57 protein-coding genes and 1 pseudogene (1 of these 58 running past the window's edge) are annotated in these 57,671 nt (G+C 49.0%); 5 read left to right on the top strand and 53 right to left on the bottom strand.

Annotated elements, in window-relative coordinates; all coding sequences use genetic code 11:
- The 3 genes from BLQ99_RS09835 to BLQ99_RS09825 all read left to right on the top strand — a co-directional run.
- On the top strand, window positions 1-396 hold the 3' portion of the coding sequence (locus BLQ99_RS09835) for a class I SAM-dependent methyltransferase (protein ID WP_093690516.1). 321 nt of this gene lie to the left of the window's left edge; the window shows 396 of its 717 coding nt (coding positions 322-717); its start codon lies beyond the left edge, outside the window; it ends in the stop codon at window positions 394-396.
- Between the two features lie 99 nt (window positions 397-495).
- A complete protein-coding gene (locus tag BLQ99_RS09830) occupies window positions 496-1,413 on the top strand; it encodes a patatin-like phospholipase family protein (protein WP_093690514.1) in 918 nt (305 codons plus the stop codon).
- Window positions 1,414-1,490: 77 nt separating this feature from the next.
- The gene (locus BLQ99_RS09825; RefSeq protein ID WP_093690512.1) at window positions 1,491-2,492 is read left to right on the top strand and encodes a chymotrypsin family serine protease; all 1,002 of its coding nucleotides are present in this window, start codon (window positions 1,491-1,493) and stop codon (window positions 2,490-2,492) included.
- Window positions 2,493-2,532: 40 nt separating this feature from the next.
- Here BLQ99_RS09825 and BLQ99_RS09820 read toward each other — a convergent pair whose 3' ends face one another.
- From BLQ99_RS09820 to BLQ99_RS09810, 3 genes are all read right to left on the bottom strand, one after another.
- The gene (locus BLQ99_RS09820; protein ID WP_171904647.1) at window positions 2,533-2,952 is read right to left on the bottom strand and encodes a spore coat protein; all 420 of its coding nucleotides are present in this window, start codon (window positions 2,950-2,952) and stop codon (window positions 2,533-2,535) included.
- Window positions 2,953-3,011: 59 nt separating this feature from the next.
- Complete coding sequence (locus BLQ99_RS09815; protein WP_093690508.1) at window positions 3,012-3,224, bottom strand: hypothetical protein; 213 nt, start codon at window positions 3,222-3,224, stop codon at window positions 3,012-3,014.
- A 620-nt stretch (window positions 3,225-3,844) separates the two neighbouring features.
- A complete protein-coding gene (locus tag BLQ99_RS09810; RefSeq protein WP_093690506.1) occupies window positions 3,845-4,165 on the bottom strand; it encodes a LysM peptidoglycan-binding domain-containing protein in 321 nt (106 codons plus the stop codon).
- Between the two features lie 159 nt (window positions 4,166-4,324).
- On the opposite strand from BLQ99_RS09810, the gene lexA reads away from it, so the two are divergent.
- Window positions 4,325-4,945 (top strand): transcriptional repressor LexA, encoded by a 621-nt coding sequence (gene lexA, locus BLQ99_RS09805; protein WP_093690504.1) that lies wholly within the window; start codon window positions 4,325-4,327, stop codon window positions 4,943-4,945.
- Between the two features lie 143 nt (window positions 4,946-5,088).
- Here lexA and BLQ99_RS09800 read toward each other — a convergent pair whose 3' ends face one another.
- The 50 genes and pseudogenes from BLQ99_RS09800 to mutS all read right to left on the bottom strand — a co-directional run.
- Window positions 5,089-6,249, bottom strand: a complete 1,161-nt coding sequence (locus tag BLQ99_RS09800; RefSeq protein ID WP_171904646.1) for an AAA family ATPase — start codon at window positions 6,247-6,249, stop codon at window positions 5,089-5,091.
- A gap of 89 nt (window positions 6,250-6,338) precedes the next feature.
- Window positions 6,339-7,715: a VanW family protein gene (locus tag BLQ99_RS09795; RefSeq protein WP_093690500.1), complete on the bottom strand. Its 1,377-nt coding sequence runs from the start codon at window positions 7,713-7,715 to the stop codon at window positions 6,339-6,341.
- A 74-nt stretch (window positions 7,716-7,789) separates the two neighbouring features.
- Window positions 7,790-8,569 carry a PRC-barrel domain-containing protein gene (locus tag BLQ99_RS09790; protein ID WP_093690498.1) on the bottom strand — a complete coding sequence of 260 codons (780 nt, stop codon included), beginning with the start codon at window positions 8,567-8,569 and terminating at the stop codon, window positions 7,790-7,792.
- Between the two features lie 30 nt (window positions 8,570-8,599).
- Window positions 8,600-9,448 (bottom strand): tetratricopeptide repeat protein, encoded by an 849-nt coding sequence (locus tag BLQ99_RS09785; RefSeq protein ID WP_093690496.1) that lies wholly within the window; start codon window positions 9,446-9,448, stop codon window positions 8,600-8,602.
- Window positions 9,449-9,552: 104 nt separating this feature from the next.
- Complete coding sequence (locus BLQ99_RS09780) at window positions 9,553-10,800, bottom strand: methionine gamma-lyase family protein (RefSeq protein ID WP_093690494.1); 1,248 nt, start codon at window positions 10,798-10,800, stop codon at window positions 9,553-9,555.
- A 6-nt stretch (window positions 10,801-10,806) separates the two neighbouring features.
- The gene (gene hflX / locus BLQ99_RS09775) at window positions 10,807-12,600 is read right to left on the bottom strand and encodes a GTPase HflX (protein WP_093690492.1); all 1,794 of its coding nucleotides are present in this window, start codon (window positions 12,598-12,600) and stop codon (window positions 10,807-10,809) included.
- A gap of 234 nt (window positions 12,601-12,834) precedes the next feature.
- Window positions 12,835-13,233, bottom strand: coding sequence for a DUF1667 domain-containing protein (locus BLQ99_RS09770; RefSeq protein ID WP_093690490.1), 399 nt, complete (start codon window positions 13,231-13,233; stop codon window positions 12,835-12,837).
- A complete protein-coding gene (locus BLQ99_RS09765; protein ID WP_093690488.1) occupies window positions 13,230-14,525 on the bottom strand; it encodes an NAD(P)/FAD-dependent oxidoreductase in 1,296 nt (431 codons plus the stop codon). Before BLQ99_RS09765 ends, BLQ99_RS09770 begins: the two co-directional genes overlap by 4 nt.
- Complete coding sequence (locus BLQ99_RS09760) at window positions 14,506-15,993, bottom strand: NAD(P)/FAD-dependent oxidoreductase (protein WP_093690486.1); 1,488 nt, start codon at window positions 15,991-15,993, stop codon at window positions 14,506-14,508. Before BLQ99_RS09760 ends, BLQ99_RS09765 begins: the two co-directional genes overlap by 20 nt.
- Before the next feature lie 294 nt (window positions 15,994-16,287).
- Window positions 16,288-17,691 (bottom strand): glycerol-3-phosphate transporter, encoded by a 1,404-nt coding sequence (glpT, locus tag BLQ99_RS09755; RefSeq protein ID WP_216093658.1) that lies wholly within the window; start codon window positions 17,689-17,691, stop codon window positions 16,288-16,290.
- 131 nt (window positions 17,692-17,822) lie between these two features.
- On the bottom strand, window positions 17,823-18,488 hold the full coding sequence (locus tag BLQ99_RS09750; protein ID WP_093690485.1) for a response regulator: 666 nt from the start codon (window positions 18,486-18,488) through the stop codon (window positions 17,823-17,825).
- A gap of 14 nt (window positions 18,489-18,502) precedes the next feature.
- The gene (locus tag BLQ99_RS09745) at window positions 18,503-19,924 is read right to left on the bottom strand and encodes a HAMP domain-containing sensor histidine kinase (RefSeq protein WP_093690484.1); all 1,422 of its coding nucleotides are present in this window, start codon (window positions 19,922-19,924) and stop codon (window positions 18,503-18,505) included.
- Window positions 19,921-20,844 carry a substrate-binding domain-containing protein gene (locus BLQ99_RS09740; protein WP_093690483.1) on the bottom strand — a complete coding sequence of 308 codons (924 nt, stop codon included), beginning with the start codon at window positions 20,842-20,844 and terminating at the stop codon, window positions 19,921-19,923. The genes BLQ99_RS09745 and BLQ99_RS09740 overlap by 4 nt, the downstream gene beginning before the upstream one ends.
- 138 nt (window positions 20,845-20,982) lie before the next feature.
- The gene (locus tag BLQ99_RS09735) at window positions 20,983-22,179 is read right to left on the bottom strand and encodes an anaerobic glycerol-3-phosphate dehydrogenase subunit C (protein WP_093690482.1); all 1,197 of its coding nucleotides are present in this window, start codon (window positions 22,177-22,179) and stop codon (window positions 20,983-20,985) included.
- Window positions 22,173-23,435, bottom strand: coding sequence for an anaerobic glycerol-3-phosphate dehydrogenase subunit GlpB (gene glpB / locus BLQ99_RS09730; RefSeq protein ID WP_093690480.1), 1,263 nt, complete (start codon window positions 23,433-23,435; stop codon window positions 22,173-22,175). Before glpB ends, BLQ99_RS09735 begins: the two co-directional genes overlap by 7 nt.
- Window positions 23,422-25,032 carry an anaerobic glycerol-3-phosphate dehydrogenase subunit GlpA gene (glpA, locus tag BLQ99_RS09725; protein WP_093690478.1) on the bottom strand — a complete coding sequence of 537 codons (1,611 nt, stop codon included), beginning with the start codon at window positions 25,030-25,032 and terminating at the stop codon, window positions 23,422-23,424. Before glpA ends, glpB begins: the two co-directional genes overlap by 14 nt.
- Before the next feature lie 113 nt (window positions 25,033-25,145).
- The gene (locus BLQ99_RS09720) at window positions 25,146-25,721 is read right to left on the bottom strand and encodes a glycerol-3-phosphate responsive antiterminator (protein WP_093690476.1); all 576 of its coding nucleotides are present in this window, start codon (window positions 25,719-25,721) and stop codon (window positions 25,146-25,148) included.
- A gap of 119 nt (window positions 25,722-25,840) precedes the next feature.
- Window positions 25,841-26,941 (bottom strand): glycerol dehydrogenase, encoded by a 1,101-nt coding sequence (locus BLQ99_RS09715; RefSeq protein ID WP_093690474.1) that lies wholly within the window; start codon window positions 26,939-26,941, stop codon window positions 25,841-25,843.
- Between the two features lie 29 nt (window positions 26,942-26,970).
- Complete coding sequence (locus BLQ99_RS09710; RefSeq protein WP_093690472.1) at window positions 26,971-27,519, bottom strand: BMC domain-containing protein; 549 nt, start codon at window positions 27,517-27,519, stop codon at window positions 26,971-26,973.
- A 14-nt stretch (window positions 27,520-27,533) separates the two neighbouring features.
- Window positions 27,534-28,865, bottom strand: coding sequence for a 4Fe-4S dicluster domain-containing protein (locus tag BLQ99_RS09705; RefSeq protein WP_093690470.1), 1,332 nt, complete (start codon window positions 28,863-28,865; stop codon window positions 27,534-27,536).
- A 44-nt stretch (window positions 28,866-28,909) separates the two neighbouring features.
- Window positions 28,910-30,349, bottom strand: a complete 1,440-nt coding sequence (locus tag BLQ99_RS09700; protein ID WP_093690468.1) for an aldehyde dehydrogenase family protein — start codon at window positions 30,347-30,349, stop codon at window positions 28,910-28,912.
- 31 nt (window positions 30,350-30,380) lie between these two features.
- Complete coding sequence (locus BLQ99_RS09695) at window positions 30,381-31,352, bottom strand: cob(I)yrinic acid a,c-diamide adenosyltransferase (protein WP_093690466.1); 972 nt, start codon at window positions 31,350-31,352, stop codon at window positions 30,381-30,383.
- Entirely contained in the window at window positions 31,349-31,624 is a 276-nt protein-coding gene (locus tag BLQ99_RS09690) for a EutN/CcmL family microcompartment protein (RefSeq protein WP_093690464.1), read from the bottom strand. Before BLQ99_RS09690 ends, BLQ99_RS09695 begins: the two co-directional genes overlap by 4 nt.
- A gap of 29 nt (window positions 31,625-31,653) precedes the next feature.
- Complete coding sequence (gene pduL / locus BLQ99_RS09685) at window positions 31,654-32,517, bottom strand: phosphate propanoyltransferase (RefSeq protein ID WP_093690462.1); 864 nt, start codon at window positions 32,515-32,517, stop codon at window positions 31,654-31,656.
- Window positions 32,518-32,548: 31 nt separating this feature from the next.
- Window positions 32,549-32,830 (bottom strand): propanediol utilization microcompartment protein PduA, encoded by a 282-nt coding sequence (pduA, locus tag BLQ99_RS09680; protein ID WP_093690460.1) that lies wholly within the window; start codon window positions 32,828-32,830, stop codon window positions 32,549-32,551.
- The gene (locus BLQ99_RS15300; protein WP_093690458.1) at window positions 32,831-33,382 is read right to left on the bottom strand and encodes a BMC domain-containing protein; all 552 of its coding nucleotides are present in this window, start codon (window positions 33,380-33,382) and stop codon (window positions 32,831-32,833) included.
- Between the two features lie 12 nt (window positions 33,383-33,394).
- Complete coding sequence (locus BLQ99_RS09670) at window positions 33,395-33,865, bottom strand: glycerol dehydratase reactivase beta/small subunit family protein (RefSeq protein WP_216093657.1); 471 nt, start codon at window positions 33,863-33,865, stop codon at window positions 33,395-33,397.
- Entirely contained in the window at window positions 33,846-35,696 is a 1,851-nt protein-coding gene (locus BLQ99_RS09665; protein ID WP_093690456.1) for a diol dehydratase reactivase subunit alpha, read from the bottom strand. Before BLQ99_RS09665 ends, BLQ99_RS09670 begins: the two co-directional genes overlap by 20 nt.
- Window positions 35,697-35,709: 13 nt before the next feature.
- On the bottom strand, window positions 35,710-36,225 hold the full coding sequence (locus BLQ99_RS09660; protein WP_093690454.1) for a diol dehydratase small subunit: 516 nt from the start codon (window positions 36,223-36,225) through the stop codon (window positions 35,710-35,712).
- Between the two features lie 14 nt (window positions 36,226-36,239).
- A complete protein-coding gene (locus tag BLQ99_RS09655) occupies window positions 36,240-36,884 on the bottom strand; it encodes a propanediol/glycerol family dehydratase medium subunit (RefSeq protein ID WP_281240884.1) in 645 nt (214 codons plus the stop codon).
- 16 nt (window positions 36,885-36,900) lie between these two features.
- A complete protein-coding gene (locus BLQ99_RS09650; RefSeq protein ID WP_093690452.1) occupies window positions 36,901-38,571 on the bottom strand; it encodes a propanediol/glycerol family dehydratase large subunit in 1,671 nt (556 codons plus the stop codon).
- A 16-nt stretch (window positions 38,572-38,587) separates the two neighbouring features.
- Window positions 38,588-39,385, bottom strand: a complete 798-nt coding sequence (pduB, locus tag BLQ99_RS09645; protein WP_093690450.1) for a propanediol utilization microcompartment protein PduB — start codon at window positions 39,383-39,385, stop codon at window positions 38,588-38,590.
- A 36-nt stretch (window positions 39,386-39,421) separates the two neighbouring features.
- A complete protein-coding gene (pduA, locus tag BLQ99_RS09640) occupies window positions 39,422-39,697 on the bottom strand; it encodes a propanediol utilization microcompartment protein PduA (RefSeq protein WP_093690448.1) in 276 nt (91 codons plus the stop codon).
- Window positions 39,682-40,137 carry a EutP/PduV family microcompartment system protein gene (locus BLQ99_RS09635; protein ID WP_093690446.1) on the bottom strand — a complete coding sequence of 152 codons (456 nt, stop codon included), beginning with the start codon at window positions 40,135-40,137 and terminating at the stop codon, window positions 39,682-39,684. The genes pduA (BLQ99_RS09640) and BLQ99_RS09635 overlap by 16 nt, the downstream gene beginning before the upstream one ends.
- A gap of 1 nt (window position 40,138) precedes the next feature.
- Window positions 40,139-40,477, bottom strand: a complete 339-nt coding sequence (gene eutS, locus BLQ99_RS09630) for an ethanolamine utilization microcompartment protein EutS (protein ID WP_245690409.1) — start codon at window positions 40,475-40,477, stop codon at window positions 40,139-40,141.
- A 256-nt stretch (window positions 40,478-40,733) separates the two neighbouring features.
- Complete coding sequence (locus BLQ99_RS09625; RefSeq protein WP_093690442.1) at window positions 40,734-42,371, bottom strand: AraC family transcriptional regulator; 1,638 nt, start codon at window positions 42,369-42,371, stop codon at window positions 40,734-40,736.
- Window positions 42,346-43,605 carry a sensor histidine kinase gene (locus BLQ99_RS09620; protein ID WP_245690407.1) on the bottom strand — a complete coding sequence of 420 codons (1,260 nt, stop codon included), beginning with the start codon at window positions 43,603-43,605 and terminating at the stop codon, window positions 42,346-42,348. The genes BLQ99_RS09625 and BLQ99_RS09620 overlap by 26 nt, the downstream gene beginning before the upstream one ends.
- A 678-nt stretch (window positions 43,606-44,283) precedes the next feature.
- A complete protein-coding gene (locus BLQ99_RS09615; RefSeq protein WP_093690438.1) occupies window positions 44,284-45,462 on the bottom strand; it encodes an ABC transporter substrate-binding protein in 1,179 nt (392 codons plus the stop codon).
- 30 nt (window positions 45,463-45,492) lie between these two features.
- Window positions 45,493-46,197: an ABC transporter ATP-binding protein gene (locus tag BLQ99_RS09610; RefSeq protein WP_093690436.1), complete on the bottom strand. Its 705-nt coding sequence runs from the start codon at window positions 46,195-46,197 to the stop codon at window positions 45,493-45,495.
- Between the two features lie 6 nt (window positions 46,198-46,203).
- Window positions 46,204-46,959, bottom strand: coding sequence for an ABC transporter ATP-binding protein (locus BLQ99_RS09605; protein ID WP_093690434.1), 756 nt, complete (start codon window positions 46,957-46,959; stop codon window positions 46,204-46,206).
- Window positions 46,960-46,962: 3 nt separating this feature from the next.
- Window positions 46,963-47,949, bottom strand: a complete 987-nt coding sequence (locus BLQ99_RS09600; RefSeq protein ID WP_171904645.1) for a branched-chain amino acid ABC transporter permease — start codon at window positions 47,947-47,949, stop codon at window positions 46,963-46,965.
- 60 nt (window positions 47,950-48,009) lie between these two features.
- Window positions 48,010-48,885, bottom strand: coding sequence for a branched-chain amino acid ABC transporter permease (locus tag BLQ99_RS09595; RefSeq protein WP_093690430.1), 876 nt, complete (start codon window positions 48,883-48,885; stop codon window positions 48,010-48,012).
- Window positions 48,886-49,507: 622 nt separating this feature from the next.
- Window positions 49,508-50,101, bottom strand: coding sequence for a hypothetical protein (locus BLQ99_RS09585; RefSeq protein WP_093690426.1), 594 nt, complete (start codon window positions 50,099-50,101; stop codon window positions 49,508-49,510).
- Window positions 50,082-50,690, bottom strand: coding sequence for a GTPase (locus BLQ99_RS09580; RefSeq protein ID WP_093690424.1), 609 nt, complete (start codon window positions 50,688-50,690; stop codon window positions 50,082-50,084). The genes BLQ99_RS09585 and BLQ99_RS09580 overlap by 20 nt, the downstream gene beginning before the upstream one ends.
- 2 nt (window positions 50,691-50,692) lie before the next feature.
- Entirely contained in the window at window positions 50,693-51,640 is a 948-nt protein-coding gene (gene spoVK / locus BLQ99_RS09575; protein WP_093690422.1) for a stage V sporulation protein K, read from the bottom strand.
- Between the two features lie 101 nt (window positions 51,641-51,741).
- Window positions 51,742-51,999 carry an RNA chaperone Hfq gene (gene hfq, locus BLQ99_RS09570; protein WP_093690420.1) on the bottom strand — a complete coding sequence of 86 codons (258 nt, stop codon included), beginning with the start codon at window positions 51,997-51,999 and terminating at the stop codon, window positions 51,742-51,744.
- A gap of 44 nt (window positions 52,000-52,043) precedes the next feature.
- A complete protein-coding gene (gene miaA, locus BLQ99_RS09565; RefSeq protein ID WP_093690418.1) occupies window positions 52,044-52,979 on the bottom strand; it encodes a tRNA (adenosine(37)-N6)-dimethylallyltransferase MiaA in 936 nt (311 codons plus the stop codon).
- Window positions 52,967-53,779, bottom strand: a complete 813-nt coding sequence (locus BLQ99_RS09560) for a class I SAM-dependent methyltransferase (RefSeq protein ID WP_093690416.1) — start codon at window positions 53,777-53,779, stop codon at window positions 52,967-52,969. The genes miaA and BLQ99_RS09560 overlap by 13 nt, the downstream gene beginning before the upstream one ends.
- Before the next feature lie 12 nt (window positions 53,780-53,791).
- Window positions 53,792-55,600, bottom strand: a complete 1,809-nt coding sequence (gene mutL / locus BLQ99_RS09555; RefSeq protein WP_245690405.1) for a DNA mismatch repair endonuclease MutL — start codon at window positions 55,598-55,600, stop codon at window positions 53,792-53,794.
- A pseudogene (gene mutS / locus BLQ99_RS09550) lies at window positions 55,597-57,327 on the bottom strand (DNA mismatch repair protein MutS); the annotation flags it as partial. The pseudogene mutS and the gene mutL, both read right to left, overlap by 4 nt.
- Window positions 57,328-57,431: 104 nt before the next feature.
- Here mutS and BLQ99_RS09545 point away from each other — a divergent pair.
- A partial coding sequence (locus BLQ99_RS09545; RefSeq protein WP_143005893.1) for a helix-turn-helix domain-containing protein occupies window positions 57,432-57,671 on the top strand: 240 nt, incomplete at its 3' end.

The following is a 57,671-nucleotide window of genomic DNA, read 5'->3' as shown; positions in this document are numbered from 1 at the left end:
GGCTATTTTAGCGATGCTGAAAATATTGACGTTCTTAAACGGGTAGCGAAAGCGTTACGCCCACATGGCCTGTTCCTGATCGATTTACTGAATCGCGACTGGATGGTACGTAATAGCCTTAATCGATATTGGCGTCACCCTAGCGGCGAGTATGTTTTATCCTACAAAGTTGAGCTTAGCCAGGGTGTCGCGATTATGAAACGAGAACTAGTTAACCTGTTAACAGGCGCGAAAACACAGTACGAATTCGTATTGCGTGCCTATTCCTTAGCCGAAATAACGGCAATACTGGCTCAGGCAGGCTTTTCCATTAAACAGACTTACGGAGGGTTCGATTATCGTACTTATGGTGTAGAAGCGCCACGGATGATTATATTGGCCGAAAAACAAACCTAAAACCACCTAGCGTTGAGTTATGTCTTGCTAGGTGGTTTTTTGCACAGTCTTTTAGCTTATTCATAGGATATAGCAGAGGGACTGTGAGGTGGGAACTTCATGCTTGTTAGAGTGAATGGTCGGGAGAGTAATCGCAGGCCAAAGGTAGGGTTGGCTTTAAGTGGCGGTGGGTTGCGGGGGATAGCCCATATTGGCGTTTTGAATGTACTGCTACAAAACCAAATCCCTATTCATATGATTGCCGGAACTAGCGCAGGCGCAATTATCGCGGCAATGTATGCCTGCGGTTATTCGCCTCGGGATATGGCCACCATAGCCGAAACTATTAAGATTCGTGACCTAGTAGACTTAAAGTTTACAATTGCCGACTTAATAAAACACGGCGTAAAATGTTTTTTAGGTCCCAAATATCGGTTTTGGTCCGTCTTGCCTAAAGGGTTGGTGAAAGGTGACAAAATTGAGAAATTTTTTGTAAAATACTGGCAACAAAAAACGGTCCGGGATACAAAAATCCCCATTGCCATTACGGCTGTGGACATTAACTCCGCCGATACGGTTTTTTTTACAACCCCTTTACCAGGACAGCGCAAAATACTAAATGCCAGATATATTCACAATGCTCTTCTATCAGAGGCTGTACGCGCCAGCATCTCCATCCCCGGCGTATTTTGTCCCAAAAAGTATCATGGCATGACTTTGGTAGACGGAGGAGTCAAAAATAATTTACCGACCGATATCCTTCACCATATGGGGGCTGACGTAATTATAGCCGTTAATTTAGGTTATGACGGACAACAAATCAACGATATTGAAACAATTGGCGAAATTCTGATCCAATGTATCGAAATCATGGGTAGGGAGGTGACCTTGTTAAAAGGCGAACAATATGCTGATGTGATAATTCGCCCATCTGTATATGACCTTGATTTTAAAAGCTCCAGATATGTCGCTCACTGTATAGCAAAAGGTGAAGAAGCTGCGCGGCAAAAATTAAGTGATATCAAAGTATTGTTATAGTTCCCGTAACGCTTAAATCGTTACTTACGGCAGGCCTGCTGCATATCATACACTAGATTGGCTAGGGGGGTACGGATATGCTTAAGCAAGGCTTGTCATCACTGTTTCGTGAATTGACAACTATAGATAACGTTCTCGGTGTTGGCCGTGGGCATAAATTAGTGCGGGGAGAAAGTACGGGAGAGCAATCAGTTATTATTCTTGTACGTAAAAAACTGCCACGCTGCGAATTGAGCCGTGAAGCTTTGTTGCCTCGAAAAATTGACGGACTGCCAACAGATGTAATTGAAGTAGGCGATATTCGGCTATTATCTGATCGAACACAGACAGTACGCCCTGCACAACCAGGAGTTAGCATCGGTCATTTCAAAGTATCGGCTGGAACATTTGGGGCCGTAGTTCGCGACCGAGACACAGGTGAACGATTAATTTTGTCCAATAACCATGTGCTTGCCAATGCAACTGATGGGTCAGACGGGCGGGCTGTGGTTGGCGACCCTATTGTTCAGCCAGGAATTTACGACGGCGGTACCCTACAAGATAATGTTATTGGACACTTGGTGCGGTTTGTACCCTTATTGAGGGAAACAATGGCACCACAATGCCCAATGGCCAAAATGTTTGAAACACTGCTTAACAAAATCATTGGCTTGTTGCAACCGCATTACCGAATCCAAGTATTGCGCGAAAGTGAAAAAACTAACGTTGTGGATTGCGCCGTTGCCAAGCCTGTTAACGACGTTATAATCCGGGATGAAATTTTTGAGTTTGGACAAATTGCCGGCGTAAAGGACGCAAAAGTTGGTATGGCTGTTAAGAAGAGTGGCAGAAGTACAGGTGTGACACATAGCTTGGTTTTGGCAACTGATGTTATCGTAAAAGTTGCTTTAGGCAATAGGGAATATGGTGTTTTCGCTGACCAAGTATTGGCCGGTCCTATGAGCATGCCGGGCGATAGTGGGGCGCTTGTTTTGACAGAGGACAACTATGCCGTTGGGCTGCTTTTTGCCGGTTCCGAACAAGTTACGATGTTCAATCGGATTACTAATGTTTTGGATGCTTTAAACATTATTTTTTAGTGTCTTTTTTTAAAGAAAAAACCAGGATACTCCCTGGTTTCTACTGCCAATCCTGTTCTTCCTGCATACTAGTGCGGATTTTAGGATCGCGGGTAAATACTCCCGTTTTTCCCATCCGCCGTTTATAGCCCAAGTGACGGCCTAATTTGCGGCTACCACTAGTCGTAGCGTAAGTACTATCGTCAGAAAGGTCAAAGGTTTCCCTGATGCTTTTTCGAGTACGTATCTCTTTATCGGCATCGGCAGTTCTTTTTACATTGTACCAGCCTCGCTCCTGCATTTCCGTAAATAAGGCGCGAGAAGTGTTGTGCGCGTCCTGTAAAAGCTGTTCAAAAGTTTTCTGTACATTACTGGTGGAGGATTCTAAAACGGCATGATTATAGAGCTGGGAAAGGTAATTTTCCGTAACCAATAAATCCAAGAGCATATCACGGTCAGAAAGGCGGTTCATGGTGTTCATGCTATAACTCTTTCGCATCGACGAAACACTTCCTTTCGAGCGGTTTTAGTCTTCAAATTTTATTGATAATGAGTAGCGTGGGTTTGTCCTAATAAACGTTTCATCCGGTCAGCACGCTGACGTTTATTTTTTGTAATGTCAAACATTAATTGTTTGAGTTCGGTGTCTTCGCATTGATCAGCATAGACGCTATACTTGACAAGACAAAGATTTTCTAATTCCATGGCGTCTTCCAGATACGACTTTTCTTTTATGCTTAAGGTTGCAGACATGATGACTACCTCCGTAAAGTTTTTATTTTATATGTAATATGTATCAAAAGAGGAAAAAGTATACATTTTCAATAGCAATAATCTTCAATATCATATCAAAATATCAAGGGATCAAGCGAAAAGGAGAAAAGGGGGTGTGGCTAACACACCTCCCTTATACATATACGTGTGATAATTTATGTTATGATTTGGAAGAGCTTTTGGATTTAGAAGAAAAACAGGAGCTCGATGTTAATTCTTGGGAAAACTCGCATGATTTATTGGCCATACTATCTTGACTAGATTTAAACAGTTTTATCGTTTTTGTTCTTCCTGTGAAGTTATAAACTTACGATCGTTGCTTACTTTGCTCACAGCAAGCTCTTCTGAGAATTCATATAAATGCTGGGTTGATTTTGATTTATAAGACGATTTGAGTGACAAGGGTTCACCTCCATTTGATCTTTTGATCAAATTTTTTATTGGTTACAAGTCCTGTTTTAGTATTTGACTTAGCGGCATTTTTATTCGTTAGAAATTTTCTGGCCTACAGCATGTAATTTGAGGCCTCTTCCACCGTTTACTTAACATAATAAATATTATCGGACGTAAAAAATCACAAAAAAATAGGCCTTAAAAGCCTATTTTTGGACAACCCTGCTTATCTCAAAATTTTTTGTTTTGAGTGGAATTTTAAGTTGCTGACCGGGATGAATTACTACGCCATTATCTAAATTATTCGTCTGCTTAATGGCTATGATTAAGTCGCGAATATCATCTTGATCGGTTACATATTTTGATGCAATTGACCATAAAGTATCACCATAATTAACGGTAATAAGCTGGTATGAATCAGACACCAAAAATGCATTTGTTTGTGCAAATGCACCACTTAAACCATACCAGGAAATAATTGCAACCAACATGGTAAATAAAAATAATTTTAAATAATACTTTAGCATTCAACCACCCCTCTAAACATATGTTCGTCTACAAATATTTTAACATAGTACATATGTTTGGTCAATAAACCTGATGCTTTTTTTCGAACTCATGTTTGCAATAGCGGGAAAATATTGTTATAATGAAAGAAATAGGAGTTTACAGGGGTTGAATAAAAAGTGACTAAGGAATTTTTATTAAGTAATCGGCAAAAGCAAATTTTAGCCTACATAAAAGAAACGTTACGCATAAAAGGATACCCTCCATCAGTTCGTGAAATTGGTGAAGCAGTTGGCTTGAGTTCAAGTTCTACCGTACACAGCCACCTTTCTAAATTGGAAGAATTAGGCTTTATTCGGCGCGACCCTACGAAACCCAGAGCTATTGAGGTGCTTGATGAAGCGCCATGGCGTCAAAAAGCCTTAACCCCTGTTCCTATGGTCGGACGGGTGACAGCGGGCCAACCTATTTTAGCGGTGGAAAACATTGAGGAAGTCTTTCCCCTACCAACAGAGTTTGTCGGTAATGATGATAATGTTTTTATGTTGGTTGTTAGAGGCGACAGCATGATTAACGCCGGTATCCTTGACGGCGATCTTGTGATTGTGCGCGAACAAAATACGGCCAGAAATGGGGACATAGTCGTTGCTTTACTAGATGGCGAAGAAGCCACGGTAAAACGGTTCTATAAAGAAAAAGACTATATTCGCTTACAACCCGAAAATAATTATATGGAACCTATTTACTCCCAGAATGTGACTATATTAGGAAAAGTAGTTGGGTTGTTTCGCCGTTTTTAATTAAATTTTAAACTAAGCATAGGAAGCATAGGTAAAAAGGGATGAGTATGTTTTACTCATCCCTTTTCACTACTCGGCCAGTAGGACGAAGTATATATTAAACTTTTTATACTCACTACCCAAGTTTAGTATGCTACCCAAGTTTAGTATGGTTGTAGTATTTTTTCGCTGGAATTTCGCCGGAATAAAGATACAAGTTTTGACACAAAGCCAGTAATACCTCTATTGGCCTCAGTATTTACCGGATTTACCGGCAAATGCAGTAAATTTGCTGCGATGGCGCGGACGTCTTTAGCTACTGCCGATTGAGGGTGGGAAAGGATAAGCGGATACTGTGCCTTGAGTGACTTACGGACAACACGGTCCTCGCAAACGCTTCCAAGATACTTGATTTCTTGATGTAAAAAATGATGACTAGCGGTGATCAGTTTATCTGCTACTTCCCTTGCCTCTTCTACCGTTTCCGCTCGATTAACGATAAGCATTTTTCGGGAAGAACATTGTAGCTTATGCATGATCTTGATAATGGCATATGCGTCAGTCAGAGCATGCGGCTCAGGCGTAGTCACAACAACTACTTCATCTGCTGCAAGTAAAAAATTCGAAACATCGCGGGAAATGCCAGCACCTGTATCCAAAAGAAGGATATCAGCTAATCCATCTAACTGATTAAAACTATGAATAAGCTTTATAAACCGACTCTCGCTCATTTGCGTTAATTCCTGGAGGCCCGAACCGCCAGGGATAACGGCAATATTACCAGGAGCAGGGATGGCAATATCGAGAAGACTTTTTTCCTCGGCAAGCACGGCAGTAATGTCCCATTGCGGCCGCAATCCTAAAAGAACATCCACGTTAGCAGTGCCAAGATCTACATCCATAATAAAAACTCGTTTCCCGTAAGAAGCCAACGCTATGGCTAGATTAATTGCCAAGGTAGTCTTCCCTACCCCACCCTTTCCGCTGGTAAGCGCAATAACCCTTGTCATTGCTCCTGAAGTCAAATGCCGATTATTGTAGCGGGCAATGGTTTGCGGACGAGTAATAATGTAACTTTTAACATCACCGAGGGCACGACTGAGTATTTCGGCATTAAATACATAGTCGCCTCCAGGGTTTGAGGCAATCACTTCTAGCCATGTCCCTACCGGCCAAAGGAGCATGCGTCCCTCGTCGTAAGGAATACTGATAGTCAAGGTATGCATAGACATTGCAAGAATGCGTGTCACATAGGTCGTACTCTGTGGAGATACCATTCTGATATAAAGCGGCTGACCGATTGCAAAAGTGATATTAGTGGACATCGCCATCCCACCTTGTGACAGGTTCTTACATAAAATTTGTCTTATGGCAAGGTGTTTTCCTTTTACGTATACAGCAGATGTATGCCTTGTCACTTGCTAGATTCTTTGGGAGAGGTTTTAATACCGACGCGGATTATCCGGTCAACAGGTTTATATTCATCGCTGGCGAGAAATTCACGGGCAATTTCCTGACCGTTGCTGAGCTTTATGCGGTAGGTAGTGATTTGGTATCCCTTTTGTCCTTCCGATTCCACAACTTCTTTGCCCAGTTCTAGGGTTGGATCTTGTTTTATTACGGTTTTCGGCTCAATTATTTGCTTGTCGGCAGCAATGATGCGAATTTCCGGACTATTAGGCAGCCGTTTGCCGAAGATGTTAACGGTTAGTTGATTGCCCGTTACCTCGGTCATAAGATAAATGTTATAGTCGGTGGTATTCCTAAATTTAAAATCCAGTTGATTGTCAGCTACGGTAGCATCTTGCCCGAGCGGGACATAGCCGGGTGGGCGAAAATGGGCGGTTCGCTCTTCAATCTCCAAGTCAGCCAGTAGTACGGCATTATACAAAGTACTGCTTACTTGGCACACTCCTCCACCCCAATCAGTGCTTAACCTACCATCGACAAAAACAGGCGCTTCACGGTAACCATGTTCTGCCAGTCGCGGTCCCACATGAGTGTTAAAAGAAAATACATCCCCAGGCCGTACCAGAACGCCATTAATGCTTTTTGCCGCTAATTGGACATTCTGTGTTCGATTTTCGTCGCGTGGGTCAAATTGGGTGGTATAGGCGGCTATAATGCCATCGATAGAAGCAAGGTCTTGCGCAAGGATAGGCGGAACCACCTTTTCTACCGATATTTCTGCCCTAACTGGCAAGGTTGTGTTCATTTTTCTTACGATATCAGCGACGGTTTGCGCGACATTTACCTTTACGCCAATGATCTCAGGAACAATAAAAACTCCGCCTTTGTATTGGGTAAGGTAGGCACTCTGAGCGTCCCGATTCATTTCTTTGGCGATTTTGATAACGACCGACTGTAATTTTTCGTGATTATAACTCATTGCTAGAGGCACCGAATAACTATGATAAATGGCAAGATAGCGTTCTCGCAGCTGTTGAAGTATTCCCCCTCTGCGACCGATTTGGTAAGCTTCCCTGGCAAGCGAAGCTGCATCTATCGAAAAATCTATTTGGTTAGCCGTAATTTCCCACTTATTATTCTCATAAAGCAATTCTATCAACGGATACTTTAAACGTTCGCCAAAGTGCGTACTTAACCGTCTCTCCGCTTCCTGGACAGTCAGTCCCCCAACAGGTATACCTTCAACCGTTACACCGTGGTAGATATTCTGCGTAACCATGAAAGCGGCATTGGTAGCACCAAAGCTTACTGCTGTAAACAAAAATATAATTAGCAAGAATAACATTAAATTGTTTTTTCTCTTTGTTGCTACAGGTTCCACAGCCTAACACCTTTCGCTATTTTAGGTCTGATAGATAATATAAAGCCCCCGCAAAAAGCGGGGACTTGCGGCTCTCACTGTACGCTCATGGATAGTTCAACGAATTTGCCAGCTAGTTTGGCCTTTTGTAAAACTTCTTCGGTAATCTCTCCGCCCTGATCGACGATAATCATGCCGTTATCGGTTTCAATGCGGCGACTGGCCTTTTTCCCTAGCAGAAACTTACGGTGTTTTTCGTCAAATTTCCGCGTAGAATCGTCGTCTGTTTCTTTTCCAGAATGTACCGCTACCGATGAAGACGGTGTAGTTTGTACTGTTAACCGTTCATTCACAACAGGTATCTCGTGTTTTTCCATCGTTTTTGCCGTTACTGCAGTAATGTTCACCGGTTGATCTTCATCTGTAATGATTAAAACGCTTTTACCAAAAGTGACGATACGTTGAGCCGGTACGCTGGCAATTGCCCCGTTACTTTCCGAAATTTCGCAGGCAGCAATTTTTCCGGTACCGTCAATAATAATCTCGCTAACCGTACCTTGAATGCGGCCAGCTTTGGTCACAACCTTCGTACCGATCACTTTTACGTTTTCGATTAGTAATTGTTCTAACTCAGGCGACTTAACTACCGACAGAATATTATCACTACTGTCAACAGTTATAGCATATTCACCAAGACCCGTGATGGCCCCGAACGGTAGTAATTTTGCGCCAAGATACCATTTTTCGTCGTCGACAATTAGTGCAGTAACCGTCCCACCACTGGCGTCGATAACCAAATCTTTAACGGTGCCTAACTCTTTACCTTCCAAAATACTTATTACAGGTAACCCAAGAATTTCTGCGCTTTTTTTCATGAAAAGACCTCCTGTCCAATTCAGATTATGTTAAGTCAACTTTCGCCATTCACGAAACTCAGCGTCAATTTCATCGAATACCGCTGCAGGAATTTCTCCATACGGGATAAATCCCAAACGGCGCTGTAACAAAACATTGCGAACAATTCGCAGGTATGCAATGGTATTGATAAAATCCTGTTGCACAGTGCTGTTAGACCTTAGCGCCGGTAAATTGCGTCCCTCGACAAATACCTTAATTGCTTCGTCATACTGTCCTTTATTTTTTAAAATGCTCCCAATCTCTACGACTATCAAAGGGCTAACCTCATTATCAGGATAGAGCTTTAGAGCCTGTTGGAAATATTTTAGAGCTAAACAAAGATTACCTGCTTCTTTTTGCTGAAAAGCATAATCCAGTAAATCATCCAGTGCATCTGACAGAGGTTGGTCACTTAAATCGGACCGTACGGAAGGAGGAGACACAGTAACCTCCTGACCGTTCAAAGTTGTTTGGATAATGGTATCTTGCTCTTCCGGCGTTCGGGCATTATCCTTCGGTAGCGGGCCCTCCGCGGTTTCTACGGTAGCTACCTTTTCGTCCATCAAGCCTTTTTCTACAGGTATTTCTGCAACAGGTGGGGATTGGTCATGATTATCGTAATAAGCAATAAAATAAGCAAACAAAACGGCAAACAGTGCCAAAACTACTAGCGTACCTAGCAATCCCGTAACACCTACAACAATACGCGGCAATACCAAACTAATGAATAGAGCGCAGGCAGCACAAAGAAAGAGTGGTTTCTTTCGCAGAGGAACGTTAAATATACGATTGGCAATTTTATAAACCAGAAATGTTGTCAAAAGTATTGTAAAAACGCTAATTAATATGTATTCCACAGAATCCCACCAGAAAAAATATACCATCTTTCATGTTACAGGCACTTTTATTCGACATGCTTAGCTATTTTCCTGTCGGCTATCGTTAAATTATCAGGTTTATGCTATTTTTTCATACCTGTTATCTCGGCTGCGGCTCCCATTACACCAAGAACGGCATGCTCGAATGTAAGTCCCCCCTGCAGATAAATGGCATATGGAGGACGTATTGGGCCGTCGGCGCTTAGTTCAATAGATGCCCCTTGAACAAACGTACCGGCAGCCATGATGACGGCGTCACTATAACCGGGTATAACGCTGGGCTCAGGTTGAAAATGGGCATTGACGGGGGAATATTTCTGTAATCCCCGGCAAAATGCGATCATTTTTTCTGGAGAGCCTAATTCAATGGCCTGTATGATATCGCTGCGCCGTTCTTCTGGCAGCGGTCTGGTCTTATAATTTAATAAAGAAAAGAAAGCCGCCGCGAAAATAGCTCCTTTCACCGCTTGGGCTACGATGTGCGGTGCCATAAAAAGCCCTTGATAAAGTAACCGGTTATCAACGAGTGAAGCACCTAGCTCACTTCCTATTCCTGGCGCGGTTAACCGAAAAGCGGCTAGTTCTACTAAGTCTGCTTTACCGGCGATATATCCCCCGCTCGGAGCAAATCCTCCTCCGGGGTTCTTGATTAACGAGCCAGCCATAATATCAGCGCCTACTGCAGTGGGTTCGGCTTTTTCCACAAACTCGCCGTAACAGTTATCAACAAAACAAATACAATCCTTCTTCAAGCTTTTAACACAGTCGCAAATCTTGCTGATATCGTCAATATTGAGGGGAGTACGTAAACTATATCCCCGTGAACGCTGGATCAGAACCATTTTTGTTTTAGGACGTATAGCCGCAGCAATAGCATTTAAGTCTGGTCCGCTCTCTCCCATAGGTACTTCCCGGTAATCTATCCCGAGCTCACGTAAAGAGCCTGGTGTTACCTGTGGGTACCCAATAACAGTGCGCATTGTGTCGTAAGGCGACCCGGTAACACTTACAAGTTCGTCGCCTGGCCGCAAAAGGCCAAATAACACAGTCGCTAATGCATGAGTTCCGGAGACAAACTGAATACGGAAAAGCGCTTTTTCAGCACCACATACATCCGCCCAAATTCGGTCCAGTTTATCACGCCCCGCATCGTCGTAACCATAACCAGTAGTGGAACGAAAATGAAAATCTGTCACTTGGTGTTTGCGAAAAACCGCCAGGATCCGGGCGGTATTTTCTTCAGCAATAGCATCAGCCATGGCGAAAAAGGGCTGCGCACGGCGCATGGCCTCAGTGCGAAGATCGTAAAGTTCTTTACTAAAGTGTGGCAAACTTGTTCACTCCTGTTTCATATAGGGTTCAAAACGCTTTCGAAATTGGTGAGGTAACTGTGCGTGGACAACAATATTTTCTGTTTTATAATCAATGCTGATAACAGAGCCAAGTTCATACAACTGATTGACGAGTCCGGTCTCGGAATAAGGTATAACCAAACATACATCTGTGGTAATATTTCTTAACTTATTTTGCACTTGCTCTAGTAGGCTATCAATTCCCAAGCCGGTTAGGGCTGATATGGCAACACTGTCAGGTTCGCGCACGAGACGAGCAATAATATTGGGGTTTTCAATTTTATCAATTTTATTAAAGACGGTGATGATATCCTTGGTATCTGCCTGAAGTTCCCGCAATACCTCAAAGACCGAACCCATTTGCTCCTCATACCGCGGATAGCTCGCATCGACAATATGCAGTAAAAGATCAGCATGCACCACTTCTTCCAAAGTTGCTCGAAATGCAGCAATTAGCTGATGCGGTAGCTTTTGGATAAACCCCACGGTATCGGTAAGTAATGCCTCTTGCCCGTTTGGCAGCTTGAACCGACGAGTTGTAGGATCAAGAGTGGCAAAAAGCTTATCCTCCGCCAGAACGCCTGCGTTGGTCAACGTATTTAGCAGTGTCGATTTCCCGGCATTCGTGTAACCTACTAGCGCTAGCGTAGGAAGATTGGCATTCTGTCGACGTTCACGATGCAAATTGCGATGTTTTTTTATTTGCTCAATCTCAGCCTCGATATCGGCAATTCTCTCGCGAATACGTCGCTTATCGACTTCGAGTTTCGTTTCGCCGGGGCCCCGTGTACCAATTCCACCACCTAGCCGCGACAATACCAAACCTTGTCCGCCCAAACGCGGCAGGTTATAGCGAAGTTGGGCCAGTTCAACTTGCAACTTTCCCTCACGTGTCCGCGCCCGTTGAGCAAAAATATCTAAAATTAATGCCGTGCGGTCAAGTACTTTTATACCCAAAGCCTGTTCTAGGTTACGTTGTTGGGCTGGCGACAGTTCGTCATCAAAAATGATTAGATTTATATCCTTGGACTGACGCAGGAGATTAATTTCGTGTACTTTCCCGCGGCCGATAAAAAATGCGGCATCCGGCCGCTCACGCCGCTGCGAGATTATATCTACTACCTGTGCGCCGGCCGTTTCCGCCAGTTGAGCAAGTTCTTTTAAAGAATCTGAAATATTCCAGCCAGTGCCCTTTTCGATACCTACGAGTAGGGCGCGCTCAGGTTTAATAGCTTCGCTCGCTTGTTTTCTGTGGACCAACTGATCTTCAATCTGTTTCAGCAAAAAGGAAAAATCCAGCAGAATAAAGTCCTCTAACCGTACCGGTCCAACAGTTTGGACAAGGAGTTCGTCATTCCGACAGCCGCTGATATAACCAAAACTTACTTGTTTTACGGCGCCACCTTCAACTCCCAAAGCAGCCATCAAATCAAAGCGCATTTCCCGTAACGACGCCAGATCGACATCACTTAACTGGCTATCACCGCTGGGATGGGTATGCAAACATCGAAGGCCGCTTAACCGGTTTAAAGCACGCCGCCCATTAGCCTGAGGAAGCCCTACGGTTGTCGCATCCCCAATGGCTACCCGAATAACTTGGCCGCGGCGATTAAGATAGAGAGCTATTTCCCGCTTCAATTCGCCCGATAGTTCAGCCAAAAGTTGAATAATCTCTCCTGTAGCAACCTGACCGGAAGGTACAACGAAATCGTACAGCTTTTCCAGCCGGGAAATAGTCGATTTTCTTAATCCAGCTATGTCTCCATGAATCTCAGCCATATTGCTCTCCTTGTCCAAACTATCCACCAAAATATAACTCTAGTATTTCATTTTACACTTGCCAGGCTTATAATAGCAAGAACTACTAATAAGAGTGACAAATATGGTGTTGCTTCAAGTACTGCGACCAAATTAGTAAACTTGAACTACAACCGAACCCTTACTTAAAATAATAGCGCCTGTTACATCACAGGCGCTATTATACAGAACAACCAAAAAATTAATCTATCCGGTTCATAGCACGTTTTGGGGTGAGTTTTTATCAACGACTGGCAAATCCCGACTGGCGACGATGTCAACGCCAAGGCCGAGGATGTTTTCGCAAACAATATCGCCTTCACAGACTGGTGCAGTTACAATTACCGTTGACAAGAACCGCGCGCAAGCGACAATCTTGTCCTTTGGCAGCGGTCCTTTCGAGACCACCGGCAGGAGTGGCAGCTGGCCACCGACCACCCGGACGGTCGTTGTCAGCATCCGTTTCGGCGCCGTTACTTCCTCCCGGGCGTACTGGTGGCCGCGTGGGCAGGTGAACCCGGTTACGGCGGTAATCTGCCCTCCTTCGAGTACGATTTCTCCCTCACAGCCTAGCGGACAAACAATGCAGCTGATGCGCCGCTTTATCTCACTCATTGCTTTTCACCACCCTGACGTCTCACTGACACGACGATTTGGCCATCAACATTGTGCAGCTTATCGGCGGGGATATCCACCACAACCATTTCGCTCGGTTTGGCAACAGGCAACCGGCGCTCCTGGATTATTCGGTCGCCTGCTTCTACTTGGATGGTGACGCGCTGCTCGGGCCGGGCAACGCGCATGAATAAGCGGACAGGATCATCTGAGCCGGAGTAGAGGCTAAGGCGCTGCGGTACAACCGACCGCATCCCGTCGCCGGTCAAGACGATGACCTTCCGAACGTAATCGCCCATATGACCCTGTGCGTACAGCGCCGCATATTTTCCTGCCGTTTCCCCCTCTTCCGACACAAAATCCACAAGGTCATGAACATGCACTACATTGCCTGCGGCGAAAAAACCGGGTAGCGAGGTCTGGCGGAACTGGTCCACTACCGGGCCGCCAGTGATGCTGTCGATTTCCACCCCGGCGGACCGCGACAGCTCGTTTTCCGGTATCAGGCCGACCGACAGGAGTACACAGTCGCACGCCAGTTCAAATTCCGTTTCCGCCAGCGGCAGCCGGTTTTCGTCTACCTTGGCAACGGTGACCCCGGTAACCCGTTCGCCGCCGTGAATAGCGGTGATAGTGTGGGACAAATACAGGGGGATGTGATAGTCCTCCAGGCACTGGACAATGTTGCGCGTTAAGCCGTTAGAATACGGCATGATCTCGATGACCGCCTGAACTTTTGCCCCTTCGAGCGTCATACGCCGGGCCATGATGAGGCCAATGTCACCCGATCCTAAAATGACGACCTTTTTTCCTGGCAAATATCCTTCCATATTGACCATCCGCTGGGCGGCTCCCGCCGTGAACACCCCTGCCGGCCGGCCGCCGGGAATGCGGATAGCGCCCCGGGTCCGTTCCCGGCAGCCCATGGCGAAAACAATCGCCTTGGTCCTGATCGCCAGCAGCCCCTCGCGGGGATTGACCGCCCAGACCGTTTTGTCCCGATCGACTTCCAACACCATTGTGTCAAGCAGTACGGCAATTCCCGGGTCGTTGGCCACCAGTTTCACATAACGGCTGGCATACCCCGGGCCGGTCAGTTCCTCACGGAAACGGTGGAGGCCAAAGCCGTTGTGGATGCACTGCTGCAATATGCCGCCAAGCTCCCGGTCCCGCTCGATGATGAGTACCTGTCTGGCGCCGTTTTGTCGCGCGCTGTATGCGGCGGCTAGTCCGGCCGGCCCCCCGCCGATTACCGCTACATCGTAACAAAGTTCAGCACTCCGTTTTGTCATGACAGTCCACCTCACAGCTTCTGGGGATTTTGTCGTAAAACAGGTAGGACCGGGCAGTGTCCTTGCGTACAGCTGTCACCGGAATACCAAGTTCCCGCGCTAGGATGGCGACAACACGCGGGCCGCAAAATCCGCCCTGGCACCGTCCCATCCCCGCCCGGGTGCGCCTTTTTACGCCGTCAACCGTCCTAGCGCCGCAGGGGGCGTGAATGGCAGCGACAATCTCTCCTTCCGTCACCGTCTCGCAGCGGCAGATAACCCTCCCATATAACGGATTTCTTGCTACAAGTTCCCGTTGTTGGTCCCTTGTCAGCTCATTAAACCTGACCCGCCGCGGCCTTATGGGGTTGAAGGAGGCCTTCGGCCTTAAGTTAAGCCCTTCCTCGCGCAGGATATCCACTACTTTCTCGGCAATGGCAGGCGCCGCCGTCAGCCCCGGCGACTGTATGCCCGCGGCGTGGACAAGCCCGCGCACCGTCGCCGACGGCCGGATGATAAAATCGCCGCCGTCTGCTACCGCCCGCAGCCCGGCAAACTGGGTGATTGCGGCATGCAGCGGCAAGTCAGGCACCAACTGCCGGGCGCCGTTGATAATTTCGGCAAGTCCTTGCGGCGTGGTGGATAGGTCGGCGCGGTCATCCACCTCCCGGGCATTAGGACCGATAAACAAATTGCCGTGCACGGTAGGGGCAACCAGTATGCCTTTTGACACTTTGCTCGGCGTCGGGAAAATAATACTGTTCACCCATTTTCCTACCGTCTTGTCGAACAAAATATATTCGCCCTTGCGCGCCCTGATGGAAAAACTTTCATCCCCCGCCGACCTGCTCAGGTCATCGGCTTGCACACCGGCGGCGTTGACGACGAACTGGGCGCTGATAAACCCCCGGCCGGTATGTACTCCCCTTATTTGGCCGCCCTCGGCTTCGATTTTATAGACCGGGCACTCAGTGATGACGCGTACGCCGTTCTGAACGGCATTTTCCGCCATCGCAATCGCCGCTCCAAAGGGGCAAATCACTCCCGCCGTCGGCGCCCACAACGCGCCCACGACGTCTTTAGTCAAATTAGGTTCGCGCGCCAGTACTGCCTCCTTGTCTAAAATGGCCAGGCCGGGAACGCCATTGGCACGGCCGCGGTCCAGCAGTTCGTGAATTGTTTGCATTCCTTCGGCATCGTGGGCTATCACCAGTGAGCCGGGCCATTTGATTTCCAGGTCCAGCTCCTCCTGCAGGCGACGGTATAAATCATTACCACGCACATTTAGCTTCGCCTTAAGCGTGCCCGGTTGCGCGTCAAAACCGGCATGTAAAATGCCGCTGTTGGCTTTGGAAGTTCCCATGGCGACATCGGGATGGCGCTCTACCAATACGGTATCAAGCTCAAACCTTGCCAACTCCCGCGCAATCGCCGCGCCGACAATCCCGCCGCCGATGATTACTACATCTGCTTTCATTCGTTCAGCCATAACTTCACTTCCTTCATTACTCCACCTTTACTGTTTGTAAGACATGAAGCTTAACATTTTGCTAAGGCTTTTTGTCGTGCCTAAAAACAGCCAAATTTTATATTGGATTTCTCAACATAGAGGGCTTGACTTTTTTATAGCTGGTCTTTCCAGGCAAACATTGTACATAGACCAACGCATTAAGCCAGATCGCAAAAAGGCAAGAGATGGTGCAATGGCACCTGCCGCTACAGGCGCTACTTGATGACCATCTCTTGTTCTCTCCAGTCCCAGATATTAAGTTTAATTTGCTATTTACGCCTTGCAGGCGGCATCGTCAGCTTCGCTCGTCGGCTTGAAATTCCAGGTAAACAGCAGGAACAACATTGCCAGCAAGCACGAGCCGATCAGAATGTAGAAACCGGCGTCCCATCCGAAGGCTTTCACGGCGTAACCGATGCCCGAGCTCGCGGCGACCGTCCCGAAGAGATAACCGAATAATCCGGTAAACCCGGCAGCCGTACCGGCGGCTTTTTTCGGTACCATGTCGAGGGCGCTGACGCCGATCAGCATGACCGGTCCGTAAATGAGGAAGCCGATAGCAGCCAGGGCGATAATGTCCACCAGCGGGTTGCCAGCCGGGTTTTTCCAGTAAACAAATACGGCGGCCAGCACTGCAATCATGTAAATAAAACTAACCGGCGAACGGCGCCCCCGGAAGTATTTGTCGCTCAGCCAGCCTGCCAGCAACGTTCCCGGTATTCCGGCATACTCGTAAATAAAATAACCCCAGCCGGCGTTCTTCACCGATAGCTGTTTCATGTGCATCAGGTAGGTCGGGGCCCAGTCCACCACGCCGTAACGCACGCAATATACGAAAGCATTAGCAATAGCAATCGTCCACACATATTTATTATTCAGTACATATTTAAATAAAATCTCTTTGACCGTCAATTCTTTTTCCGCGTCAATGCCTTTAGCAGCAACAGGATAGTCATTTTTGTACTCTTCAATGGGCGGCAAGCCTACTGACTGCGGTGTGTCCCGCAAAGTAGCGATAATAAAGAAACTGATGGCAATGGCAATGATAGCGGGTACATAGAACATGCCTTGCCAGCCGAAGGAGAACAGTGCCCAGATGCAGATAGGCGCGATAATGCCGCCGCCAATATTGTGGGCACAGTTCCAGATGGCCATCTTGGTGCCGCGCTCACTTACCGAGAACCAGTGCGTCATGGTACGGCCGCTGGGAGGCCAGCCCATCCCCTGGAACCAGCCATTGAGAAACATGAGGATAAACATGATTGTAACACTGGTTGTCAGCGGGAAGAACAAATTCACAACCCCGGACAAAAACAGGCCTGCCGCCATGAAATAGCGGGGGTTACTCCGGTCGGACCAGGTAGCCATGACAAACTTGCTCAGGCCGTACGCCAGGCCGAGGGCAGCGCGCACATTGCCGATATCGGCGGTAGTAAAACCTAAATTTTTGATAAGGTGCGGAGCCGCCATGGGAAAGTTACTTCTCGTCAAATAATAAGTGGCATAACCGATAAAAATGCTCATGAATACCTGCAAACGATACTTGGGATACAGTTTGGCCACTTTTTCGTCAGGCAGGCGCGGTATGTGAGGGGCCGGTTCAAAAAAACTGAACAACCCGCCTTTTTTCGCTTGTGCCGCCGTCGATATTGATGTAGCCTTAGTGGTTTCCGACATAAAATTTTCACCCTCTCTTTCTCCATTTCTCCACTTCATCTCCAATTATTGCCGTTAACGGAAAATTCTCATATCAGCAAAATGCTGATTTTGCAGTAAGAAAAAATGAGAAAACCCCGTAGGAAAAATTCCTACCGGGTTAATTTTGTTGTCAATAGCCCATGCTTTAAGGCATATTCCACCAACTGGCTTTTTTCCGTATATCCTAGCTTATTCATAATCCTGGTCTTGTGCGTATCCACCGTCTTAACGCTGATGCATAACATTTTCGCAATCTCGCTCAATGAATAGCCTCTAACCATATATTTAAGCACTTCCCGCTCCCGAAAGCTCAACAACGTGTAAGGATCATCGGCAGGGTGTGCGGCAGCGCCTGCCAATAGACTGCCCAGCAGTTCCTGAGTCTTGGCGGGGTTTAAGTACCGCCGGCCTTTAGCGACCGTCCGGATTGCCTGAAACAGCTCCGTATCGACGGCTTTCTTTTCCACATATCCTAACGCCCCAATCCGCATTGCTTCTTTCAAATACTGCTCGTCTTCATGCATCGTCAGCACCAGGATTTTTACCGGGCAGCCACGGCTCTTGAGCTCCCTGATGACTTCCAGCCCCCCCATGACAGGCATAGCCAAGTCAAGTATCAATACGTCAGCCGTTTCTCTTTCCAGCAAACGCAGCACTTGCTGCCCGTCAGCTGCCTCGCCCGCGACAGTAAAGTCCGGCTCATTATTGAGCAGCAGTTTCAGGCCAGCCCGAAGAACCGCATGGTCATCGGCCAGGATAATTTTTATTTTCGCCATATGATCAACCCCGCTCACTTAAGGACGTTAGACAAAATTTTCGGCAATACAACAATGACAACAGTACCGCAACCGTTTTCCGAATGAATGTCGAGGCTGCCGCCCAAAAGTTCGGCCCGTTCTTTCATGCCGTAAATGCCCAACCGGTTTTTTGGGCCGGCAGACTCAAGGCTCCCGTTAATCCCCAGGCCGTCGTCACGGACAATTAGCCTTACGGTTTGGTCGGCGGCGGACAAACAAACATAGACATTTGATGCCCTTGCATGTTTGGCAATATTTGTAAGGCTCTCCTGCAGTATGCGGTAAAGCGCCAGGGAGATTTCCGGATCCAACTCCAGCTGTTCCTCCGGAGCAGAAAAATGTACCTTCAACCCCTGTTGTCTGCTAAAAGTCTGGATATATTTTTGCATAGCCGCCGTGACCCCTAAATCGTCCAGTACCGGCGGCCTTAATTCTACAGCAATTTTTCGCAAGCCTTCCAGCGCGTTTACCGCTACGTCACGAGCCTCCTGCAAAAGCTCTTTTTGCTGCTGGTCGGTCAGCTTGGAAAGCAAGAGTTTCATATAAGCAAGCAGCGACGCCAGCAACTGTCCCGTCTCGTCATGGAGTTCCCTTGATATGCGCTTACGCTCATCCTCCTGAATGGTGAAAAGTTTTTTTATCAGAAAGGTGCGCATGGCTTCCTTATGCCTGAGCTCTTCCAGTAATAGATTATTTTCCTTCTCTTTCTCCTTGAGACCGGCGACCATTTGATTAAACGCGACTGCCAAAAGCCCCACTTCATCGCCTGTTTTCGCCTCTACCCGGGCGGAAAGATTGCCGCTCTGGATTTTAGCAACAGCTTCAGCCAGGCTGCGAATAGGCCGGATAATTACGGAAGTCAGCCATGTAGCCAAAAAAGTGGCAATAACGCACATCATTATAATACCAATAAAAAAGTTGCGGTTTGTTTTATTTAATAATTGCTGAGTGCTGTTTTCCGACATGCCAACGCGGACAAAACCGATGTCCCCGTTTTCAATGGGGACCATTACTTCCCGGATAGTACCTTCATTGGTGTCAAACTTAATTACCGCTAATGAACCGCCGCTATCCCTCAGCGTTGCCAGTCCTCGCGGCAGCCCGTCAGAAAATGTATGGGCCAGAATGCGGCCAGTATAATCGGTAATCAGGACATACCTTACGTCTTCCGTATTGTGTTGTGTTTTACTTATTCGTTCATAGAGAGCGTAGTGGTTGTCCAGCAAAATATCATTGGCGCTGAGAGCAGCGATATAATTAGCCACTTCCAGGCCACGCTTCTCCATTTGTTGTCCCAACAGATCAACGGTGGCCTGACGGATCACAATCCATACCAACAGCCCTACCAACAGCAGCATACCAACGATAATGCCGTTCACCTTATAGTAGATACTCAAGCGCCCCAGCCACCTCATGGCAACCCACCCGCTCGGTCATATAGTCGGCGCAGGGGTTCATAAAGTTCAGGCTGAGGCGGCACAAACCGGTCGATCAACAGGCCTTGGAGGGCTGTCCGCATTTGGGGGTCTTTATCCATGTCAAGAAAAACCATCCTAAGTTGTGCCTTCAGTTCGGGACTTAAGTTTTTGCGTATTACCACCGGCCCGGTCGGCGCCGGGCCGATGGTGGCAATAATCCGCACATTGGCGGCAATTTCGGGTTTCGTTGCGGCCACATAGTCATAAATCATGCTGTCGACGCTGGCGCCGTCAGCGAGATTGTTCGCCACTGCCCACACCGATTTGTCATGATTATAAGTATAAATATACCGGCTGAAAAATTTTTCCGGGACTTCCCGCCGCTGCCACAAGTAATCGACGATGCACATGTGACCGGAATAGCTAAGCGGGTCGGTAAAGGCAAAAACTTTTCCCCTAAGGTCGTCCAATTTTTCCACGGGGCTGGTTTTCGGCACAATTACATACGCCAGATATAAAGTAGTACCCTGATATTCAGCCATGGCCAGAATTTCCGTCTCGGCCATACCGCGGTAAGCACTGTAAGCGCCAGTGGAGGAAAACGCTACATCCGCTTCGCCGTTAGCAAGAAGCATATTCAGTTCTTCATAGGTCGTACGCTGAACAAGGACAGCGGGGAACCCCAGCCGCCCCGAAATATATTGGGCAATTCTGCGGTAGTGACTAATAGTCTCCTTCGGCGACAGCACGGAAGCCAGGGCAATGCGCAACGGCTTCGGGGAAGCTTCAACAGGGTTATAGGCAGCGTGAGTTTCTTTTTGACGAAAATCAATATATGGCCTTGCATTTTGTTGGCAGCCGCTGATAAGCACACACAAAAAAACGATAAGCAGACAAACGGCACAGCGTATATTCACTATAATCACCCGTTAACCAGTATGTCCCACCTCAACATTATCTTTCTATGTTGCTTCCGTTCATACCTGCTGCTCGGGTTTCAGAGGGCCTACCAAACTTTTTGGAAATAACATTGTTGGGTAAAATGCCTGAGTCAGTTACCCGACCCGGTCAAGGCGCAGCGCTTGTTTAAACAGCGATACGGGGTGCACCGCCTTAACCCCGGTAGCATATTCAATCTGAATACGGCACGTCCCGCATTCCGTCACCACCATGTCTGCTTGGCTGTCCTTTATTTTTGTGAACAAGCGCTCGCCGATTTTCATGGCAATATCATATTTATCTTTTTTAAAACCGTAACTGCCGGCAATGCCGCAACAACCAGCATCGGCCACGTTAACCTCGCAGCCCGGAATGGACCGCAGCAGCTCCAGACCGGGAAGGCCGATACCCTGGGCCCGCAGGTGACAGGGGGCATGATACAGGTACTTGCCCGCAAGGGGAATAAACTCAGAATTCAAACGCCCTTGTTCAAGCATTTCCAATAAAAACTCTCCGGCATCGTAGTGCTGGCTGGCGACCTCGTCCGCCCCATCTGCCTGAAACAGTTCCCAATATTCCTGCCGCAGCGTCAAACCGCAGCTGGTGCAGCAAGTGACAATCGGCCAGCCCTCCCGGGCCCAGCGCCTTAATTCACGCAGGTTGCGCCTTGCCTTTTCTTCCGCCAGTTCAAGGTAGCCGTTAGCAACGGCAGGGGTACCGCAGCAAACAACGTCAGGAACTATAACTTCATAGCGGCTGGCCTGCAATATTGCTACCAGATCCATTCCTACCTGCGGATCATTGTAGCCAATATAGCAGCCCGGAAAAAACACGATTTTGTCTGGAAAACGCCGTTGTCTTAATTCTGCGAACTGACGGTAAAAGTTTCTGACAGCATACTTGGGTAGCGGGCGGTCGGCAATGCCGACGGCTTTCAGCATCGTTCTGACAACGGGGTTATTCATGGCCATATTGGCTACCGATGCAACCGGACTGGCTAACCGGGCAAACATTTCGCCGTTTACGAGTATCCAGTCGCGCAGGCTTTTGCCGTTTTGCCGACGGTACTGGGCTTTGGCCAACGTACTGAACAGTGAAACCGGCACACTTGACGGGCACGTTATATCGCAGTTTTTGCAGTTTGTACAATAATCAGCAGAATTTTCAATGTCCTGGTCGAACAGGCGGAATCTTTCCAAAGCCGGCCCAACCATTTTCGGACCGGCAAACTCGCGTGCCGCGGCTGTTACCGGGCATTGTACGGTACAGGCCGTGCAGGCGATACATTGGTCCAGGCATTTGTGTTTTAGCATCCCTTCACCCCCGCCAACGCCAATATTGCTGCCTGGTAACCAGAAACAACCGCCACACCGTTACCCGACTTTTCCAGGCAGTAATCATAGCCGGCCAGCATCTTGCCGGCAAGATAAACATTTTCCAGAACTACCTGCCCGTTTGGGCCAAGAGGGCGCAATTGTCCGTTTATCCGGATGCCCGCCCGCCCAAACATGTGCCCGGTGCAATCAAACAAATCACGATTGCTCCACATTTCCCAAGCAGCAGGAATTTCTACTGGCAACCCAAAAATCGGCTCGTATACGCGGTTCGGCTCTGCGATAAGCCCACCGCCCAGGAAACCGCCTGTTGCCAGGATGAATGCATCGGCAAAATACTCACGCTCACGGCCCCACCCCTGGGTTATCACTGCCCGGCAGTGGTGCTTGCTGTAATCGGCTGAGCGCACGAAAGCGTTTTCAACGATATTTACTCCCAGCCGCCTAAGGTGGCGTACAAATAATTTATGCAGCCTGCTTCCGGTAACCGCCGGTGGCGGAGCGACCAGTTCGACCAGTCGGCAGCCAAGTTCTTGTTCTAATTGTTTCCATATGTTATAGTCCGGTTCCGTCCCCAGGACAGGGGGCAGCAGCACCCAGTCGCCAGACCCGACATGGGCGCTCAAATGTTTAACCAGACTGCCACGGCCCTCAGCCGTGTCCAGTCGCCGGGCAATGTCCAGGAAAGTTACATCCCGGCCGCCGGTCAGCTGCAGGTCGATTTCCATAATATGGTAATTACCGCGGTAAGGCGCGATCTGCTTCAGGCCTTTCACCACAAGCTGCGGATAAAAGTCCTTTAGGCCCCGGAACCCTACAACAACCACTTTGGCCGCACATTCCATACCCAGGGGGTTCATTGTTTCAGGCACGAGACAGCTGGGTTTGAGCGTACCTGCGACAGTCGGCAGCCAGATATTCTGGTGTAAGCTGCCAGCAAAAGGGTAACCTTCTTCCCGGCAAATGGCCAAAAAACTCTCCAGTCCCTGCTCTACGGTTTCCCGGCCCATTATCGTATAGGGGTGATCAGCACTTAAGGCAGTAATTGACTGATAAGGACTGATTACTGCAGTGGCGTTCACATAGCCCAAAACGTCTATGACGCCACTGCCAACCGTCAGTGTCCCCGCACCTTTTGTTAACAGTGTCACCTTTTTGCCCTGCCGGGCAGCCGTAGCGGCGGCCATAAGCCCTGCCAGGCCACCGCCGATGACAATTACATCACTTTCTCTCACACTGCACCACTCCATCAATATTGAGCGTAGCACCGTAAACGGCCCGCATAAGTTCCGCCTCGCGCAGCTGGCTGCCCCACAAGACCGGACGGATTCCTGACCAGCGTGATTGTAGAAAATCTTTAAGCAGACCACAGGGCGTCCTGTCTTTTTCCAGTCCTTCGGCAACTACCGCTCCGACGCTGCGTAAGGCACAAAAAGTCCCCTGACAAGTTCCCATGCCCATGCGCGTCTTACGCCGTATATCATCAAGACAAAAACTCTTATCCCCGGCGGCAACTTCCCGTAATTCACCCAGTGTAACCAGTTCGCATTCACAGACTAACTGCCGGGCAGTATTATCATGCTTAAGCCGGTTCAGAACACCGTCAAGGTCAGATCCAAGCCGCGCCACTGCCTTTTCGGCGCCGAAAGCGGGGAAATAGCGGCGCGCTTCATTAATTTTTTCGGGCGAATGTTCAGGAACAAGGGGCTCAACGGCAGTCCGGCACGGTTCTTTTATGTTTAAATACTGGCAAATCACATCTACCGTTTTTTCCGCCATCAAACGGTAGGTCGTCAATTTGCCGCCGGCCACGCTGATAAAACCATACAGCCCATCCGTCTTGGCATGGTCGATAACCGCAAAAGTGCGGGCAGCAGCCCGCCCTTTGGCGTCGGCGCTGTATAATGGACGGGTCCCGGCAAACGCCCGCAATATCCGGTACCTCTCCAAGTCTTCGAACAGGACTTGGCCGGTACGCAGCTGGCTAAGGACGTCTTCCGTCCTGACCTGAAAGTCATCGGGTCTGTCTGTCGGCACTGAAGTCGTCCCCAGAATGGTAACCGTGCCGTGGGGCACAAAAATATCGGCGTCAGACGGCGGACGCAAGCGGTTGATTACCCGGTTGCTAAGCCGGTGGTTAAAGGCGATCAGCGTCCCACGATCAGGCTTTACATCAACTGTAACGCCTGCTAAAGCGCCAACTTGTCCTACCCACGGACCAGCGGCATTAATCACATAATCGCAGGCAATAGCGTCCGTTTCCCCCGTTAAGGTGTTCCTTACCTTCACCCTGACTACCCGGTTATTGACATGCTCAATTTTAATAACTTCAGAATAAGTACGAACACTGCCGCCGTATCTGGCAGCCGAGGCGGCATTTTGCCAGACCAGCCTAAAACCGTCGATCGCAGCATCAGGGACACGGTAGACTGTTTTAATCCGCGGTGATAAACAAGGTTCGAGGCGTCGGGCTTCTTGCGGTGAAATGGGGACAGCCGGGATGCCCAGCCGGGCGCAAGATTCAACCCACTGTTGTTCATATTTCTCATCATCTTCCGGCAGCCGGACGAAAAAGCCTTCTGTTTCCTCGACACAGTAACGGCCAATGCGGCGCAGTATGCGGTTTTCCTCAATGCATTCCCGTGCCGATTCCGGGTCCTTCACGGCGTACCGACCACCGCTGTGCAACAGGCCGTGAAACCGCGAACTGGTGCCGTATGCCAGGTCGCGCTGTTCTAACAGCACGGCTTTGATCCCCCGCATTGCTAGGTCCCTTAGAATGCCGGTCCCGGTAGCTCCGCCGCCAATTACCACAACTGTAGCGTACTGCATTTTGCCACCCCTTTGTTATATGTTTAGAAAACAAAAAGTCCAATTACACCGGCAACCCGTAATTGCCGAATGTAATTGGACTTCTCCATGTCTAGTCCGCAATATTAAGTTAATTAAAACCTAAGCTTCCATAACTCCCGCTTGTTGGTGCTCACGGCGCATATCCCCTTTTGCAGCGCCTCGGCTACATCTTCTGTGCCCTCAATAAGCCCACCGGCCAAAATCGGCAGGCCAGTTTCCCTGATTAACTTCTGTACTACGCTGCCAGGAACAGAAGCAGGAAGAATTTCCAGCGCATCGGGCTTGAAATGGGTAAGTAAATGGATCCCTGTTCTGACGGCTTCCGAATCCATGATAAACAGCCGCTGGACAACGATCATTCCCTGTTCACGGGCTATCTTGGCCAATTGCGATTTGGTCGTAATTACGGCACTTACTCCGAGGCGGGCCAAGAATTGAATGCCAGCTTTGTCTTTACCGACTCCTTCAAACAAGTCAAGGTGCAGTACAAGCCGTTTATGATACTGCTGCGCTTGCGCCAATAAGTCAGGCAACATGTTAATGTCGCCAAATAAAAGGATAATGCTGGGAGCGGTAGTTTGGGTGAGGGCAAATTTGAAATCATCAGGGGTTCGAACTGCCGGAATAACGGGGCTGTTAAACAACAAACTGACAATGCTGCCCGCCATTAAAGTCCCCCCGTATAAAGCCAAAACAAACTTTCTATCGATACTATAATATCATTAGACAGGCGCTAAAACAAGAGAAATCATGTGGCTATTTTGAGTTTATACATCAATAAATCATCCTATTTACCTGCCTTGTAAACTGAACCAAGAGCATCGGCGGCCATAATTGCCGCATAAACCATTTCGGGACTTACCGGGAACGGCTCGTTATGAATAGTTTCACCAGGGGCACACGCTGTCTGGGCTACTTTCCAGATTTTTTCTTCCGTTATTTGGGACACTCCTATTTCGGCCAAAGTCACCGGAAGGCCTACCTTACCGCAGAATTCCAACACTTCATTGATTTCACCGGTAGACCGATTTTCTAAGACCAGCTGGACTAAGGTACCAAACGCCACTTTCTCGCCATGATACATGTGATGGGTTTCTTCTAATACGGTAAACCCATTATGTACGGCATGCGCTGCCGCCAGACCTGAGCTTTCGAATCCGATACCACTTAAAAGCGTGTTGGCTTCCACCACTTTTTCCACTGCTCCGGTGACGACACCCTTTTCTACTGCTAGTTTGGCTTGATGACCATATTCGATTAGGATATCATAGCACAGCCGCGCAAGGCTTAGCGCAGCTGCCGTTGACATACCTCCAGGCAAATTGCCGGCAAAAGCTTTGGCGCAAGCATCTGCTTCGAACCAAGTGGCCAAAGCGTCCCCCATGCCGGCCACAAGCAGACGGACGGGAGCCTTGACGATAACAGCTGTATCGACTAATACCAAGTCAGGATTTTTGGGTAGTAGCAGATAGGATTCGAAAACACCGTTATCATTATAAATAACCGATAAGGCGCTGCACGGCGCATCTGTTGCGGCGATAGTCGGTACAATTGCCACCGGCAACTTGGCATAATAGGCCACTGCTTTGGCAGTGTCCAGCGCTTTGCCGCCCCCCACGCCAATAATTACGTCGGCTTGGTTTGTTTTAGCACTAACTACCAGTCGGTCTATTTCCTTTTGGCAGCATTCTCCGCCAAAATTTTCGATAACCAAGCCCAATTTATTATCAGCAAAACTTTTTTCCAAGACTGTTCGTACGTTAGCTAGGGCGGTCTTACCGCCAAGCACCAGCGCTTTGCTGCCAAGAAGCTTCACTTGGTTACCAATTTCGCTGATCACTCCCGCTCCTTGTACATAACGGTTAGGTGAAATCATTACCCGCTTCATAGCTATCCCCTCTCGTCAATTTAATTTTATTAAAGAATTGCTTCATGCAAATCTTTGTGTGGCGCAGCCAGCACGACTCTGTCAACTAGAAAGCCGCTTTCTTCAATGGCCGTGCTACCGGCTTGTACTGCTGCCGTTACAGCCCCTACGTCACCGGTTAACGTTATTACCGCTTTACCGCCCAACCCTCGGGCCAGACGAATTTCGACCAGTTCCACCGGCGCTGCTTTGGCCGCCGTATCGGCGGCTGCAACTGCCGAAGCCGCCGAAAAAGTCTCTATTATTCCCAGTGCTCCCAATGATTTGATTTCTGTGCAGCCAGCCAGCGCAGGAAAAAGCGACGGGTGTACATTGGGTAGAATAAAATCGTCAACCACAAATTCCTGACCTGCGTTCCGCCCGCTGTTTACCGCACTCTGAACCGCGCCGACATCGCCGGCAACCATGATGATATACTTCCCCGGACAGAGGGAAAGGGCAGAAATGAGTTCGACATTGCCTGCTTTTAGCATAGCATCAGCAATAAATATGCCCCTGGCGACATTTTTTATTTCTAATAATCCGATAGCACGTTTCATCCATATCCCTCCCGTTATTTCTCCGTCCGGATGGTAATAAAGTCTTCAATGGCATAAACCGTGCCGGTAATGCTGGCGTGGACATTAGCTCCTACCACACCAGCAGGGGTAATGGCGATAAGATCACCGGCTTTAACGGCATCGCCCGCTTTAACTACCGGCACGGTCGCGGCGCCGATGTGTTGAATCAGCGGCAGCCGTACTTCTGCGGGCTCCCATTTCTCCCGGCTTAACGGCGCTTCCACGTCGTAAGCAGTCAGACCCAGGCGGCTCACAAGGCGTTTGGCGGGAATACGGCGGTATTCACGGCCCGCCCTTACACCTGCCGGCACAGCTCGGTGAGGATTTTTTACGCCACTTTGAATAAGTAACCGCTTGAGTTCAGCATTTACCCTCCGGGGCGACAGGCCCATAGTGCAACCGAAGGTTTCGCAGGCGCCACATTCCGAACAGAGAAACACCCTGGTAATAGTAGTAAGATTTCCGGTGAAACCGTTGCCTACCGCCTGCATGATGCGGTGCGGTTCCAGGCTATGGCCCAGGAGATAACGCGGACAACAATCAGTGCACGCCCGACAGCTGCAACATGCCGCCTTGGCATGGTTGGTAATAACCTGCCACGATAAATTTTTTTGCGTCACCAGAGGATTATTACGTGGTAAAACGATTAGTCCGCTAGTTGTTTTGGTCACTGGCGCATTCTCACTAACAATTTTTCCCATCATCGGCCCGCCGTCAATTATGACATAGTCGTTTACTGTCGGACCGCCGGCAGCGGCTATTAATTCACTCGCTTTAGTCCCGACAGGCACTTTGATCGTCACAGGCTTGCGCACAGCCCCTGTTACTGTGACATACTTAGTTGTAACCGGTATCCCGGACACTGCCTGGGCTATGTTAAACAGTGTCTCCACATTGCAGACGACGGCGCCAACATTTAAGGGAATACCGCCCTCAGGAATAATCCTGCCGGTCACTTCGTGGACCAAGACGTGTTCGTCGCCAGCAGGATAAAAATCAGGCAGAAAAAAAAGTTGGATATTTTGCTCACCTAAGCGAGCAAGGACGGTTTCAAGATTTTTTATGGCAGTAACATATTTGGCCTTGAGGGCGATATATCCTTGACTAGCCCCGGTAGTAGTCATGACCGCTTTAAGGCCGTGAATAATTTGCTCACTTTCGCCGGCCATAAGATGTCGGTGAGCCCTTAGCAGCGGCTCACACTCTGCGCCGTTGGCAATAACTACTTCGGCAGCATTGTCGATTTTTATATGGGTAGGAAAACCAGCTCCCCCGGCGCCAACCACTCCTGCTGCTTTTACGGCAGCGACAATCTTGTTAGCCATGATAACCTCTCCTCTTGCTAATTAACCATAACGCAACAGGATTTTCATACGATGGAAAAACCGTCTACCAAGACGCAGCGGCGCTGGCGCGTAAAGGTCCGGGCCGAGGTAAGTCCCTCACCGGTCGGCCCGGCAATGGTAAAGGTAGTAAATCCTTCGCCACCTATGCCGATACCGGCGTATGAAGGTCCGTTTTTGACAAAAATGGTAGTCTGAATAGCTCGGGCGAAATTAGTCATATTATCCACATTCTTGGAATGCATCACCGCTGTGTGCCGATTGCCATGTTCAACTTTTACTGCTAATTCGATGGCTGCATCAATATTTTTAACCTGTACAACGGGTAAAATGGGCATCATCAGTTCTTCTGTCACAAACGGATGGTCTTCGTCAACTTCACAGAAGATGGTACGTACTGAGTCAGGCACGTCAATACCGATGGTTCTGAGCAATACATGGGCATCTTTGCCTACGTAAGCTTTATTGACGCTGTAGGTTTTACGGTGCTTATCCGTACAGCCGGCGGCAGCCTGATGGCTGGTTTCGGTTAAAACCACTTTCATCAAGTCATCAATTGCTTTACCTTTAATCTGATAGCCTCCGTATTTGCGCATGTACGCCATAAGTTCATCAGCCACACTACCGACAACAATTGCTTCTTTTTCAGCAATACATGGCAAGTTGTTGTCAAAGGAGCAGCCGGCAATAATGGATTGCGCTGCCTTGGCAATATCTGCCGTTTCGTCCACAACTACCGGCGGGTTACCGGCTCCTGCGCCGATGGCTTTTTTTCCTGATGACAAAACGGCTTTGACAACCGCCGGCCCGCCGGTAGCAACGAGCAAGTTAATCTGGTGGTGGCGCATCAGGCAATTAGCAACCTCGATAGACGGCTCAGCCACCGTGGTCAACAGGTCGGGCGGGCCGCCGGCTTTAATGATGGCTTCATTAAGTATTTCCACTGTTTTTAAAGATGTATTTTTTGCCGTCGGATGAGGGCTGAAGACCACGGCATTGCCGGCGGCAATCATGCCAATGCTATTGTTGATGATAGTTGCAGACGGATTAGTAGTAGGTGTAATAGCGCCGATGACGCCGTAAGGCGCCATTTCTACCACGGTAAGGCCGCAATCGCCTGTCCAGGCCTCGGTCTTGAGGTCTTCCGTGCCAGGCGTTCTGCGGGCAGCCAGCTGATTTTTGATTATTTTGTCAGCTACCCGCCCCATGCCTGTTTCGGCCACTGCCATTTCCGCCAGCAGCCGGGCGTTGGTATAAGCGACGTCGCGCATGGCCCGTACCAGTTCTTCCCTTTTTTCCTTCGACATGGTACGCAGTTTGCGAAAGGCCCGCTGGGCTGCATCGATAGCCTCCTCCATGGTGGGAAAAATGCCGCACCCCAGTTTGGTACGATTACTCTGTTCTTCTTGTAACCTGGCTAAAACTTCTGCCACAATTTGCGAAATAAACTTTTGTTCCCCAACCATAAGCAGCTCACCTCTTTATGAATACCGCCCGTCACCAAGCCGCCAGGGCAGCCTGCGCCACAGCGATGTCCTCGTCGACTGTGCCGCCGCTCACCCCGATACCCCCCACTATCTTGCCGTTGTCAATTATCGGCAGACCTCCGCCGAAAATTACCAATCGTCCGCCGTCAATGGTATTAAGACCAAACAGCGGCTGTCCTGGCTGGGCCAAAGCAGCGGCCTGGTGAGTAGGCATCTTAAGCGCCACCGCCGTATAGGCTTTATCCCGCGATATGGCAATGCTGGCCAGTAGAGCTCCGTCCATGCGGTGCTGGGCTACCAGGTTGCCCCCGTCATCCACGACGGTAATGACCATGGGTACGCCGATTTCAGCAGCTTTTCTTTCAGCCGCGTTGATTAGGTTTTTCGCCTTTTCCAGCATGGTTTTGCGTCCTCCTCTGCTCATGTCATTTATTTTGTTCAGTTCCCTGATTGTCCGGCTGGTCACCGACGTTACCAGTTCTTCCTGTTCGACATAACGGGCAAGGACAAACAGCAAATCAGAAAGGCGGTTTAAATATTTCAGGACGCATGAGGGAAGAGTGCTAATCCTGTGCAGGGCAACCGCATTGCGCTCAGCCCGGCGCACGATCGTCCTGGACAAATCAAGAGCGGCTCCGGCAGGACACGCGCCGGGAATGACAAACCCTTGACAGGGTATAATTTCCTGGGTCAGGCTGTCGATAGTTGCTTCTAGCGCGGCAACATGGACCGTAGTAATGCGCCCGCCGCCTGTACAATCCTCGGTGGCTAAGTCGGCGTTCAGAGCAACAATCTCCGTCTGTAGCCGTTCAATAATGGCAGCAGCCCGTTCGTTAATCGTGAGCGCCTTGGCCAACCCCAAGGCAGCACCTGCTTCGTCCATCGTGCCGTACGTATCCACCCTGATATGGTCCTTGGGCACCCGCTGGCCGCTCAGCAGACTGGTTTCCCCGCGATCCCCCGTTTTGGTATAGATTTTCATAACTCCTGATCCACCTCAATGCTGTCGATAATTCCAACAATCGCGGCATCGACGGCACCGTCAGGCTTACCCAGGACATGCCGGGCCGAGCTGCCTTCTACTATCAGCACATTATCGCCGTTACCCGCCCCGACTGTATCCACTGCTACGTACGGCCGGACAGCGCCTTGTCCGGTAAGGTCGATCGGACGGACAATAAGCAGCTTGCTGCCTACCAGGCTGTCGTCCTTGCGAGTGGCCACCACATTGCCGATAACTTTGCCTATCACCATGACTATTCTCTCCTAACCGGGAACACGCACTAACTGTCGGCAACGACAATTTCCACGCCGCACTCCCGGGCAATATCGCGCGCCAAAGGAGTCACGATCTCGCCTTTAGCTACCGTAAAGACCTTGGCGCCGCTCAACGCCGCCTCTTTTATTGCCTCGGCGTTGACCACTCTTCTCTTGGCAGGCGACGCCGCTGGCTGTATATCCATCGCGGATAGGACCTGAGGCGGCGACATTCCCGCCATATTAACTCTCTCTTGCCATATTCTGACTATATCGCCGTTCTTTACCCCCGCGGCGTTGGCTTCATCGATATCCAGGTGCAGTTCCAGGCGAAAATTGGGATGAACCCGTACCAATACATTTTTAAAAATTGTCCCGCGCTCGCCTTCTATTTCCACCCAAATGCGGTCACCGTCTTTTACTCCGAAGCGGAGGGCATCATTTGGGCTCATGTGCAGGTGCCGAGCAGCGCAAATAACCCCTTCCGTCAGGACAAGCGCTCCATGTGGGCCTACCACCGTGATGCCGGCCGACCCGGCAATTTGTCCCGAATCCCGCACTGGCGGATTGATGCCGAGCAGGAAGGCGTCCGTCCGGGAAATTTCCACCTGGGTAAACTTACGCACCGGCCCTAAAACGCGGACGTCCTTTATTACTCCTTTGGGCCCTACCAATATAACCGTCTCATTGGCGGCAAATTCGCCAGGTTGATTAAGTTCTTTCAGCTTGGTCAGCTCATACCCTGGACCGAACAGTACCTGGATGTCCCGGACGGAAAGGTGGATATGGCGATTAGATATTCCCACGGGAATACCACGATGGTCTAACGGCTTATCTTGTAGCCGGGCTAGAACTTCGGCGACGATTTTTTCAATAACGCTTTGTTCCACCTAGGTCACCTGCTTTTCGGCGCGGCGCCGCTCAGCCGCTGGTTTTGGGCAGGATTTTTTCCACGTCGGCGTGAGGCCGCGGAATGACGTGGACGGATACAAGTTCGCTTACTTTCTGGGCAGCGCTGGCGCCGGCATCGGTGGCTGCCTTGACTGCCCCCACATCGCCGCGCACCATGACGGTGACCAGCCCTGAGCCAATTTTTTCATAACCAACGAGGGTGACATTAGCCGCCTTAACCATGGCGTCAGCCGCTTCTACCGCGCCTACCAAACCTTTGGTTTCTACCATGCCTAATGCTTCTCCCCGCATTTATTCGTCCTCCTTATATCCCTTTTTGTAATTGATGCAGGTTGACTTGGGTTCGCCTTTTTTTCGCCCGCACGCCGGATCACCGCAGAGATTGCAGAGTTCGCCCCCTCGCTTAGTCGGTACAATCTCTTCCTGCTGGTCATTACCGTCATCCGGCTTATCCAATTCGGCAAGTTCGTATTCCTCCTGATAGTCTTCCCCGCCGGTCTTTTCCGGCATAAGACCGCTTTCCCCCAATGCGGCGGGGTGCGCGGCCGCCTGACACCCTACTGTTTCCCTGCTCTGGATGATTGGCGCCACTTCCCGGTGCGGCCGGGCGATAACATGAGTGGACCACACTTTGTTGACCTTCTGGGCTGACTGGGCGCCGGCTGCGACCGCGGCCTTAACCGCTCCTACATCTCCGATCAATTTGACCAGCACTAAGCCACCGCCCCTGGTCAGTTCGTAGCCGAGCAAAGTGACACTTGCCGCTTTGACCGCGGCATCTGCGGCCTCAATTGCAGCGGCCAGGCCTACTGTTTCAATCATACCTAAGGCATTATTAGCCATGTATCCACCTCCTCATGGACGTGGTGGGGTTATTTGCTCCTGAAGGACTTTGTAAATAGTACGGACAATCATGTCTTTAAGCTCTGCCGCGCTATCCGGCTCTGCCACACCGGACGGTGCGGTCTGGACATCTGGCTGGGGCTTAAATGGTGTGCCTTTAACCAGCCTGGCAGCATTATAGCCGAACCACCGCCATACAGCCGGGCCGTTCCCGCCAGTCGACAGAAATAACGGTTTGGTTTCCGGCAGCCGGTAATAATGGATACACATTTCCCGTTCCCTTATTCCAAGTCCTACCCCCAGGGGGGACGCACAGGCGGCGGCATAGGCAATAGCAACAGTATCAGCCTCATCGACCGGTTTAATAGTGTAGGGTATGCCCTCTTCCTCAAGGCCAGCCGCCACTTCCCGCAACTTGGCGGTATCGTCCGGGTGAGGGGCATAACCAACCATCACCGTTGGCTTAACCGGCGCCTGCGTCACGGTTGTTTTCCCTCCTTCCGCCAGGATAAGACAGTACCAGACCGGTTGCCACAGCGTTGCGCGGCCCCTCACAGCCCCTGATATTGCCTCGGCCGCAGACAATGCCGTATTCAGCCAGCGCGTCGGACACCATATCAGCAATTTCAAAATCCAGCGCCGAGCCGCCTACCATTACGACAAAATCGATGTGGCGAATATTGCTCGTAGGAGCAACCCGGGTCAACGCGCGCAAGGCATTGGTGACAAATACCCGTTTTTTGGCTTCCCGGCGGACATGGCGAATCTTTTCCATGGGGTGGTCGGCCGGAATAGGCGTCATACCGTTTTCTTTAAGAATGACTACCCGGGCGTAAACTTCGGGGGGCAGGTGTTCTTGGTAAAACCGCACCGTGCCGTCTTCCGTCCTGATATGGTACAAACTTTCCACCTTCGCCAGCGGGTATTTTTTTATGTCTTCAGCCAATTCCCAATTATTAAGGCTAAGCTCGGAATTAATAAGCATTGTTACCATATCGCCGGCCCCAGCCAGGTGAATGGACGTAGCCCGGTTGTCCCTGGTAATAATGGCGGCATCGGTCGAGCCGCCGCCCATATCCAAAATGGCCAGCGGCTTCGCTGTCCCAGGCGTGGTCAGCGCGCCCAATATAGCCATATTGGCCTCCACCCCGGCAATGATCACCGGCACGCCGAGCCGGCTGGTAAGTTCGTCCGCAATCTGCTGCATAGGCAGGCGGCTGGTTTTCACCATCGCCGCCAGGGCCACAGCACTTTCCAGGGCAAACTCGCCGGCAAGACCCCCTTGCACTTTTTGCGGAACAAAAGTGTCTACCGCCAAAATGTCCTGGATACGCATATCAGCCAACACCTGGCCGGTAAGTTCGCTCATTACTTGCCGTACCCGCTCAAGCATGCCGCCAACATTGGTACCTGCTTCGCCTTTCACATCAATAACAGGCTGGACTCTTTCCACCGCCGCCATGATCTTGGACGCCCCGGCATCAAGGTCAATGTCCTCCCGCCCCTTTTGCCCCACGACGGTCACAAAGCCTGCGGGAATTGTCCTGGCCTTCACGTCGCCCTGCGGCGTCCGGATAACGACTGCTGACCGGTTGCCAATAAGCGCCCGGGCAATGGGTACCACCAGCTTGGTCTCTTCCGATGACAGGTTAAACACGGTAGCAATGCCATACGGATTGGACAGAGTACGGATGGTCTGTCCCGGCTCGGCCACTTCCAACGCAGCCGGCATGCCGAGGGGAACTTTTTCGATAAAAGTGACTTCATCAACAATAGGGATAGATCTGGTCAACCGGTTAGCGATAAGTACGGCATCGTCCTGACGCACAACCGCCCCCTGGACGTCGACCCCCCGTTCCAACGCCGAATTGATGGCTGCCGCCGCATCAGCAAAATCGACGCCGGCGCCGATAACGCAGATTACCTTGTCATAAGGCTGAATATAAGGCAGGTCGGCAAAAGCGACGGTTCGGCCGACTCCCAGCCCAATTCCTCCTGGCGTGCCGGGATTATGCCCGATCATGGTAGATTCGGTAATGATGGTTTCGGTAATGGTTTCCATCGCTACATCACCGATAACCGGAGTGGCCTCGTTAAGCCGGATTTCGGCAAGCTGGCTTATCGTCAAGCCAGCTTTTTTCAAGGCATCTTCCAAGGCCGTGACGATTCCCGGTAGGTTAGCCGTCGTACCTTTGATGCCCGTAGTTTTTGCAATGCTGCTGGCCAGAAATTGTGTCGTACCATTGGCGTTAATGCTGGCAATACATACTTCCGTAGTGGAATTGCCAATATCCACGCCTGCTATAATCGCCATGGGAGTTCACATCCTATTCCGCTTTTAAGCGTTTGCGGCGTTCATATACATCGGCAGCTTCCCGCACAAATGCGGCATTAATCTTGGCATTATATTTTTGCTCCAATTCATCGGCAATAGCAAGCAATTCTTGCTTGGTAGAGCGATACGGCCGGAGAGCATTGTAAATCTCGAGAATGCGTTCATCAGGGATGACCGTGAGTTCAGCTGCCCGCCGCAAATTGCCGGCGAACTGAGTACGGCCAACGCCCTCGGCGATTTCCGCCTGGAAGCACAGCGTCTCAGCAGTAATGCGTACATCCTCTGGCGATACTTCGCCCTTCATGACTTTGTCAAGAGTAATGTCACCAAAGTTTTTGCCTGTGGGTGTTTTCAGCAGCTCCGGCCGCCTGGCCGCCAGGGGGTAATCCCGGTCAGGATCGAGTTTGCCCCGTGGCGCAGTGGAAACGGCAGGAGCGCCGGCCTTAGCATGGTACATGGATTTCAGGACTTCCCGGACAATATCTTCAACCATTTTTTCCTGCAGCATTTTTTCCACCCCCTCTATTTAAACCGGACTTCCAACTCTACCGGTTTGGCGCCAGCAATTACATGTTCAGTCTCCTTAATGTGCAGGATAGCCGCTTTAGCCTGAAATTTGGGGCGGGCCATCTGGTCATTGCGCGTCGGCACCGGTGCGGGAGAATCGCCTTTGGCGTACTTGGCGGCGTTGCGGCCGATAGCCCGGTAAGTTGCCAGATCAAGGAGCGGCGACTGGGGAAAAAGCTCCAGATTACTGAGCGGAGGCAGATCCTTTTGGTGTATCACTGTCGTACCCCGCGACTGAATGCCGATAGCGATGCCCGAACCGCTGAGCCTAGTCGCGTCATGAGCGATAAAGGCCACGTCAGAAGTGCGCAGTATCCGCACAACCCTCGCCCGCAATCCTTCTTCCTCGATACCGGCGATCAATTCCCGCAGCACCTTGCTGTGGGGAATATTAACGATGGTTTTGTGCTGGAACTTGGCAAACGCCGGCGCCAGGGCGATTATCACCTCGTCAGTGCGGGTACCCACATGGGCTTCGCCTTTTTCCACAATGGTCATAGCCCGTTCACCTGTTTCTATAGGCGGCACCGGCGGCGAAGACATGCTCTGGAGCACCTGTATAACAATTTCTCGGATTGCCTGTTCGCTTATCTGCATCATATTGCACCTCTTTCCTTCAAATATCGAAGTCTGAAGGTTTGACCGCCTGGTTGATGTTTTTAATCTCGTCCCAACGTTTGGGGCTCAGACGGTAGCCTGTGCCCGGACCGCGGTAGTCATTGCGGTCGTTGACAGCGCTGATTACGTTGAATTTGCTGTCAAGGATAGCAGAGGTGTGAAGATAATCTCCCGAAACGCGCTGTTTCAGCATGCCAAGCACGTTTTCCGCTATATCGTTAAAGCCGTTTTTCGCCAGAGCTTTAACGATATCAAGACCAGTAATTCCCCGTTTCATCATATCGTCAGCAGCTTTAAGGTCCTCCACCACGTTGCGCGGCGGCATATCCTTACTGCCGTGGGCGTAAGTAGCGGCTTCAACCTCGGCGTCGGTAATGGGCGGAAAGCCAAGTTCCCTAAATACCGCCTGAAGCGCCCTCGCCGCTTTATTGCGGACAGCGATGACCTCTTCTTCGGTTACCGGCTTGATGCCGCCGTCAACCATGAGGTCGCGCTGAATGGCATACCAATCATCATAATCTTCGGCATCGACGTTGGAGCCGGCGAACATGTTGTCATAGTTGGGTACGGCACTGTAGCCGGAACAGACAAAATCGGTACCTGGCAGCATCTGCATCAGCAGGCGGGCCGTACGGCGCATGTCGGAATGGGAAAACGTCTGGTCGTTGCCTGATGCCACTTCCAAGTCAAGCATGGCCGCAGCAAGGTTTTCGGCCAGTACGGCGCGGATGCCCGAAGGCACGGCTCCCGGAATTCCGATGCAGCTGATTGAGCCGTTCTGCAGTCCTTGCACGCCGGCGCCCTTAGCAATGAGAATGCACCGCACTTCAAGATAGAGCATTGATTTACCCTCGGCGTAGCCCATCTGGACTTCCGAACCGGTACCGGACGTGAAGCGCATTTTCAAACCCCGCGAAGCATACGCCGAGGCCAGAAAAGCTTTGGACCAGGGTGTATCGTCACCGTCCACGAAGACGTTTTCCGTACCATAAACAGAAATGGTCTCTGCGTAAGCGGTAATGCCGCGCATCCCGAGCAGCAGTTCCGTCGCTTCCTCAAGAGCGCACTGGATAAGCACCCCGCCCCGCCCCGTCTGTGCTCCCACCTGCAGGGCCAGAGCATTAAAGGGAGCATAGCGTACAACGCCTACGGTTGTCTCCATTTCATCAAAACCGCGAATGGCGGCTTCGGCAGCATCCGCGGCAATTTGCACTGGATTATCCTGTAAATTTGTCACGTGGCACTGGTTGGACGGGCGCTTGCGGGCCCTTATTTTCTGCATGGCCATCATCATTTCCACCACATTCATGGTGTTAAGAACCGCCACAATCTTTGCCGGCGTAAGACCGCGGGTAATTTTCAATACTTCTTCCCGCGGCACGTTGACATCTACCAGAAGTTTGGCGATGGCTAGGTCATCCATGGCCATGGCCTTCTCAGCGGCGGCAATGTCTATGGCATAATCGGCAATAAATTGGTCAATAAAATCAAATTCCGCGCGCGGTTTGCCGTCAAGCTCAACGATTTTGCCATTTTCAATCTTAATGCTGGGCACTGGGTCGTTAGGACTGCCCATAGCAATCAGGCCAACTTCCGGCCATTCCACGACAAAGCCGTCCTGGTTTACCGGGCGGGCAGCCAGCGCTTCAAAACGTTTGGAACGTTGCATCGGCCATTCCCCCTTCTTAGATATACGGCGTAGTCAGTGACGGCGCCGGACCGGCCATTGTTTCCAGCAGCTTGCGGCCAACTTCCCGGGCAGCGATAACTGCCTGGCGGACAGCGCCAGAATCGCCGGTGATGGTAATGATGACCTCGTTAGTAAAACTGGTACCCCCCGCCGGACTGGCATAAGTAACAACTTCCACATTAGCCGTTTTAACTGCCGTATCGGCCATCAACACCCCAATGGCCGCTGGAGCGCCGACTACGATGCCAAAAGCTTTGCCGAGAGGAGCGCCAAAGGCCTTGTTAATGGCATAGCTCGCCCGGGCGGTGTACTGGAGCTCAATATGCCCGGCGTCGTTGGCGTAAACGTCGCCAAATGTCCGGTTAAGTTCCTTTAAGGCTACTTCAATGGCACGGCGGGCGTCTGAGACTTCTTCGGCTCCGAAAAGGATGAGACAACCGTGGCCGGCGCCGCCCTTGGTGTCGCGAGCCAATTCGATGGCGACAATCTCTGTGTTGGTAGCCTTGACAGCTTCATCAGCGGCCATGATATGCGGGCCAGCCCCGGTACGTCCGCCCAGAATGCCTATAGAGCGGAAACGTGGGTCAAGTTTCATTTTTTCGTGCAGTATGGGGTCAACATTAGCGATCACCAGGCCAATGGTGTCCCCCATGGCAGTACCGACAAACTCAGTTATGCCAGGCGTCGGGGAAATGCAGGCCGCCTGTTCGCTGCCGGCGGCAGCTTTCGTCTGCGCCGTTTCCATACGCCTTTTAATTTCCTCCATCACTTTGTCAATTAACTGCTCTTGCATATATCTCGCCCCTTTCAATAACCAAAATTATCCGGCTTACTTGACTTTCGGCAGGATTTTTTCCACGTCGGCATGCGGCCGCGGAATGACGTGTACAGCCACGACCTCCCCCACTTTGCGGGCTGCGGCGGCGCCAGCATCAGTGGCTGCCTTAATGGCGCCCACATCGCCACGCACAAAGACCGTCACCAGACCTGAACCGATTTTTTCGTACCCGACTAATACAACATTGGCCGCTTTTACCATAGCGTCAGCCGCTTCAATAGCCCCGACAAGGCCTTTGGTTTCCACCATGCCTAATGCTTCGCCCATAGATTGCACCCCCTTTCGTTTAAAAACTGGCTGAGCTCTTCAATCCCCTGTCCGGTCATGGCCGAGACAAAGAATATTTTATCCCGGACACCGGCGGCGCGGAGGCGGGATGCCGCTCTTGCGCTGTCAGCGCCCGGCAAGTCAATCTTGGTAACAGCGCCGACAACCGGCCGGGCCAGCATACCGCCAAAGCCTGGCGGCAAGCTTACTTCCCGGGTGGACGCGTCTTGGACCAATATGACCAGCGCCGCATCCATGGCCGTTACCAGCAGCGCCGGATAAAACCTGGGTATTTGCGAATACTCTCCAGGGGTGTCGATTATGTCACCGTCGAAAATGATGCTGGCAGTCTTACACGCCGGCCGCTGATAATCCCGCAGGGCATTAACAAGCGTTGTTTTGCCGGCCCCTACCGGACCGACAATCATTACCTTTGCCATATCATGACCGCGTCAGGCGGGCGGCGGTAAAGCCTAGCCCTTTGGCCAGCATGTCGTTTACCTGAACCAGCGCAGCTTCAACGGCGGATACTGCGCCGCAGACTACCAGCGAACCGGTAAACCGGTCCAAGAAACCGACTTGCACCGCCGCCGTTTTGGTCGCAATATCAGCGGCGATAATAGCGGCCTCGCAAGGCGTAATTGTTATTATGCCGAGCGCCCCGCTCAGAGGCAGGCCTAATTTTTCGCATAATTCTTTTCGCGGATTGGCAATAAGGTGGGCCAGCGTTACCTGCTTACCCGGCACATATTCCTGGATTACCCGCGGTTTTTCCGCCAACTGCGCCACCTCCAATAGAATAACAGCGCTGCTATATGCTGATAGCATTTAGTCATATCCCCTTGTCCATCCTTGGCCCATTTTTGTCTTGTTTTCAGAATTTTTTGTCTGGAACGTTTTCCTGGCCCGCAACCAGTCCGGCTATCGTTGCAGATAAAACAAAACAGCCAGACAATATTGCGGCCAACAACAAAAAAAGACCAGGCAATACCTGGTCAAATCCGGTTACGCTAAGTATTCTGTTTATGTATTGCACTTAATTGCCGCCACTACTCAAAATATTGCCCTTACCAGTATTGGTGCGGTATTGGTTGGGCGTCATTCCTGTTTCCTGGCGGAATACCCGGCTAAAATAGCTGGCGTCATGATAACCGACTTCCATGGCAACCCGGGTGATGCTGAATTGGGTGTCCCTCAGCATTTTTTTAGCTTTCTCCAGCCTTATCGCAGTTAAGTACTCTACAAAGTTTTTGCCAGTTTCTTGTTTAAACAGCCGGCTAAAATAATAAGGACTAAGATGAACAGTCTGGGCGACTTCTTCAAGAGTCAGGTTGTGTCGGTAGTTCTGGCTTATATACTCACAGGCTTTATTAATAACCCGCCGGTTTACCGTTGAGCGGTTTTCCAGCATATTATCAAAATATTGATCAACAGCCTCCAGCAACCAGCGCTGAACAGCCTCCGGGGACCGACATTTTTCCAGCGCATTTATGGAATCGAAATTAAGCAATATGAGTTGTTCAATGCTGGCTCCGCCTTCTACGGCAGCCCGTGACAATACTACCAGAAGTTCCAATACACTGGCCTGGACGCTCACCATACTGTTACTTCCGGCCACAATCTCATCCAACAGCCGACAAATGGCTGTTTTGGCAGCATGGCGTTCACCGCAGCGTACTTTGTCGAGAATAGTCTTTTCAATATGGAAAGGATAAACCACCGACCCGGCTACATGGTTGGGCAGTCGCTCAATATGGATTACCCGGTTTGTCCCCACAAAGAAACCCTGGCGTACGGCGGCCAGCGCCTCAGTATAAGAGCGTCCGGCATCTTTAAGGTTCTGGTAGCAGCGGCCCACACCAATAGTCACCGTCAGGCCCAGCGCGGAACTTACCTTGTCCCTGATAACTTCAGCCGCAGTGATGACCGCTTTAGTCATTTGGTCACTGTTTAAACTGCTGTCAACGCTTATAATAACTACCAGACTGTCACTGCTGAACGGCATAACCAGCCCAGAACTGCCAATAGCCTGACAAACGGTGTGATAAACCTGTTGCTTTAAGAGCTGCTTATCAAGTTCACTGTCATGCCTGGTTAGACGGGCAAAATGGTCAATATCCAGAACCATGGTGGCTACAGCATCAAGCCGCACTCCGCAAAGGGCGGCCCGCTCTCTCACTTCGTCAGCACTGACGATGCTGCCGGTCATCAAGTCATAGACCAGCGACATCTGGATGTACGGAATGGCCTGCTCAAGTTGGCGGCGTAGTGCAATAGTCTCCGCCTGCCGTCTTTTTTCTTCTCTTACCTGGTCAGCTACTTTGTTAAGCACCCGGACCAGCTCGTCCGGGCGCACCGGCTTGAGCAAATATTCAACGGCGCCAAGCTTGACAGCTTCCCGGGCATAATCAAATTCATCAAAAGCTGTAAGAATAATTACTTTGACATCCGGCAGCCGGCGGCAAATTACAGCCATAGCCTCAAGGCCGTTCATGCCCGGCATGCGGATATCCATCACTACCATGTCCGGGCGCTGTTGAACAGCGGCCTGTACTGCTGTCTCGCCATTGTCAGCTTCTCCCACCACTTTTATCTCCGGACAGCGGGTATGAACCAAAAACTGTATAGCTTGCCGCTCCAAATGTTCATCATCGACTACTAATAGTTTGCACATCCTGGTTACCACCTTCAACAGTATAAGGTAGAAGAATTTCTACCCGTGTGCCTTTCCCGGGTTGTCCGGCAATTTTTATGCCGTATGGACTGCCGAAATGATGTCTAATGCGCTTATGGACATTAATAATACCCAGTCCGGTGACATGGCCGTGCGTATTTCCACGTTTTTCTTCCTGAAAAATTCTGTTGACCTGTTCTTGGCTAATACCAATACCTGTATCGGTAATAGTTAGCAACAGGTTGTTCCCCTCGGCGTACCCGGACACAATAATCTGGCCGCCGCCTTTTTGCGGCTCAATACCATGGATAATTGCATTTTCTACAAAGGGCTGCAGAGTCATAAAGGGTATCTTGTTGTTCAAAAGTTTTTCGGGAATTATGATTGATGACTTGATGCGGTCGCCAAACCGAGCCTTTTGGATCAGGAGGTAATCTTGAATATATTTGACCTCTTCCCGAACAGTCACCACCTGCTGGTTATTACGCAGGCTAGTCCGTAATAAGTCAGACAAAGCATAAACAATTTCCTGAGTGCGCTGAGCTCCTTCCAGCAAAGCCAAACTGGCAATCGTATTTAAAGTGTTGAACAAAAAATGAGGGTTTACCTGAGACTGCAGAGTTTTGAGCTCCGCTTCTTGCAGCATGCGTTCCAGCTCAGTCTTGGCCTTCATTTCTGCCATTAACTGTTTTTGAATAATATTGGTCATGCCAATTTCAATTATATAATTAGACATAATGTACAAGAGGTCGGCGGCTGCTTTTACCCGCCTTGCCGGGACAGCCGAAATTTCGGCATACAGCTCATCAACCAGCCACATGTCCAGCCCCAGGCCAGCAGCCCGCTGGCGTACCTGCCCTATGGCATCATAGGTAATATCGTCGGACACTACTACCTGCCCGGCCAGAAATGCTCCTATGTATTGGCCTTGGACAATAATAGGAGCCGCGAGGTCGGTAAGACCGCTGTGACAGTGGTATATACAAGGCTGCTGCGTTTTGGCAGCTATCCGTCCGGCCTGTGCATCCGAAGCCATGCAGCGGGCCAATCCCGCCGGTACCGAACGGACAGTCTTGCAAAACCTGGTAAAATTGCTGGGGTTGGTCACCGGCCAGCCTTCGCTATCCACAATGACAGCCGCCAGACCGGTGGCTTCGGCAAACTTATCTTGTATTTCCTGAAGCACTTTCACATTGACAATTTCGTCCAGGGAAAAACCGAGATGCTTTTGCACAGCCACCCCCCTGCTTTCAAACCATTTAACAGACTTTTCCATTTAGTATTGGCTGCAGGGAGGAAAATTCCTGCCTGGCGCCTGCCCGGGAATGATACCCGGGCTAACCGCCGCTGGCTACGCCGGCCTCGTCGAAAGTAGCCAGCTCATTCCATTGATAATTATACAGGCAGCCTCTACCATGCTGATACGGAGGCACTCTTTCCTACAGTGAGTTTCGTTCATTAGCCTGCTAAACCAAAAACCCCAGCCATTAAGGCTAGGGTTACAAAAAATTTATTGACCATACTATCCTTCTGGCATTGCCTCTGATGCGGAGGCAATGCCAGATAGGCAACTGGTCATTGCTATTCCTGCACCTTCCCGGAAAAAGTACGGTGGGTTGCAGGCAACTCGCCGACTACAGTGGCGCGACCGCGGCGTTTTCAAGCCGAAACCTGTCCGTTTTCTTCCCTATTATCCTCTCGAGTGAGAGGTACCTATCTGGTGGCAATATTCAGTTTTCTTCTTTGTTATTCCCTTAAACCGGCCGAATTCCTGCCAGGTCCGGTATTCCCGGCAAAATTGGAATAAACGATAGCAAAACATTTATGGCCCGACAAATGGTTATCCGATGTGTGAAAGAAATATGGTCATTTTTCCTATTTCATTTAAGGAACCAGGTTGTTCGCTAGTGTTTTAGTTAGTTGGAAAAAGAATTTTTTTCTGCCCGTTATGCCATTGAACAATCATAACTTGTTTGACGGCTTGCCCTTTGCTATCAAAAGTAGTAGGGCCTTGGACGCCCGGCAGGTCTTTCGTTGCCGCTAAAGCATTGCGTAGCTCGCTGCGGAAACTGGCAATATCCTTTTGGTCACTCATTTTTTCCATTGCCGCTTTGGCAATGTAGACGGCTTCATATATAGCGGCGGCAAACATATCGGGGTCAACGCCGAATTTAGCTTTATAAGCTTTAACGAAATTCTGGGCCAGCGGGTTAGGAGAATTGCTCTCGAAATAACTGGTAGCGATTAGACCTTCATTGGAGCCACCTGCGATATTATTGTAGTCGTATGAAGACAATCCTCCATAACCATAAAGCTGTGCCTTAATACCCAATTCTTTGATTTGACGGGTAATCTGCGAGCCTTCAGATAAATTGCCACAAATAATGATCGCATCGGGCTCGTAGTTTTTGACCTTGGTTAATTGAGCATAAAAATCAGTGTCGCCGATACTGTACGTTTCGGTAATAACTTCTCCGCCTTTTTCCTTGATAAATGCTGCGGATGCGGTTGCCAGTCCTTTGCCATAGTCGGTGTTTTCATGAATAATAGCAAATTTCCGTTGTTTAGTATTATTGAAAATGTAAGTCATCAACTGGGTCGCTTGCATAGGATTGGTGGCACAGTTACGGAATACCCACTTGTTGCCGCTTTCCGTTATCTCAATTGCCACTGCTATGGGTACCAGCATCGGGACTTTTTCGCGATCAATTATTTTCATGTCGGCCAGCGTGGTAGAGCTGTTAAACGTACCAATGAGAAAAGCAACTTCATCCTTTGTTATTAATTTTTCGGTAGCAGACACTGACTGAGCAGGTACCGAGGCATCATCCTCAAAAATCGGTTCGAGCATCCGCCCCTTAATGCCACCGGCTTTATTAATTTCTTCCACGGCAAGCAGTACACCCTGCTTCATGCTTTGGCCCGGCTTAGCGTTAGGTCCTGTATAAGGGCCAATTACACCGAATTTGATTGGCGCCGTTTTGGTTCCTTGCGAAGCAGAAGAACCGCACCCTGCGGCCAATAAAGCAAGTACCAATATAGTAGCGAGTGCAAAGCAAATTTTCTTTAGTATTTTCCCATCCATTATCATACTGACGTTTGCCTCCCATCTTTGTCGTCATTATTCGCCTAAATAAGCTTTTTTTACATGTTCGTTATGCAACAGGTCTTTCGCGCTACCGCTCAAACTAATATAGCCTGTTTCCATTACGTAGCCGCGGTGGGCAATTGTGAGAGCCTGGTAGGCGTTTTGTTCAATTAGTAATATAGTCACCCCTTCTTTGTTAATCATTTGGATGATTTCAAAGATTTTTTCCATCAGGAAGGGCGCCAGTCCAAGTGACGGTTCGTCAAGCAACAATAGTTGGGGTCTTGACATAAGCGCTCTGCCAATCGCCAGCATCTGTTGTTCGCCACCGGAAAGAGTACCGGCAAGTTGCCAGCGTCGTTCGGCCAGAATAGGAAAATAGTCAAAAACCCGTTGGTAATCTTCGGTTAGCTTATGACGATCCTTTCTTGTATAGGCGCCCATTTCGAGGTTTTCCATGACCGTCATCCGAGGAAATACCTGCCGCCCTTCAGGACAATGGCTAATTCCATGCCGGACAATATCAGGTGGTTCCAAATTTCCGATGGACATACCTTTATAACGAATCGTACCGTCGGTCGGTTTGACAAGTCCTGAGATCGTACGCAAAGTAGTCGTTTTGCCCGCACCGTTTGCCCCGATAAGACAGACGATTTCACCCTGGCTTATCTCCATGTCTATTCCTTTTAGAGCCCAAATTTTGCCGTAGTGTACGCTAAGATTGTTAATGCTAAGCACTATCCTTCACCTCTTTCCTAAATAGGCTTTAATCACCTCTTCGTTACTTTGAATATCGCGTGGACTACCCTCCGCAATCTTTTTGCCGTAATTTAACACAGCGATGCGGTTGCATAAATTCATTACCAGTTTCATGTCATGCTCTACCACTAAAATCGTAATACCCATATCTCGGATCTTCAGAATAAAATCCATTAAGTCCTTTGTTTCATGTGGGTTCATTCCGGCTGCCGGTTCATCCAGCAACACTAATTTCGGCTCTGACGCCAGCGCCCTAATAATCTCTAGTTTTCGTTGTAATCCGTAAGGCAAGTTTTTGGCAATTTCATCTTTTAGATGGTCCATACGGAATAAAACCAAAAGTTCATATATATACTGGTTTGCATATCGTTCCTCAGCCGCTTGCCGTGATGTGTGGAACATGTCATCCCATAATACCTGCCGATAACGACAGTGTCGCCCGACCTGAATATTTTCCCAGACAGTCATATCGGCGAAAAGGCGAATGTTTTGGAACGTCCGGGCCACACCGGCCTTAGTAATAAAATCAGGGCGTCGACGGGCAATATCTGACCCTTCAAAAAGAACCTGTCCTGTGGTAGGTTTATACAATCCAGAGATTATATTAAATATGGTTGTTTTTCCTGAGCCATTCGGGCCAATCAACCCGATAATATCTCCGGCCTGCACTTTCAAATTAACATGGTCTACGGCGGTCAGTCCGCCAAATTTCATAGTGAGGTTAACACACTCAAGCAGCATAAATCAGACCTCACTTTCAACAGGTTCAGATATCTCCTTTGCCGAGCCACGGCATACAGGCGCTGGTTTTTCACTGGCAACGAAAAATTTGCCGATCTTTTCTCCCGTCGCTGTCAATAAACCGGCAAAGCCGCTTGGTAAATAAAGGATAATAATAAACATTAATAAGCCATAAATAATTAAGCGATAGTCGGCTAAAATTCTCATAGTTTCCAGAAGATAAGTGATTATTACTGAGCCCAAAATGGGACCAATAATTGTCCCCATGCCTCCGAGAACCATCATAACAAGAATGTTTATCGCTTCGCCGAGCGTAAATGTATCTGGGCTGATAAAACGAATATAGCCGGCATACAGTGCTCCTGCAAGTCCGGAAAGAGCAGCTCCTCCGGCAAAAGCCAATACCTTATAGAACGTAAGATTTATCCCCATCACTTCAGCAGCAATCTGGTCATTGCGAATAGCCCGCAATGCGCGACCTACGCGCGAATTAATGGTATTGGAATACACTACAAGTACCAGGAGCAGAACAGTCAAGTTTAAATAATAAGCGGCTACCTTGGTATCAAACGCAAGAACGGTAAAACCAAGCGAGATGGGATCAGGCGCCGGTATGCCCGGGAGACCATTGGGACCGCGCGTAACTGATTCCCAGTTAAGCAATATCAGACGGACTATCTCGCCAAAGCCAAGCGTGGAAATGACAAAGTACGGGCCTTTCAATCGTAGCGTCGGAATTCCGATTAGAATAGCGATAAGTGTAGCACACGCAATCCCTAACGGGGCAGCTAGCCAAAAACTTATTTTTTGCTGCAGCATCAACAGCGCTGTTGTATAACTGCCAATACCGAAAAAAGCGGCCTGAGCAAGAGAAAGCTGACCTGTATATCCGGCAATAACATTCAGACCGAGGGCCAGTAGAGCATTTATCAGGCTTAATATGGCAATATGCAGGTAATAGGTTTTGATGCCGAGGTACGGCAACGCCAATACCGTAATAACTGCGCTTCCGGCGACCGTCCGCTTTACCGTTTTATACATCCTTACCACCTACACTTTCTCAACAGAATGGGAGCTGAACAATCCCTGCGGTCGAAAAACTAGGACAATAATCAAAATGATAAAAGCAATGACATCCTTGTAGTAAGAAGAGAGAAAACCGGCTGCCAGGCTTTCAGCAAGCCCGAGCGTAAATGCGGCCCAAATGGCCCCAGCAACATTGCCTAAACCACCTAAAATTACGACGGCAAAAACTTTAGATATAACGGCTAACCCCATTTGTGGCGATACTAAAAAAATTGGGCCGACCAGAGTACCAGCAGCTGCAGCTAATGCGGCACCAATGGCACATGTAATGAGTGAAATATTATTGATGTTGATACCCATCAATTTAGCAGCATCCTGGTTCTGTTCACAAGCCCGCATGGCTTTGCCAATTGTTGTTTTTTGAATAATGTAATTGAACACAATAATAAGGCCTATTGTTATGAAGAATACCAGGAGCCGCTGGAGGGTAATTGATATGCCTAAAAAAGATAGGTAAGTGTTTGAAAATTCGGTAGGAAATCGCAGCGGGTTAGGACTGAATATGACAATAGCCGCATTCATCAGAAAGATGGAGATGCCCAGTGTTCCGATTATCATATTCATTTCATGTGCATCCCGAAGCGGGCGGAAAACCAACCGTTCCATCATTAGCCCAAACAAGGCCATTATTCCCATTGCCCCCATCAGACCAATAATGAACGGTAATTTAAGACTCACTACCAGATAGAAGCCGATAAAAGCACCAAGCATATACAATTCGCCGTGGGCCCAGTTCACAATACCTAGGATTCCATATATCATCGTAAGCCCCAGTGCAATCAGCGCATAGGTGCTGCCTAACACTAACCCGTTCACAATTTGTTGAACCAATTCCTGCATAATCTTGCCTCCCTTCCCTTATACCATTTTTTACTGTTGGAATTATTATACCAATAAACAACCGTATTTTCAAGTATTTATGCATGTTGTTTGTATAAATATGCGGAATGCTATATGAATTTTTCTCTTGTTCTCGGAGACAATAATCTTTGCGACACCTAAAACTGTAACTTGCAGGAGGCGAAGCAATATGCGGAACTCAGGTGAAACTATTGACAAGGACAAGCAGAATACGGCCAAGGCCTCGCAATTTGTAAAGCCTGAAAATACTAACTTCAAAAAAAATAAATAGATATAAGCTTCTGTTAAATGTGGCGCATGACTTTTCCCATTAGTTTTTAGCTTATTTAGCATCCAAGTTTAAAGCAAAACAGCGAGAAGGTTACCCTCTCGCTGTTTTTGCTGGTGAAGCGTTATTTTAACACTATGTCACCGGCACTACGCAAAAACTGTTGTCCATCACCCTGTCGACATAGAACACAGTATCCAAGTTCTAAAGACCGCTCCCTAAGCATAAGCGGTATCGCAGCCTGCCCTAATTTATATCCATGCTTCAGCCCCTGCCGCTGTCCCAGGAGATATCCTATTAAAAACAACCCGAACATAACGAACAATGCTAAACTTACCGACATATTTTGGCCTCCTGACAGCTTAATAGCCCAATATAAAAAGCTGCTGTTCCAAATAAAACTGGCAGAAAACGGTCTCCACCAAGCCACCAGGCTGCCGTAAAAGCCAACCCAGCTACAAGGAGACATTCCATAATTCCCAGCCGGTAAGCCCAGTTATGATAGCCCGCCCGACGGTCGTTATAAATGTCAAGACAATCATCAACTAGTTGTACACCCAAAATAAAAAGTAAAGAAAAAACCATATTTGACCATTCAAAAAAGAGTACGCCTAATCCAAATACGATAAGGGACTCTTGCCATCCTTTAAGCCGTGTCGGGAAATTATGATCAAGATTGATGAACATGCCAACTATATAGCTAGCTAAAAACAACGGCAAACTAACCGAAGCATTGATGCATGCGGCGAAAACGATAAGAATTATTGCATAGACCATTGCACCGCTCCCTAAAAATTCGCTCCAGTTCGTTCTTCCGGCAATCCGGTCCAATTCCTGATCAAGAAAGTCGTCGACAAGCTTAACCGCCGCGGCGCATAAGACTACCGCTACAACAGTAACAACGAAATCAGAGATTGCGGGCCACATATGCCTTCACCTCTTTAAACCCCTGAGAGTAGAGGGCTGATATAGTAATTATCAAAGCCTCCGGGAAATAGTCCTTCAGTTTCGGCAGGTTATTTTTCGCTATGATTAAATCTATCTTATTAGCAAGGAGTACATAGTTACCCCGTGCCGTACCATATGTATATATTTCCCAGTCGATATTGTTGTCCTTGCTCGCTATAACTTCCCCCGGGAAGTCAGCGGCATCAATAATATGGAAGATTAAATCGGCCGTCCGCATGAGACCGATTGTTTGTGCCATACCGCGACGAATACTTTCATCCGCATGAATATGTTCGGTAATGCCACATGTGTCAGTCAACTTAAAGTTGACTGTTGCCTTGCCGACCGGCATTTTCAATATCATTGACTGTATGGAGCGCGTCTTGTGGGCCGTCAAACTACAAAGTTCACGCCGCGCTTCCTCAATTGTATAGTGTCGGCAAGTTAGCAGACCATCATAGGTGCGAAAAGTAATGTCTACTGTCTTGCTACCAAGAAACGCGGCAAAATTCAAGGCAAACATGGTCTTCCCAGAGTTCGGACGTCCGACTACAGCACATTCGCGCATAATTACACCTCCGCTAAATCAGCGGCTTCAATCGTCATAAGCTCTTCACGGGTAGTGTTCGCCTTCACTACCAATCGAACTGCCTGCCGTCTGATTGCCTTTTCAATGATGTTACGAACCGTGCGGGCGTTGCCGAAATTTTCGTCGCTATTTTTCGTAGGAGGTACAAGCATTTTTTCCAGTAAAGCCTTTGCTTCCGGCGAGAGCTTATATTGCCGTTTGGCGCACATTTGTTCGGCGATTTGCATTAATTCCTGCTTTGTATAGTCGGAAAACTCAATATGTATAGGAAAACGCGACCGCAGACCAGGATTTGTTTGTAAAAATTGCTCCATTTCTTTTTGATAACCGGCTAGAATTAGGATAAGCTGGTCCTTTTTATCCTCCATTGCTTTTACCAGACAGTCAATTGCCTCTTTGCCGAAATCTTTTTCGCCTCCCCGTGCCAATGAGTAGGCTTCATCAATGAAGAGAATTCCGCCATAGGCTTTTTTCAATTGTTCACGCGTCTTTTGGGCCGTATGGCCAATATATTCGCCTACTAAATCCGCCCGTTCAACTTCGATAAGATGTCCTCGGCTCAAAACGCCCATCTCCCGGAAAACTTTACCCATAATACGGGCAACGGTTGTCTTGCCTGTTCCAGGATTGCCTTTAAATATCATGTGTAAAACAAGCGGATCGGTAATTAAATGTTCCTTTTCTCTTCGCTTTTGGATTTCGATAAAGGCATTAATTTCACGTACTAGTTTTTTTACTTCTCTTAGTCCAATGAGACTATCAAGTTCACGCATAATTTCCTCGACCCGTTGGTGGGCCGCGCTACCGTCCTGACGCGATGCCGGTAGGATAGACTGATCCATGTCACGCAAATAGTGAAAAGCATCTTTGGGTGAAAGATGACCGTTTTCAATAGCGGAAAGTACATCTTGAGGCCAAAGGTACGACATTCCTTTCACCTCACCTCGGGGTATCGATGATTACATTATATGCACTCGCCGATAAACGGTGATAAAAAATGCTCTAAGCTAGAAAGCTTAGAGCATTTTCGCTATTTTTCCGTTTTTGGTTCTTCCTTTTTCTCATGCAGCCCGGGGGCAAGAGGCTTAAACGGTGTAATGGTGGAAATGGCATGTTTATATACCAACTGTTGTTTGCCCTCATTTTCCATTATCACGGTAAAATTGTCAAAGCCCTTCACTAAACCGCGAAGTTGAAAGCCATTGACAAGGTAGATAATTACAGGTACGTTTTCTTTGCGGACTTGATTTAGAAAACTATCTTGAAGGTTGATGACTTTAGTTGTCATGTAAGCAACTCCTCCGTCTGCATGTTTTTTACTATTTTATTCTACTAGAGATAAAACTTTCCTGCAACTAGGCTGTAAATATATTCCATCAATTTGTCGTAATCAGGGAAATGGTCGATCTGCACCCAGTGGATATAAGGCATCTTGCGGTACCATGTGAGTTGGCGCTTGGCAAAGTTACGCGTCCCTTTTTTTATTCTCTCTATTGCTTCGGGTAAGGTAATTTCCCCCTTCAAATAAAGAACTATTTCCTTATAACCTATTCCCTGCATGGCCTGGCATTCCGGAGAGATACCAGACTCTAATAGATAGCGAACCTCATTAATCAACCCGCGTTCTACCATTAGATCGACCCGCTGGTTAATTCGTTCATAAAGACTGTTCCTGTTCATATTTAACCCAATAACAAGCGCATCATAGATTAGGTTTTTTTCACGGGCAAGTTTCTCCTGGGAAACTTCCTCGCCACTCAGGTGGTAAATCTCCAGGGCCCGAATAATGCGGCGCCGATCATTGGGGTGCAGGCGCGCTGCCGTTGCAGGACTTACCTGGGACAGCATGTTGTACAAATATTGATTGCCGTGAATGTCCGCCATTTGTTCAAGCCGCAAGCGGAACATTTCATCGCCAGCGGTTCTATTAAACTTGTACCCTTCAAGAAGCGCTTTGACATAAAGTCCTGTTCCACCAACAAGAATAGGTATTTTACCTTTGGTATTCACTTGGGTTATATAGTAAGATGCCAAACGCTGAAATTCGGCTACGCTGAATTCTTCCTCGGGACCTAGAATATCAATAAGATAATGTGTAATCCCTTGCCTCTCCGCGAGCGTTGGTTTAGCTGTACCAATGTCAAAGCCCCGATAAACCAGCATAGAATCACCGGATATGATTTCAGAAGCCAGCATCTTCGCCAAATCAATACTGACCTGCGTTTTGCCAACGGCAGTCGGACCAATAATGGCAATCAATCGCTCCATGGTCGTCCTCCGGCACTAGGTTCAAGATCGATAACGCCATACTGAATACTACTGTGCTTGCCGCCTATCAAGGTTTTAAAACCTAACCGTTCAAATTCAGCGCTTCCGGCAGCCTCTTTCATTACAACCCGTCGTTTTGCTACTCGACAGGCGGAAGCAATAGCGCTGCTTGTCAGCGGATTGTGGTTAGCCAGATAACGAAGCGGTCTTAAGCTAGAACTGGTATAAACCGGACGACGAAACATAGGGTCAAAATAAACGACATCAAAACTATTATCCGGCAGAGCGATCAGGTATTCTTCATAGTTTCCCTGCTTGACCTGGATGCGCCGCAAAGCACCATTTATCTCGCTGTCGCCGGCGTCAAAATTCTCTAACCCCCAACGCGCAACCATCGCTATTATAGGTGAGTGCTCTAGTCCCACCAATAAACCGTCTTTTCCCAAGACAAAACTGGCTACAATGGCATCGGTTGCCAACCCAAGGGTACAATCAAGTACCGACATGCCTTTTTCTAACTTCATGGCAGTTATCATATGGTCATGTTTACCATTTCTAAGATTTTTTATACGCAGTTCGGCCATGCTTAAATGAAAAAAATATTCTCCACCGGGAGTGTGTACCACCGGCCCATTTCGGGTAACAACAATTATATGGTCGACATTATACTGCTTTTTAAGGGTAGTAAGCGAAGTACGCTTTTTTGGCACAAACAAGGCGCCCAATTCCGTCGCAATTTTGTGACCAGTTTCCAGCATTGCCGTCGTCGGGCTGTCAGATGTTGTCACTAGTAATTCCATGTCTCACCTTATTTATTGACGTTTAAACATTTTGGCCAGGTCGTCGTCGGTAAACCGCACGATTGCCGGTCGACCATGAGGGCAAGTATAAGGACGGTTAGTAGAACACAATTCGTCAATAAGCGCCTGCATTTGGCGCATATTAAGATTTTCCCCTGCTTTTATCGCACTGCGGCAAGCGGCAGTCTGTAAAAAAATATGCCGGATTTCGTGGGCCTTAGGAGTTTGCATATTATGAAGAGCGCCGAGAATTTCGCGCAGCAAACCTTCTATCTCCGTTCCCGGAATATCGGACGGAGCTTCAAGTAAACGCATTGAGCGCGGGCCAATTTGTTCAAGACGAAAGCCCAATTCATAGAAGAGCGGCTCATTTTGCAGAACCAATTCGATATCCCGCTCATCAAGGGCAACAACCCGCGGTACCAACAATTGCTGCGCCGGCGCCCGGCCAGCGCCTTGCGCAAGATGTTCATATAAAATACGCTCATGGGCGGCATGCTGATCAATAATGTATAATCCGTCACTACCCGCAGCCACTATGAAGCAGTCACTAATTTGACCAAGGGCACGCAAGGCCAAACTTGATCGGCCAGGTGTATCTTGGTGCAGGCCGTAACGTACCGCCGGCAGCTCAGTCGCGGATTGCATGGTTTCTCGGGCCGTTGTAACCGGTAGTGTCTCTTCCCGCCATAAAGCTTCACCGCTTTGCCTGGGTGCATATAGTACGGGTGAAACAGGCCTTTTTTCGGTTGGTCTGCTTATTTCTCCTGCAGGCTTCGCCGGTGATGAGACTGGAAGAGAAACTGTGGCGGCAATCTGTTGTGGCCCTTTAGCCGCTTGTAAAGCTGATAACACAGCTTTGTAAACTGCTCGAAACACAGCCTGTTCATCACTAAATTTCACTTCACTCTTTTGCGGATGGACGTTAACGTCTACCTTGTCAGATGGAATGACAATCTGAATAATTGCCAGCGGAAAGCCGTTCTTGGGCAGCAGCGAGTGATAGGCGTTATCCAATGCTTTGGACAGCATGCGACTGCTAATGGTGCGCCCGTTGACCGTCCAGGTTTGCCATTGACGCGAACTTTTTACAAGATGCGGTTTGCCCACATAACCTGTGATGTGAATATCTCCATCACTATAATCCAGCGGCAATAGTTCTGCTGCCGCTTTATAGCCGTACAAGCTTGCTGCCGCATCTAAAAGGCGGCCGGTACCGGTTGTCGCCAGTACCTGACGTTTATTATTTATTAGCTTTATGGCAATATCAGGTCGCGCAAGCGCAATCTTGCCTAAAATATCATGGATATATGCACTTTCGGTAGCAGGGGTTTTGAGAAATTTGCGCCGTGCGGGCGTATTAAAAAAAAGATCGCTGACGGTGACGGTAGTACCGACGTTCCTGCCGGCTTCACGCATATCTGTTACCTGGCCGCCTTGAATTTCAATGTAAGTTCCTATCGGTTCAGAATGCAGCCGGGTTGTCAGCGTAAAACGGGAAACCGCGGCGATACTGGGTAAAGCTTCGCCGCGAAATCCCAGCGATTGGATGTTATATAAATCATCGGCTGTACGAATTTTGCTGGTTGCGTGGCGTAATATGGCCAATCGGGCGTCAGCTGCGCACATGCCGATGCCGTCATCCGAAACCCGGATATAATTTATGCCGCCATCGACGATCTCTACTTCTATGAAATGACTTTGCGCATCAATAGAGTTTTCCACCAGTTCCTTTACTACCGAAGCCGGTCGCTCTACCACTTCTCCGGCAGCAATCTTGTTAGCGGTGGTTTCGTCCAATACCCGTATAGTAGTGATCATCGGCCACTACCTTCTTTCGCCATTTTTTGCAGTTTGAACAAAATATTTAAAGCTTCCAGCGGTGTAGTCGTCATTATATCTACTTTCAGAAGCTCTTCAATTATTGGGTCGGAAAAAAGGGACAAGTGAGCCTGGGAAGCAACAACCGAATTAGTAGCCGCTACTTGAGTAACTGCCAAAGCGGGCGAGTGATGTTGCTCCAGTTCCGCTAAGATTGTCTGGGCCCGCTCAATCACTTTTTTGGGAAGTCCAGCCAGCCGGGCAACATGAATACCATAACTTTTATCGGCCCCTCCCGGTACAATGCGCCGGAGAAAAACTACTTCGCTGCCGCGCTCTTTCACTGCCACCGTGAAGTTTTTTATTCCTTTTTTTTGTTCAGCCAGTTCCGTTAGTTCATGATAGTGAGTAGCAAACAGGGTTTTAGCCTTAATTTTGTCTTTGATATATTCAATAACGGCACGGGCAATACTCATGCCATCGAACGTTGAAGTGCCGCGGCCAATTTCGTCAAGAATCACCAAACTGTTCGGTGTTGCATGTTTCAGAATATGAGCCACTTCATTCATCTCGACCATAAAAGTGCTTTGTCCTGTTGCCAAATCATCACTAGCGCCCACACGGGTAAAAATACGATCTACGGGCGTAATCGCCGCTTCTCGGGCCGGAATAAAACTACCTACCTGGGCCATAAGAACAAGTAGCGCTACCTGCCGCATATAGGTCGATTTACCAGCCATGTTGGGCCCTGTAATAATCATTACTTCACAGTCTTGGTGATTTAATTCCGTATCATTGGGAACGAAAACCTCACGATCCAATAAGCGCTCGACTACCGGGTGTCGGCCATCGCGAATAATAATCTCGCGATTATTGGTAATTGTTGGACGGCGGTAATTGTAGCGGGCAGCCGCCTCACTCAGGCTAATAAGGCAATCAACAATAGCTATCTGCCGCGCGGTTTCCTGAAGGTTAGTTATGTGCTTTTTTACGTAATCTCGTACTACTGTGAACAAATAGTATTCGATTTGAACAATTTTTTCCTGAGCTCCAAGGACTTTTGTTTCAAATTCTTTAAGTTCTGGTGTTATGTAGCGTTCGGCGCTGGTTAGAGTCTGTTTACGGATATATTCCGATGGCACGGCTGCCCGATTGGCGTTGGTTACTTCAATATAATAACCAAATACCTTGTTATAGCCAACCTTTAACGACTTGATGCCGGTACGCTCTCTTTCCCGAGCTTCGAAAGCCATGAGCCACTGTTGACTATCCTGAGCAATTTCCCGTAATTCATCTAGTTCCTGGTTATAACCTGCTTTAATAATTCCTCCGTCCCGCACGGAATGTGGAGGATTATCTACAATTGCCCGATCAATTAAAGCAACAATATCTTCGTATGTTTCCATTTTTGCGCCAATCTCGCCAAGCAGCGCTGACTGCATGGATTGGACATGTAATTTAATCGTCGGTAAACTACTTAATGACTGTTTTAGGGCAATCAAATCCCGGCCGTTTGCTGTTCCCACCTCAGCCCTGGTAACGATACGTTCGAGGTCGTAGATATGACCCAACGTCTCCTGCAGTACTTGTCGAACCCCCGGGTTCGTGAGCAATTCGTCAACCGCATCTTGGCGGCGGATAATTTCATGGACGGAAAGCAGAGGATATTCCAGCCATTTCTTGAGGAGTCTTCCTCCCATCGCTGTTTGGGTAAAATCTAATAGGTTCATTGTAAAATGAAATGCAACAGCAAAAGATGAAAAAAGGACTCCCACGTAGAATTCCGGTATGATGAGGGGACTCAATCCAAACCATACAGGAGGGTTCTGCCATGGAAGTCCAAGAACAGTGTACCACATCTGCACGGTCTTTTGAACACCTAAATGCCTATGAGCGCGGAATTATCAAAGCACTTTTGGGTGAGAAGCGCTCAATACGCTATATAGCACGGCAACTTGGCCGTCATCCAAGTACGATTTCACGCGAAATTAAGCGGGGTACAGTTAAGCAGCGACGCTCCGACCTTACTGAATATGAGGCATACTACCCCGAAACGGGACAAGCAGTATAC

Source organism: Sporolituus thermophilus DSM 23256 (assembly GCF_900102435.1).
Lineage (GTDB): Bacteria > Bacillota > Negativicutes > Sporomusales > Thermosinaceae > Thermosinus > Thermosinus thermophilus.
This window is presented reverse-complemented; position numbering and strand designations above follow the sequence as displayed.

Excerpts from the sequence above, each read along its gene's own strand:
- BLQ99_RS09830 (WP_093690514.1), top strand. The coding sequence starts at position 496 with ATGCTTGTTAGAGTGAATGGTCGGGAGAGTAATCGCAGGCCAAAGGTA.
- BLQ99_RS09825 (WP_093690512.1), top strand. The coding sequence starts at position 1,491 with ATGCTTAAGCAAGGCTTGTCATCACTGTTTCGTGAATTGACAACTATA.
- BLQ99_RS09820 (WP_171904647.1), bottom strand. The coding sequence starts at position 2,952 with ATGAACACCATGAACCGCCTTTCTGACCGTGATATGCTCTTGGATTTA.
- BLQ99_RS09815 (WP_093690508.1), bottom strand. The coding sequence starts at position 3,224 with ATGTCTGCAACCTTAAGCATAAAAGAAAAGTCGTATCTGGAAGACGCC.
- BLQ99_RS09810 (WP_093690506.1), bottom strand. The coding sequence starts at position 4,165 with ATGCTAAAGTATTATTTAAAATTATTTTTATTTACCATGTTGGTTGCA.
- BLQ99_RS09800 (WP_171904646.1), bottom strand. The coding sequence starts at position 6,249 with ATGTCCACTAATATCACTTTTGCAATCGGTCAGCCGCTTTATATCAGA.
- BLQ99_RS09790 (WP_093690498.1), bottom strand. The coding sequence starts at position 8,569 with ATGAAAAAAAGCGCAGAAATTCTTGGGTTACCTGTAATAAGTATTTTG.
- hflX (WP_093690492.1), bottom strand. The coding sequence starts at position 12,600 with ATGGCTGAGATTCATGGAGACATAGCTGGATTAAGAAAATCGACTATT.
- BLQ99_RS09770 (WP_093690490.1), bottom strand. The coding sequence starts at position 13,233 with ATGAGTGAGATAAAGCGGCGCATCAGCTGCATTGTTTGTCCGCTAGGC.
- BLQ99_RS09765 (WP_093690488.1), bottom strand. The coding sequence starts at position 14,525 with ATGACAAAACGGAGTGCTGAACTTTGTTACGATGTAGCGGTAATCGGC.
- BLQ99_RS09760 (WP_093690486.1), bottom strand. The coding sequence starts at position 15,993 with ATGGCTGAACGAATGAAAGCAGATGTAGTAATCATCGGCGGCGGGATT.
- glpT (WP_216093658.1), bottom strand. The coding sequence starts at position 17,691 with ATGTCGGAAACCACTAAGGCTACATCAATATCGACGGCGGCACAAGCG.
- BLQ99_RS09750 (WP_093690485.1), bottom strand. The coding sequence starts at position 18,488 with ATGGCGAAAATAAAAATTATCCTGGCCGATGACCATGCGGTTCTTCGG.
- BLQ99_RS09745 (WP_093690484.1), bottom strand. The coding sequence starts at position 19,924 with ATGAGGTGGCTGGGGCGCTTGAGTATCTACTATAAGGTGAACGGCATT.
- BLQ99_RS09735 (WP_093690482.1), bottom strand. The coding sequence starts at position 22,179 with ATGCTAAAACACAAATGCCTGGACCAATGTATCGCCTGCACGGCCTGT.
- glpA (WP_093690478.1), bottom strand. The coding sequence starts at position 25,032 with ATGCAGTACGCTACAGTTGTGGTAATTGGCGGCGGAGCTACCGGGACC.
- BLQ99_RS09720 (WP_093690476.1), bottom strand. The coding sequence starts at position 25,721 with ATGGCGGGCAGCATTGTCAGTTTGTTGTTTAACAGCCCCGTTATTCCG.
- BLQ99_RS09715 (WP_093690474.1), bottom strand. The coding sequence starts at position 26,941 with ATGAAGCGGGTAATGATTTCACCTAACCGTTATGTACAAGGAGCGGGA.
- BLQ99_RS09710 (WP_093690472.1), bottom strand. The coding sequence starts at position 27,519 with ATGAAACGTGCTATCGGATTATTAGAAATAAAAAATGTCGCCAGGGGC.
- BLQ99_RS09705 (WP_093690470.1), bottom strand. The coding sequence starts at position 28,865 with ATGGCTAACAAGATTGTCGCTGCCGTAAAAGCAGCAGGAGTGGTTGGC.
- BLQ99_RS09700 (WP_093690468.1), bottom strand. The coding sequence starts at position 30,349 with ATGGTTGGGGAACAAAAGTTTATTTCGCAAATTGTGGCAGAAGTTTTA.
- BLQ99_RS09695 (WP_093690466.1), bottom strand. The coding sequence starts at position 31,352 with ATGAAAATCTATACCAAAACGGGGGATCGCGGGGAAACCAGTCTGCTG.
- BLQ99_RS09690 (WP_093690464.1), bottom strand. The coding sequence starts at position 31,624 with ATGGTGATAGGCAAAGTTATCGGCAATGTGGTGGCCACTCGCAAGGAC.
- pduA (WP_093690460.1), bottom strand. The coding sequence starts at position 32,830 with ATGCGGGGAGAAGCATTAGGCATGGTAGAAACCAAAGGTTTGGTAGGC.
- BLQ99_RS15300 (WP_093690458.1), bottom strand. The coding sequence starts at position 33,382 with ATGGCTAATAATGCCTTAGGTATGATTGAAACAGTAGGCCTGGCCGCT.
- BLQ99_RS09665 (WP_093690456.1), bottom strand. The coding sequence starts at position 35,696 with ATGGCGATTATAGCAGGCGTGGATATTGGCAATTCCACTACGGAAGTA.
- BLQ99_RS09660 (WP_093690454.1), bottom strand. The coding sequence starts at position 36,225 with ATGCTGCAGGAAAAAATGGTTGAAGATATTGTCCGGGAAGTCCTGAAA.
- BLQ99_RS09655 (WP_281240884.1), bottom strand. The coding sequence starts at position 36,884 with ATGATGCAGATAAGCGAACAGGCAATCCGAGAAATTGTTATACAGGTG.
- BLQ99_RS09650 (WP_093690452.1), bottom strand. The coding sequence starts at position 38,571 with ATGCAACGTTCCAAACGTTTTGAAGCGCTGGCTGCCCGCCCGGTAAAC.
- pduB (WP_093690450.1), bottom strand. The coding sequence starts at position 39,385 with ATGCAAGAGCAGTTAATTGACAAAGTGATGGAGGAAATTAAAAGGCGT.
- pduA (WP_093690448.1), bottom strand. The coding sequence starts at position 39,697 with ATGGGCGAAGCATTAGGCATGGTGGAAACCAAAGGCCTTGTCGGGGCT.
- BLQ99_RS09635 (WP_093690446.1), bottom strand. The coding sequence starts at position 40,137 with ATGGCAAAGGTAATGATTGTCGGTCCGGTAGGGGCCGGCAAAACAACG.
- BLQ99_RS09625 (WP_093690442.1), bottom strand. The coding sequence starts at position 42,371 with ATGTGCAAACTATTAGTAGTCGATGATGAACATTTGGAGCGGCAAGCT.
- BLQ99_RS09615 (WP_093690438.1), bottom strand. The coding sequence starts at position 45,462 with ATGATAATGGATGGGAAAATACTAAAGAAAATTTGCTTTGCACTCGCT.
- BLQ99_RS09605 (WP_093690434.1), bottom strand. The coding sequence starts at position 46,959 with ATGCTGCTTGAGTGTGTTAACCTCACTATGAAATTTGGCGGACTGACC.
- BLQ99_RS09595 (WP_093690430.1), bottom strand. The coding sequence starts at position 48,885 with ATGCAGGAATTGGTTCAACAAATTGTGAACGGGTTAGTGTTAGGCAGC.
- BLQ99_RS09585 (WP_093690426.1), bottom strand. The coding sequence starts at position 50,101 with ATGTGGCCCGCAATCTCTGATTTCGTTGTTACTGTTGTAGCGGTAGTC.
- BLQ99_RS09580 (WP_093690424.1), bottom strand. The coding sequence starts at position 50,690 with ATGCGCGAATGTGCTGTAGTCGGACGTCCGAACTCTGGGAAGACCATG.
- spoVK (WP_093690422.1), bottom strand. The coding sequence starts at position 51,640 with ATGTCGTACCTTTGGCCTCAAGATGTACTTTCCGCTATTGAAAACGGT.
- hfq (WP_093690420.1), bottom strand. The coding sequence starts at position 51,999 with ATGACAACTAAAGTCATCAACCTTCAAGATAGTTTTCTAAATCAAGTC.
- miaA (WP_093690418.1), bottom strand. The coding sequence starts at position 52,979 with ATGGAGCGATTGATTGCCATTATTGGTCCGACTGCCGTTGGCAAAACG.
- BLQ99_RS09560 (WP_093690416.1), bottom strand. The coding sequence starts at position 53,779 with ATGGAATTACTAGTGACAACATCTGACAGCCCGACGACGGCAATGCTG.
- mutL (WP_245690405.1), bottom strand. The coding sequence starts at position 55,600 with ATGATCACTACTATACGGGTATTGGACGAAACCACCGCTAACAAGATT.